A 57374-nucleotide genomic window follows, 5' to 3' on the forward strand; every position below is an offset into this window, starting at 1 on the left:
CAACACTTATTGGTCTGAAAAAGAAACATACCCTATTGGTTGGCAATTAGACACTACTAAAACTTCAACCTTAAATTTTAAAGGCTTCGAGGGCAATATGGTGACTAGCGAAGTTACAGGACAACCTAGACTAGAATACGACCGGAATAAACCTTTCACGAAGGAAACGCCCTATCAAAACTATTTTAAAGCAACCAAACAAATAGCCGTTCCTGAAGCCTATCTTATTCCTAGACAATGGAGACGAATAATTGACCGACTTGAAGTCAATGAAATTGAGATGGACTATATCGAAGAAGATATTGATCTGGAAGTTGAGGTCTATCATATTGCTAATTTTGAGACCTACAATAGGCCCTATGAAGGTCATTATCCGCATTATAATACAACTATAACAACCAGTACAGACACAGTTTCTATTAAGAAAGATACTTACATAGAAGTAAAAACAGATCAAAAAGGCATTCGATATCTTTTAGAGACCCTTGAACCAGTAGCCGTCGATTCTTTTTTTAATTGGAACTTTTTTGACACTATTCTGCAACAAAAGGAAGGATTCTCTCCTTATGTATGGGAAGATGCGGCGGCTAAATTATTAGCCGAAAACCCTAAATTAAAAGCAGAATTTGAGAAGAAAAAACAAGATGATGATCAATTTGCGGCTAGTTGGTATCAGCAATTAGATTGGCTTCATAAGCAATCCAATAATTACGAAGAAGCGCATTTAAGATATCCGATATACCGGGTGCTCAAAAAATAAATGAAAACGTTAACCGTTCATTCAGCAATCTCATTTACAAATAATAGCTTGATATTGGCGTAGGAGTTTTTTAAAGCATCTTCTATTGCAGAAGTACGCTTCCATTCAACCTTTGTAATATCTTCTTCCAGTTGCGGTATGAGTTCGCTTTCATCATCAGTATGCATTTCAAACCAATGGGTTATTTTAAGTCTATATGAACCATTTCTTCTAAAAATATGATAGGTAACAGGTAATGTTTTGGTGATTTGCAAGCCGCTTATTCCGGTTTCCTCCTCCACTTCACGAATAGCAGTGGTTTCAATATCTTCGCCTTTTTCGGTTTTTCCTTTTGGCAGATCCCATTTGTTATTTCTAAAAATAAAGAGAATTTCTCCTTTTGAATTTTTTACCAATCCGCCACCAGCATAAATTGCCGGAATTTTCTTCTTTAATTTCGAAATCAATTTTTCTCCATTTTTATGGTATAAACTAATAGGAGGTCCTTCTAAATCAGATGCTTCCTTAATCACTTGGCTTATGTCGCATTTTTTAAGTTTATACTGTTTTGTGTCCTCGCCAATTTCTTTCACATTGGTAAGAATCATAGCACGGTCGTTGACAAAAACTTTATACATTTGCATCCATGATTTTAGATAAACACACCGCAATGAAAACTGCGGAACTTTTGTTGCAAATTAACGCAATAAAACTTCAACCACAACAACCTTTTACCTGGGCGTCAGGATGGAAATCTCCTATTTACTGTGATAATCGCATTGTGCTGTCATATCCAGTAATTCGTAATTTCATAAGAGAACAATTTGCAGCCCAGATCGAAAAACTGTATGGCAAACCTGATATCATTGCAGGGGTGGCGACCGGGGCTATAGGCATTGGTATGCTAGTTGCAGAAATTATGGGACTACCTTTTATTTATGTAAGACCTGAAGCTAAAAAACACGGGCGACAAAATCAGATTGAAGGTGTATTAGAGCCAGGGCAAACTGTGGTTGTTGTAGAAGACCTAATAAGCACAGGAAAAAGTAGTCTAAATGCTGTTGAAGCTTTAAGAGCTGGTGGAGCTAATATTAAAGGAATGCTTGCTATTTTCACCTACGGGTTTGAAGTAGCATCTGATAATTTTAAAGATAATAACCTAGAATTGCATACGCTCTCTAATTACAACTATTTGTTAGAGCAAGCATTAAATACCAATTATATAAACGAAGATCAATTAAGTGTACTGTCAAGCTGGAATGAAAACCCATCCGCTTGGAGTGGATCATAAAACCTTAAATAATGAATTTAGAAAGTCCGAAAGTAACCGTAAATAAATCAGCAAACGAACTTTGCGAGTTTTTAAGCGAGGTGAAAAATTTTGAGCAATTAATGCCAGAAAACACCAGTAAATTTGAGGTTTTAAACGAAAAACGCTTTTTGTTTGCTTTAAAAGGCATGCCTGAAATCGTTCTTGAGCTAAAAGAAGTAGTAGCGCCTAACAAAGTCGTTTTAGGTGCGGCTAGTGATAAATTACCATTTACCTTGACTGCTGATATTAACGCGATCGAATCAGAAAAAAGCGAAGCTCAATTGCAATTTGCAGGCGAATTTAATGCGATGATGGCTATGATGATCAAGGGGCCAATAACCAGTTTCATTGGTTCACTTTCTGAAAATATGTCCAAACTTTAGTGCACTATCAATACTTTACCAGAGGTAATGTACGTGTGGTTTAATGGTCATTTCATAAAGATTCTTTACCGCTGCTCGTTGTTCATTTTTTAATGATGGCATTGTAGAAGCTGCAATATTAGATTGTAAGTGTTCCGCTTTTGAAGCACCCGGTATAATACAACTTACTTGTGGGAAATCTAAAATCCAACGAAGCGCACCTGAAGCAAGATTCTTTTTTTTCGGGAAAATTTCCCTTAATTTTTCTACTGCCTCGAGCCCTATTTCGTAAGGCACCCCGGAAAAGGTTTCACCTTTGTCAAATCCTGCACCATCTCTGTTGAAGAAGCGGTGATCATTCTTATCAAAAAAAGTATTTTTTGAGAACTTACCAGTCAGCAAACCGCTTGCTAAGGGAACTCTAACAATAATCCCTACATCCTTTTTAACTGCTTCTTCAAAGAATAACTCAGCAGGTCTTTGCCGAAACATGTTAAAAATTATTTGGACAGTAGTAACATTTTCATATTCAATTCCTTTAAGAGCCTCCTCTACCTTTTCAACACTTATTCCCAGATTTTTGACTTTGCCCTCTTCTTTTAAGCGGTCAAAAAGCTCAAAAACTTCCGGTCTATAATACACCTCCGTGGGCGGGCAATGTAGTTGAATAAGATCTAAACATTCAACACCTATGTTTTTTAAACTATCTTCAACATATCTTCTAAGAGCTTTAACTGTATAATTTTCGCTTATGTGAGGATTAATCTGTCTTCCACATTTTGTTGCTACAAAAACCCCTTCACTTCTGCTCTTTACAACACGACCAACGGCAGCTTCACTTGCTCCTGATTCATATACATCTGCAGTATCGATGAAATTAACTCCGTAATCAATTGCCTCATTCAGTATTCTTTCTGCCAAAGTATCATCAAAACCTGAGCCCCATTTACCACCAACTTGCCAGGTACCTAAAGAAATTTCTGAAACATTGAAGTTCGTTTTTCCCAGTCGTCTATAATTCATTATACGCCATTTTTAAAAAAATAAAATTACAGAAAATGCGACTCCTAATGTTTTAATTAGGTTATTATCACGGATTAAAATCCGAATGTGATTTGGATGTTAAAAAATCCTAAATTAATACATGAGTTGTAGTTCTTTCATATCAAACTCTTTCATTACTTCATCTTCAAGTAACACCTGTAATCTACCTGTATTAGATACCCCTTTAATAAAACCCATTATTAAATTGCCTTTTTTATCTTTAAAGGTAGACGGCTTATCTTTTCTAAATAAATGGTTATGATACTCATCGCTAATTTGTTGTAGCTTGTTTTCTACCAGCAAAACGACATACTTTTTAACCTCTATAAGCAGATCATGAAGTACTTCATCAATATTGTAATGCATTCCCGTTATATTTTTTAAAGATGATGCATTGATGCCTTTTGAAAAATAGGTTTGATTTACATTAAGACCTATACCAACTATGATAGCATCCAACTCTTGTTTTCTAACAATACTTTCAATTAAAACACCACAAAGTTTTTGATTATCTGACAAAATGTCGTTTGGCCATTTTACCGATAGTGCGTGTATTTGCATTTTTTTTAAGGTCTTAAGAACTGCTAAAGAACTGGCCATACTTACGTAAAACTGTTGATCAATTGCCAGGCAGTTAATCTTCTTAAACACACTAAGGGTCAGGTTTTTCCCAGATTCTGATTCCCAGGTTGTACCCATTTGACCTCTTCCATGTGTTTGTTCACTGGCCGTAGCGACAGTAAAATCTTCCAATTCTTTATCCAAATATCTCCTACGTAAATACGAGTTTGTAGAGTCGATGGCATTAAGTTTGATTATATGCATAAACTAGGCTTAATCAGTTTGATAAAACTTGGTAGAACAGGGGACAAAAGCTAAAAAAAAGTAATAACTTTGTGTAAAATAAAAAAAATTAATGGTAAAGGAGAATGTAAGTGCAGATGAATTAATATCAACCATAATTAGCGGAATAGAAGATGTAAAGGGACATGATATAGATATCTTAGACTTACGAGAAATTGAAAATACCGTTTGTGACTATTTCATCATATGCAATGGTACCTCAAATACTCAGGTAAATGCCATTGTAAATTCCATACAAAAAAAGGTAAGTAAAAAACATCATGACAAACCATGGCATGTAGAAGGATCTGACAATGCCGAATGGATTTTGATTGATTATGTAAATGTAGTTGTTCATGTTTTTCAAAAACATATCAGAGATTTTTATGATATTGAGAGCTTGTGGGGAGATGCAAAAACAACAACTATTCAAACGAATTATTAAAAACTAGAATTTAATTAATGTCAAGAGATAGAGATAATAACAGTGCACCAAAAAAACCAAAGTTTAGCCCTTATTGGTTATATGCAGCGATCATATTAGTGATCATTAGTCTGAACTTTTTTGGTGGTAATAATAAATGGCAAGATATCAAACCGACGACCTCATCAAAATTTGATGAGTTTTTAGATGCCGGTGATATCAAGGATGTGTTAGTAATTAATAAGCGTAAAGCTAAAGTTACCCTAACGGAAGAAGCGCTCAAAAAAGATGTACATAAGGGAGCGGAGTCTACTAACCTATTAGGCCAGAAAAACACTAAAGGACCACATTATCAATTTGAAATTGGTAGTGAAGATATTTTTCAAGAAAAATTAGATAAAGCAAAAGCTGAAGGTCGATTAGAATCGTACGCATATGATACAGAGCAGAATTTTTGGGGTGATATGCTAATAAGTTTGTTACCCTTTGCACTTATCATTGGTGTTTGGATATTTTTAATGCGTCGTATGTCTGGTGGTGCAGGTGGTGGTGCAGGTGGTCAGATTTTTAATATCGGAAAGTCACGAGCTAAACTATTCGATGAAAAGCAAGATGTAAAAGTTACATTTAAAGACGTAGCCGGACTTGAAGGTGCTAAAGAAGAAGTTCAAGAGATTGTAGATTTCTTAAAAAACCCGGATAAATACACCTCGCTTGGTGGTAAAATTCCGAAAGGAGCCCTATTAGTTGGACCTCCTGGAACTGGTAAAACTTTGCTAGCAAAGGCAGTTGCGGGTGAAGCCAAAGTTCCTTTTTTCTCGCTTTCTGGTTCTGACTTTGTTGAGATGTTTGTAGGTGTCGGTGCATCACGTGTGCGTGATTTATTCAAACAAGCTAAAGAGAAGTCACCAGCTATCATCTTTATCGATGAAATCGATGCCGTAGGTCGTGCTCGTGGAAAAAGTAATTTCACCGGTAGTAATGACGAACGCGAGAACACCTTAAATCAGTTACTTACTGAAATGGATGGCTTTGGTAGTAAAACCAATGTAATCGTTCTAGCAGCAACAAACCGTGCCGATGTGCTTGACAAGGCGCTAATGCGTGCCGGACGTTTTGACAGACAGATTTATGTTGATTTACCAGATGTACGTGAGCGTAAAGAGATTTTTGAAGTACACTTGCGACCGCTTAAAATTTCCGAAGGACTTGATATGGATTTCTTATCCAAACAAACTCCAGGATTCTCAGGTGCTGATATTGCCAATGTTTGTAATGAAGCGGCGTTAATTGCTGCACGTAACAATAAAAAGGCAGTCGACAAACAAGATTTTCTTGATGCTGTCGATCGTATCGTTGGTGGATTGGAGAAGAAAAATAAGATTATCACCCCGCTTGAAAAGAAAACTATTGCTTTTCACGAAGCAGGTCACGCCACTGTTAGTTGGATGCTTGAGCATGCTGCACCACTAGTAAAAGTGACGATCGTACCTCGCGGGCAGTCGTTAGGTGCCGCATGGTACTTGCCGGAAGAACGCTTACTTGTTCGCCCAGATCAGATGCTTGATGAAATGTGTGCAACATTAGGGGGTCGAGCTGCCGAAAAGGTAATTTTTGATAAAATATCTACAGGTGCTTTAAGTGATCTCGAAAAGGTAACGCGCCAAGCCAAAGCAATGGTCACGGTATATGGGTTAAATGATAAGATAGGAAACCTTACATACTATGACTCTTCAGGTCAGTCTGATTATAATTTCACAAAACCGTATAGTGAGCAAACTGCGCAAATAATTGATAAAGAAATATCAGATATTATTGAAGAACAATATCAACGCGCCATCGACCTATTAACAGATCATAAAGATAAACTTACAGAACTTGCAGAGGTATTACTAGAACGCGAAGTTATTTTTAAAGACGATCTTGAAAAGATATTTGGTAAGCGTCCTTTTGATGACGACAAAGATGAAACCGAAGAAACTGCAAAGGAAGAACCCATTACAAATAACGACGCTTAGTTATTAGTTTGTTAAATGTACCGCCGAGTTTTTCATAGTTTTATATATTAAAGAAAAACTCGGTGATTGCAGAACGCCCCCGTTAGATTAGACATGAATATTTTCAAAAAATTATTCGGATCAAAATCAACATCTCCTAAAGAAGATATTAAGGAGGAACGTGGGAGATATATGCCTGAAGTTAAAATTCCTGCTGATGAAAAATTTACCATCAACTTCAAAAAAAACGGAGGCAAATTTATTTATTGTGACTCCGAAAAGGAAATAGCAGAGGCATTTCAAAATATTTTGCTAGAGAACAAATGGGATGAAAACCAAGTATTTTGTAGTGACCATTCGTTAAGGACAGAATTCAAAAGTTTTAATCTCGATTTCTCTGAAAAAAGCAGCGGATCGAGTTTCTTTTTTTCTAAATGCGAGTATCTTATTGCTGATGAAGGAGGTATTTTATTGTGTTCTAAACAAATAGGAGAAAATCGTCTTCCTAACCTTCCAACCAATGTGGTGATCTATGCTCATACCAGTCAATTAGTTGACACTATTGGCGAAGGACTTCGACTTATCAAAAACAAAGACAAACAAAAATTACCATCAAACATCACGACCATAAAGCACTTCGAAACCAAAAAGGAAAAGGACTTTTTAAGTTATGGGAGTAGCTCAAAAAACCTATATTTGCTGCTACTAGAAGACCTTTAAACAAAGGTACTTACAACTAAACAACGTAGTACACTTAAGTGAAAGAATTAGCAATACGCGCCGTTTCAGGTTTACTGTATATGACTCTTATTATTGGAGCCGTATTACTGTCGAGCAATGCATTTTTATTGGTATTTTTCTTATTTGGCATCATTTGTTTAGTTGAGTTTAATAAACTTGTAAACAACACCTATTCTGCCACTTATTTTATTTTTGCTGCACTGTTTTTTGTCTTTGCATTTGATCCAACAGCAATGCTTTCTCCTTATTTTTTATTGGTACCAACGCTAGTGGCAAATCTATTTTTGATAGTCGATTTATTTAGAGCACAACAACAAAAACTATCTGCAGTAAAAAATTACTTGATATCAACTACCTATATCATCGGCGGGTTCATTTTTGTGTGTTTGCTACCCAGTTATAAGAGCTCATTTAACCCGATGATTATTCTAGGTATTTTTCCGCTAATATGGATTAACGACAGCTTTGCCTATCTCGTGGGAAAAAACTTGGGAAAACACAAGTTATTTGAACGGATTTCTCCTAAAAAAACAATTGAAGGTTTTGTTGGCGGATTAATCTTTAGCTGTATTGCCAGCTATTTTATTGCTAAATTTACAGAAAAGTTTACCACGCCAGTTTGGTTAGTGATCGCGCTAATAATGAGCGTATTTGGCACCATTGGCGATTTAATACAATCAAAGTTCAAACGACAAGCTAAAGTAAAAGACAGCGGTAATATTATGCCAGGGCATGGTGGAGTTTATGATCGCTTGGATAGTATTATTTTTGCAGCGCCGTTTATTTATTTATTTCTTCATATCTGGATGTATGTTTCATAAAGAAGGTTATAAAATTATTTTCATCACTATGCTTGTGGTTGCAGGCATTATTTTTGCAGCAGATGCCTTTATACATATTTTTTGGTTACAAAAATTATTACAAGTTGCTGGCTTGATATTACTCATCCTCATTCTTCAATTTTTTAGAAACCCAAAAAGAAACACGCAGACAAATCAAACCCATATCATCGCTCCTGTAGATGGTAAAGTTGTGGTAATAGAAGAAGTTTTTGAAAAAGAATATTTTAAGGATCAACGGTTACAGGTTTCTATTTTTATGTCTCCAATAAATGTACATGTAACTCGTTATCCAATAAGTGGTCAGGTAAAGTTCAGTAAATATCATCCTGGAAAATATCTGGTAGCTTGGCACCCTAAAGCTTCTGAAGAAAATGAACGTACTACAATTGTAGTAGAAAATGAAACGGTAGGACCCATTTTGTATCGCCAAATTGCAGGGGCACTTGCACGGCGTATCGTTAATTATGCCAAAGAAGATGAACAGGTAATTCAAGGTGCCGATGCTGGTTTTATCAAGTTTGGTTCTAGAGTAGACGTCTTTTTGCCAATAGGAACTAAAGTAAATATGGCCCTTAATCAAAAGGTAAAAGGAGGCGAAGATATAATTGCCATTATTGGAAATTGAACATTCAAAAAGAAATTTTGAGTAGCGCTCAACTAGATACTGATTTTCTAAACACTGTGGACAAACTAAACAACAGTGAAGGTCCGTTTCCTGCTGATTTTTTATTGAGAGCATACGCCTATTACAAACGAGCTACCCAAAATCAAAACCGCCCTGGAAGCAAGAAACCGTTGGTTAATGCTTTCAAAGCTAACGCAATGCTTCAAATAAAAGATATGACTGAAGATGAAGCAAAACAAGCATACATCGAATTAGTTAATGACTACTTCAACAATAAATAGGCTTCTTTATGCTATCTTATTGATATTTTCATCGTGTGATGAAAAAAGTGACACCATTCAATCTTCATCCTATTCCAATTGGTATGCCTCTAGTATATCAGTAGATTCCATTCCTGGAATAGGTATCTCTAAAGCATATACAACGCTTAAAAAGAATAGCGATCCTGTTATTATTGCTGTCATTGATACTCCAGTTGACATCTATCATCCGGTATTTAGAAATCGCTTATATATTAACCATGATGAGATACCAGATAATGGGATGGACGATGATAACAATGGGTATACGGACGATATAAATGGCTGGAATTTTCTTGGGTATGATACGAATAAATCTGTTTATTTTATGAATTACGAAATTGTACGACTTATTCGGCAATTAGAAAACTCATCAACAACAGATTCACTTCGATTAAAAAAATTATATAAAGCGTATCAACTTCAAAAAGAAAAAGCACAAAAGCGTTTGAATAAATCAATAGCAGATTTACAGACATTTTATGACGCAAAAGAGGTTTTTCCTAATACCATAAGAGCAAATGGAACCATTGACTCCATTGCCGCAAAAAAAGTTCATGCCAAAAATGAAGAAGAAATTAAATTAAAAAAATTTCTTCTTCGAAACGCCAGAATTGGTCTTTATGAAAAACAGCTTATTCAGTTTAAAACAGGCGGTGAAGGAGAGTTAAACAAATCGCTTAATCCGGCATATGACGACCGTAAAATTGTCATGGGGCACCATATAGTTAATGATTTTGAGAACATGTCGCAACATGCTACACAGGTCGGAGGCTTAATAGCTGAAGCCACTAATGGAGAAATTTTTGATCGACCAAATATTCTAGATATAAAGCTGATGTTTTTATGCACTTCAGGAGTTGGTGATTACCACAATAATGATCTTGCAGCTGCTATACGCTATGCAGTTGATAATGGAGCGAGCGTTATTAATTTAAGCGATAGCAAGCCTAATTCTTTTGACGAAGATCTTGTAACCAGTGCTATTCAATATGCAGCAAAACATGAAGTATTGATTGTTACATCAGCAGGAAACAATAACTTGAATACCGATCTTCCTGAATACAAAAATTATCCGCTAGATTATAGAACTGATTTTAATGAAATTGCAGACAATATGATTGTTGTAGGTGCCAGCACAAATAAGATAGAAAAACCTAAGGCTAGCTTTTCAAATTATGGACAGCAATCAGTAGATATTTTTGCCCCGGGCTCCAAAATAGTGGTGCCGAACGGAGAAACCAATGTACCATATATACGATTAGGAGGAACTTCACTCGCATCAGCCTTAACCTCAGCATCTGCTGCAATTATTATCTCACAATATCCTGACATAACCGCTGGGACACTAAAAAAAGTACTTCTAAAAACCGGAACAGCAATTGATTCTTCAACATTTAAATCCTTTTCAAAATCGGGAAAAATTGTTAACCTTCACAAAGCACTAAACTACCTTCAGGAAAAAACCAACAACTATAAAAACTTATAAGAAACACATCCTATTTCTAGCCATCTAAAACACTATCAAATGTTAAATCACTACAATACTTAGTAGTTTTTAGCCTTATATACCTTTGAATTTGAACAAAATCCATAATTCTTTTATACCTTAGAAAAAAAATTGCTATCAAACGTTATCATTTCATATATCTATATTGGAATAATATAGCCAATAGATTAAGTGTGTATTGTTCCATTTTAATCTTGATTGTTACCTCATGTAATACAGACGATCGAGATGGAATGACCGAAAATATCTGTGCATTAAGCCAGATTGATGATGGTATCAGGATACTTGAGTATAAGTATAATATTACTGGTGATCTGTTTAGAATTAATGTCTATCCATCTCCATTACCTGAGAACACCAACCCTGCGGCTTCCTTTTTCAGATCTCAAATTACTAAGGACTCTATTATTGTAGGGGTAATGCAAAATTTAGTAACCAACGGTCGCGTGCTAATAAGTGCTAAATATGAAAATGATTTGCTACTAGAGGTTAAGCGTTTCTATGCCTCGGGAAACACAAACAATTTTAGATTTGAGTATGAAGGAGCTTCTGTAACTGTTTTTTTAAGTTTTACAGAAAACAATACAACAACAAATTTAGAAAGAGGCCTGTATACATTTGATACCAATCAGAATATTATAGCCTTCGACCGATACGTATTTGATGTTAACAATCAGGAGGTATTGTTGGGCTCCATAGATTACGAGTATGAACCCGACGCTTTCAACCCTAGAAAAGCGTTGTTATTCCCTACCTTTTTTGAACAAAATTTACCAGATGCCAGTTTCTTTTCTACAGATAGTGCTTCCAAAAAAACAATCGGAGAAAGTGCCATTAATTTCAGCATTGAAACAAATGAAAATGACAAGGTTAATGTAATAACTGATCTAACCAACTTCGAAACTGAAATATACAGCTATTTGAATTGTAACGAATAAGTTATTTCAAGCCAGCCAAACTCGACTTAATCATTTCAATTTTTGCTATAGCATCAGCTTCTTTCTTTTTCTCACTTGCTACAACAGCCTCTGGTGCATTATTTACAAAACGTTCGTTAGACAGTTTCTTCTGCACAGATTTCAAAAAGCCTTCCGTATAGCTCAGCTCTTCTGTCAGTTTTGCAATCTCTTCATCAACATTTACAGCTCCAGCCATTGGAATGAAATACTCGCTAGACTGAACTCTAAATGATAATGCGCCACCAACTTTTTCTGTTACGTAATCGAGCGCATCAACATTACCCAGCTTTTTTATAACCGAATCAAAAGTTGTATCAACAGTATCATTATTTAAAATAGAAAGGTTGATGCTGTTTTTCATAGCAATATTTTTCTGTTTTCGAATAGTCCGAATACCGGAAACCACTTCGGCTGCTGTTTTAAATCCTTTCAACAACTCGGTATCTATAGTCTCTTGTTTAGGCCATTCAGCAACGATCAAGGCTTCTTCCGGAGTACGGTCTTTAATAAATTGCCATACTTCCTCCGTTAAAAATGGCATGAATGGATGCAGAATTCTTAAATTATCTTCAAGTAACGCAACCACGGCTTCTAATGTTGTTTTATCTATTGGTTGTTGATAGCCAGGCTTGACCATTTCTAACAACCAAGAGCAGAAATCATCCCAAACTAACTTGTAAGTCGTCATTAGTGCATCACTAATTCGGTATTTTGAAAAATGATCCTCTATTTCCGCTAAAGCTTCCTGAAATTTACTTTGATACCATTTAATGGCCACTTTTGACGCTTCTGGCTGTGGAATATTCGAGTCAACTCCCCAACCTTTTATCAAACGAAATGCATTCCAAATTTTATTCGCAAATTGTTTTCCTTGTTGGCAAAGTGCTTCATCGAACATTAGATCATTCCCAGCCGCAGAACTTAACAATAATCCTACTCGTACACCATCGGCCCCAAAATCTTCAATAAGCTTCAACGCATCAGGTGAATTACCTAAGGATTTCGACATTTTGCGACGTTGCTTATCACGCACCAGACCGGTTAAATACACATTATTAAATGGTCTTTCACCTTTAAATTCATATCCCGCTACAATCATTCTAGCAACCCAGAAAAACAATATATCGGGGCCTGTTACCAAATCGTTTGTTGGGTAATAATATTTTGCTTCTTCATTATCAGGGTTTCTAATACCATCAAACAAGCTAATTGGCCACAACCAAGCTGAAAACCAAGTATCAACCACATCAGGATCTTGTTTTAGATCGTTTGCTGATAAATTGGCATTTCCGCTCCTTTCTTGCGCGAGCTTTAATGCGTCTTCCTTCGTTTCAGCTACTACAAAGTCATCTTTACCGTCACCAAAATAATAAGCAGGTATTTGTTGTCCCCACCACAGTTGTCGCGAGATATTCCAATCCCGAATATTCTCCATCCAATGACGGTAGGTGTTGTTGAATCGCTTAGGAAATAATTTTACATCTTCAGTTTCTAAAACAGCATTCAATGCTGGTTTCGAAAGCTCTTTCATACTCAAAAACCACTGATCTGACAATCGGGGTTCAATAACTGCTTTTGTACGCTCTGATGTACCAACTTTATTTAAATGGTCTTCCGTTTTAATTAGAATACCAAGTTCTTCTAATTCTTTAGCAACCGCTTTTCTAGCAACAAAACGGTCCTGACCTTCAAATTGCAACCCATAACTATTTAAGCTAGCATCTTCATTAAAAATATCGACAACTTCTAGTTGATGCTTATCACCCAGTACTTTGTCATTTTCATCATGTGCAGGTGTCACCTTCAGACATCCTGTACCGAATTCAACATCAACGTATTCATCCTCAATAATGGGCACTACCCTATTACATATGGGCACAATCGCTTTTTTACCTTTTAAATGAGTAAAACGCTCATCATTTGGATTTATACAGATTGCAGTATCACCAAAAATGGTCTCCGGTCTTGTGGTTGCAATGGTTAACGTATCGCTACTTCCTTCTATTTTGTAAGAAATATAGTATAGTTTACCCTGACGCTCCTCATAATTAACTTCTTCATCAGACAATGTGGTCCTTGCTTCTGGATCCCAATTAACCATCCGATATCCTCGGTAGATAAGTCCTTTGTTATATAAATCAACAAAAACCTTAATCACCGCCTCCGACATATCGTCATCCATCGTAAATTTTGTACGATCCCAATCACAAGAGGCACCCAACTTCTTCAATTGTTCCAAAATAATCCCACCGTGTTTGTCAGTCCACTCCCAAGCATGTTTTAGGAATTCTTCTCTGGTAAGGTCGTTTTTATTAATTCCCTCCGACTTAAGCTTAGCAACAACTTTAGCTTCCGTTGCAATACTAGCATGGTCCATTCCCGGAACCCAACAAGCATTATAGCCCTTTAACCGAGCGCGACGAATCAGTACATCTTGAATAGTATTATTCAACATATGTCCCATATGAAGAATTCCTGTCACATTTGGTGGAGGAATAACAATAGTATATGGCTCTTTGTCATTGGGTTCTGAATGAAAAAAATTATGCTTCATCCAGTAGCTATACCACTTATCTTCAACACTTAGTGCATCATATTTTGCAGGGATATCCATATGTTTGGAACGGTTTTTGTCCTAAGAGGGCAAAAGTACTTATTATCCATAAAAATGTAAAAGAAAACGAATATTTTGCAGAATGTGTATAAAGTACCTAAATTTGAAATTCACCTAAATCTGTTTTAAGATGAAAAAGTATGTAGCTTTTATGCTAATTGCCTTTGTAGCTTTTGCTGCAACTGCACAAGAAAAAATGGCCAAGATCGAATTCAAAACGGAAGTTATCGATTATGGCGAAATTGCAAAAGGAAGTGACGGCCTTCGCACTTTTGAATTCACCAACACAGGTAATGCCCCTTTGGTTGTTACCAAAGTGATTTCAAGTTGTGGCTGTACAATTCCTAAAAAACCGGAAGAACCAATTGCACCTGGTGACACAGGAATTATTGAAGTAAAATACAACACGCAAAAGGTTGGTCCTATTAGAAGAACTATTACCGTATTATCAAATGCTGACGAACCAACAAAAGCATTAAAAATTAAAGGAAAAGTTCTTGCTGCAGAAGGAGCAGCTAATAAGAGTTAAGAATTAACTTTCTAAGTATAATAAACCCTGACTTGAACGTCGGGGTTTTTTATATCAAGGACTTTAACACCAAATCAAATCGCATTCTAACGCCATTACGCTCCACTAAAAGTCTTATCTTCTTTCCGGCCTTACCTTGAAGCATACTGGTCACTTCCTGTAAGTTATATTGATATGTGGGTTTATTATTAACCTTAATAATAATATCTCCTTCTTGAAGCCCCGCAAAATCAGCAGGAGATCCTTTTCTTAGGTCCACCACTTTAAAATTAGGCACTTGACTTAATCGCATGACATCTCTAAAATGAACCGTGATTTCTCCACCGGCTTTATCAGAGCGTTCGGGAATTCTTGTTAATGCCGAGGTGATTTCTTTTATAAGTCTATTACCTTGATATTCAATTTCAATACCGCTCATATTGTATTGAAAGGGTTTTTTAAAATTTCCGTTTTTCTTAAACCTAAGAGTACCTCCCTGATAGTCGTATACCAGATTAAATCGCTTCAGCACCTCACCACCTACACTGCCGTTCCTTTTAAAGTTTGTTCGCATTAGTTGAGTGGTAATCGAATCTGGAAATGCAACTTTTGCGCCATGCAATTTATTTCCTGCTAAATTTAGGTAGGTAAGTTTCGCACGCTCACCGTAAATTGAACCACCAAGGCCCTTACCTAAAAAGTCAGTATACCTTTTTTTAGGTACGTTAATGTTTTTTTCTTCATTTTTAAACAGCCATACAGCATCACTACTACCTGTATCTACTAATAAATGAGCCTGCACCTCTTCTTTATTTTCAATAACTACTTTTGTGTCGACATAAGGCTTCTTTTTGAACAAGGTAAGCGGAATTTCTTCGCACTTTTTGCACTTTTTGGCTTTATAGGTTGCTCGATTATGAAACTTTAATCGCTTTCGGGAATAATTAACTTCAACAATAAAATCCTTAAATAGATCGTAGCCAATGATTCCGTGAATAGTCATTCCTAATCTTGGGGAAAAGTCAATACTTTCGTCTAAGACCACAAAAAGTTCTTGACTTGGATTATAAAGTCCTTTCAATTCAAAAGTATTACCCATTGACTGCAATGCCTCTACTGGTCTGTCGCTACCCAGTCCTCTAATACTTATTGGTGTTATATTGTTTATTTGAATAGAATCCTTATCATTCAAATTAAACAAAATAGGTTTGCTAACTCCAGTATCCAGAATAAAAGATAGACTGGTTCCATTAACTTCAACTGGTATAACTATAAGGTTATTGATCAGTTGAAACGGAATCGTCGTACTTTTTTGATTTTGGGTAATTCCAAAGCGTGTTTGTGCCGAAGAAAAAATGAAACATAGCAATCCTGCAATAAGAAAAACACGCTTATTAAATGGGAGATTTTTCATGCTTAAAACTGCTGTATTCCTTTTCAATTTAGGAAATACGAGCTTTAATTACAATTATTTAACAAAAGCCTATGAAAAACTGCGGAGGATAAATGGTATTTTTTGATCGTACTTTTTGAATATATTTCGCAATTTTGCAGCAATAAAAAAGAAGCGATGCCACAATTATCTGCTAAAGGCTTACAAATGCCTGAATCTCCAATACGAAAATTGGTCCCTTTTGCTGAAGCTGCCAAAAAAAAAGGGCGAACCGTTTACCATTTAAACATTGGGCAGCCAGATATTAAAACTCCAAAAGTAGCTATGGATGCGGTAAAAAACAGCACTATTGATGTTTTAGCATACAGCCGTTCAGAAGGTTCAGAAGAATATCGTACGAAAATCGCTGCATATTACGCTTCACACGACCTACCGGTGAAGGCAGATGATATTATTGTAACTACTGGTGGTAGTGAGGCATTGTTGTTTGCAATGGGAAGTATCACCGATCCCGGTGATGAAGTGATCATCCCTGAACCGTTTTATGCCAATTATAATGGTTTTGCTACAGCATCTGGTGTTAAAGTAGTACCGGTAGTTTCAAAGTTCGAGAATAATTTTGCGTTACCACCCATTGAGGAATTTGAAAAATTAATCACTAACAAAACAAAGGCCATCTTAATATGTAACCCCGGAAACCCTACGGGCTATCTATATACAGAAGAGGAAATAAACAAACTGGCTACAATCGTCAAAAAACATGATTTGTTTCTAATTGCTGATGAAGTCTATCGCGAATTTGCATACGATGGCTTACAACATTATTCTGTTTTAAAAGATAACAGTCTAAAAGACTATGCGATTGTTATCGACTCCGTCTCTAAACGATATAGCATGTGCGGAGCCCGAATTGGCTGCATTGTTTCGCGAAACAAATCGCTTATCCAAACTGCCTTGAAATTTGCCCAGGCCAGATTAAGCCCACCAACGTTGGCACAAATTGCAAGTGAAGCAGCATTAGATACTCCGCAAAGTTATTTTGATGATGTCAAAGCTGAATACACTGACCGTAGGAATACGCTAGTAAATGCACTAGAAAAAATTGATGGTGTGCAAGTAGCAAAACCAAATGGGGCATTTTATTGTATTGCACAACTACCGGTGAATGATGCTGAAGATTTTGCACGATGGATATTAGAAGAATATAATCACAACAATGAAACCATAATGGTTGCTCCGGCAGCGGGATTTTATTCATCAAAAGGAATGGGTAAAAATGAAGTGCGAATTGCCTATGTTTTGGAAGAAGAAAAATTAGTGCGAGCTGCAGAAATATTGCGACACGCCTTAGATGCATATCCTAACTAAAAAAAATTCTTTGCATAGTTATATACAACAAAACATTTCTTTAAAAAACTTCAACACATTTGGCATCGATGTAAATGCTAAGTATTTTGTTTCGGTTAACAATGTAGCGCAACTAAAAGAAGTACTTCAATTAGATCATTATCCTGATAAATTTGTCTTAGGTGGGGGAAGTAATATGCTACTTACTAAGGATATTGATACGTTGGTAATTCACATCAATATTAAAGGAAAGGACATTTTAAAGCAGGATAACGATCATGTCGTAGTGCGTTGCATGGCGGGTGAAAACTGGCATGATTTTGTACTTTGGTCAATTGATCATGATTTTGGCGGCTTAGAAAATATGTCGCTTATTCCCGGTAATGTAGGTACTGCACCCATCCAGAATATTGGCGCCTATGGCACGGAGTTAAAAGATACCTTTTTACAATGCAAAGCAATTGAACTTAGTACCGGAAAAACAAGAGTATTTTCAAATCACGATTGTAAGTTCGGTTACCGAAATTCTATTTTCAAAAATGAATTGAAGGGGAAATACATTATTTGCTCGGTAGATTTTAAACTAACTACCGGTTCACATACTGTTAAAACTTCTTACGGAGCTATTGAATCTGAACTTCAAAAAAATGCCATTACTAATCCTTCTATAAAAGATGTAAGTAATGCGGTAATCGCCATACGCCAATCGAAACTTCCAGATCCAAAAGAACTTGGAAATAGCGGAAGTTTTTTTAAGAACCCAATAGTTTCTAAAACAGTTTTTCGTGCATTTATCACAAAACATCCCGATGCCCCTTATTATACAGTTTCAGAATCTGAAGTAAAAATCCCTGCAGGATGGCTTATCGAACAAGCGGGTTTTAAGGGAAAACGCTTTGGCGATGCTGGTGTACATAGAAATCAGGCATTGGTTTTAGTAAATTACGGAAAAGCTAGCGGTCATGAAATCTGGGAACTTGCCAAAAAAATCAAGCGCTCTGTAAAAGAGGAATTCGGTATTGATATTGAAGCTGAGGTTAATGTGATCTAGATAGTTAAAGGGTTGGTATTTTTTAAACATGCCAAGCCAACAACTTTGCTTTAACCTTTACATTGCGTAGTACTGGTGTTATAAATGCGCAACAATAAAAATCCCCACCAGAATGGCGGGGATTTTCCAACTAAACTAACCTAAAACAAATTATTCTGGAAGAACAACTGCATCGATGATATGAATAACTCCGTTTGAAGCCACCACATCTGTTTTGGTAATGGTTGCCTTACCACCTTTTGCATCGGTCAAAATTGCATTTCCGTTTTCAAGGCTTATTTGCAATTTTTGACCATTTACGGTGGTCACATTGTAGACACCATTGTTATCTTCTAAAGCTTTAATCAAATTAACGGCAAGTACTTTAGTCGCTACCACATGGTAGGTGAGTACATTTCGTAATTGCTGCTTATTCTCCTTTCTTAATAGATTCTCTACCGTACCAGCCGGTAACTTACCAAAACCGCTATTTAGGGGAGCAAAAACAGTAAATGGACCTTTACCTTTTAAGGTATTATCTAAACCTACTGCTTTTAAAGCGGTAACCAGTGTACTAAACTCATCAATATTCGAAGCAATGTCGACAATATCTAAATCCCTTTTTGCAGGATAATTCATTGCTAAATCGGCACTTCCAATATCGTTATAATCAATCTGCGCCAACGTTGGTGCAGTGAAAACGAATGTTAATGCCACAATCAAAAAAGACCTCAATTTCATAATTTTAGGTTTTTAATTAATAAATTTGGCCAATACTCGTTTAAATAAATACGTCACTATAAACGTGTTTGGATTTTTTAAAGACTATTAATTTTTTGTTAACAACATCTCCCATCAATATTTATTGATAATCAGCATCTAACATTTAATAATAACCTTTATTTTTAAGCACTATTAAACCATAAAAGCCTAATATGAGCACATTTTTAGAAGCTCACATTGTACAACTATTAAGTGAAGAAGACGAAAGAGCTGTCGGACTCATTTATGATAATTATGCCGATACTTTATATGGTGTTGCATATAAAATCACTAAAGACGATGCGCTTGCGCAAGATGCGCTACAAGAAAGTTTTGTAAAAATTTGGAAAAAGGCGGCCTCATATGATGCAAAAAAAGCCAAACTTTTTACTTGGCTATTCAGAATAACGCGCAATACTGCCATAGATAAACTACGAAGTGCAAATTTACGCGATGACCGGGAAGTCCAAATCGATATTTCAGACGTATATAATTTAGGTACAACCAGCCTTAAACCAGAACATCTGGATGTAAAACAACATATTGGCAATCTTGATGAGAAGTACCAAGAGGTGTTAAACGCCCTATTTTTTGAAGGTATGACACATCAAGAAGCTAGTGAAGCGCTTGACGTACCATTAGGTACTGTCAAGTCTAGATTGAAAATTGGATTAAGAGAACTTAGAAAAGTTTACAACAGTGTTGTATTGTTTTTAATACTAGTACTATGAAAGAAACTATTACTACTTTTTTGGCGGGTGACGCCTTAGAAAAATATATTCTGGGCACCTGCACTGACGCAGAAGCAGCTCAAGTTGAGCATTACATTGACATATACCCTGAGGTAAAAGATCAATATGACACCCTTCAGGATAGCATTGAGAACTTTGCGAAAATGCACGCTCGAAAAGCACCTGTCGAACTTCGCGATAAAATTATGGCCGATATTAATACCACTAAACATGCGCCTAAAACCTATTGGACGCAAATAGCGGTGGCCGCAAGTGTTATTTTTGCTGCACTTTCTGTTTTCTTATACACAAAACAAAATAGTTTATTAGAAGAAAACAATGCCATTTCTCAAGAAATGCGTGATTTGAAACTATCTATTGAGCAAAGTAATACGCGTATAAGCTCTTTGCAAAATGAGTTGAACATGCTTAACAATCCAGATACTAAAAAGTACGTACTAAATGGGAATGAAAAAGCACGTAAACTTCAAACAGTTGCTTATATTAACTCGAAAGAGCGTTTGTCTTTAATCAATGTCCTTGATCTACCAGATTTACCGGAAGAAAAATGCTACCAAATGTGGGCAAATGTGGATGGTGAAATGGTCAGCCTTGGTATTTTGGAAATCAATGATAATAAGCTGCAAAATATGCCATATAAGGAAAATGCGCTTAGCTACAATATTACCATTGAACCAAAAGGGGGTAATAAAAAACCTACCGAAGAAAACACTGTTGCTAATATTGCTTTTTAAGAAGCAATTAGCGTTTAGATTATTACTGTTTTAGTACCTTTGCACAAATTATCTACGGATGAAGTTACTTTTAATTACAACAGTATTACTTGGTCTAGCTTTTGCGGGCATCGCGATTAAAATATGGGCTAAAAAAGATGGAAAATTTGCTGGAACTTGCGCAAGCCAAAATCCGTTTCTAAACAAAGAAGGAGAATCATGTTCATTTTGTGGCAAGTCGCCAGATGAATTTGATAGTTGTGCAAAACCCCAACACAATTAAGAACATATCAATTTTGATCAATGATATTTTAAACCCCGTTTTTCGGGGTTTTTGTTTATAATGATATTTCATGTATTTAGTTATCTTTAACCAAATACTTAGGTCAATAAAAATCCGTTGAAAGTAGCTCAAGCAATTACAGACGCAAAAAAAGGTGATCAGATTGCCTTTAATTTTCTTTTAGACACTTTCTGGAATAGCGTTTACAATTTTCAATTAAAACGAATTAAAAATGAAAATGACGCCGAGGATGTTACCATTAGGACATTCTCAAAAGCCTTTGATCGCATCGATACTTTTGATGAGCGCTACAAATTTGAGACTTGGCTTATTACCATTTCGAAAAACATTCATATCGATTTAATGCGCAAGCAGAATGCATCGATCAATATTGCTACCACGGAAGAACAAGAACAGAAAGCACTTGAAGTTGTTGATGGCTCACCTACCCCAGAAGATAAATTAATCACGGAACAAAACCTAGCGCAACTACTCCAATTTATAAAACAACTGAAACCGGCATATCAACAAATCATTAACCTACGCTATTTTCAAGAACGCAGTTATAAAGAGATAGCTCAAATTTTAAATGAGCCTATGAATAATGTCAAGGTTAAACTATTGCGAGCTAAAAAATTACTAGCTGAAATAATTAATAACTATCAAAATGGTTAAGCAGCTAAAAAAACTGGGGCCGGGCTTGTTGTTTGCTGGTGCTGCCATAGGTGTTTCTCATTTAGTACAATCCACCAGGGCCGGTGCCGATTTTGGTTTTGGTCTAATTTGGGCGTTACTACTAGTAAACCTATTCAAATATCCATTTTTTCAGTTTGGTCCCCGATATGCCATGGCGACGGGTGAAAGTTTGCTTGACGGGTACAAAAAACTTGGCAAAGGAGTTTTACTGTTATATACCATACTCACATTAGCAACGATGTTTACCATACAAACTGCCGTTACCATCGTTACTGCAGGGATTGCAACACAACTATTCGGCATGGGTGATATTGTAATATGGAGCATTATCATCACCTTTATATGTCTACTCATTTTGTTAATCGGGAAATACCAATTACTCGACAAAGCGATTAAAGTAATCATTATTATTCTTACAATAAGCACTTTAATTGCTGTTTTCGCCGCAATTTTCAGATCAGAAAAGCCAATTTCGCTAGCTCAAAGTTTCCCAACTACAGAAGCAGGAATTATATTCTTAATCGCATTTATGGGATGGATGCCCGCGCCTTTAGATATTTCAATTTGGCATTCACTTTGGGCGGTAGAAAAAAAGAAAGAAACCACAGATTTTTCTCCAAAAAACGCGCTTTTCGATTTTAACCTTGGTTACATCACGACCGTTATTTTAGGAATCGCCTTTGTATCTCTTGGCGCATTGGTGATGTTTGGTAGCGGGGAAACTTTTTCGAATCAGGGTGCAGTTTTTGCAGGTCAACTTATCAATTTATACACCAATAGCCTTGGTGATACCTTATATATTATTATTGCAATTGCTGCACTGACAACAATGTTCAGCACCACACTAACAACTTTAGATGCCTCGCCTAGAGCAATGAACAAATCCATTGAATTATTTCAAAATAAAACTATAAAGTCTGGCTATCTTGTATGGATTTTAGTTTTAGCTGGCGGTACTAGTGTCATTCTAGCGTTTTTCCTATCGGAAATGGGAATGCTGGTTAAAATTGCTACCATTCTTTCCTTTATAACAGCACCCTTTTATGCTATTGTCAATTTTGTATTAATTAGTGGCAAACACACTCCTAAAGAATGGCGTCCTTCAATAGTAATCAAAATCATTAGTTATTTGGGAATAGTCTTTTTATTAGGATTTAGTATTTGGTATATTACTATTATCTAATGCACAAGTTATTCTACTTGTTTTACCTGACCACAAATTCATAACGATGATCTTGTGTTTCACTTCAATCACTGTTTCGTATCTTTGTAAAACAAAAATTGATCTATGAGTACTGATACACTTCAAAGTGTTGCGCCACCAAAAGGAAAACCGAAATGGCTACGGGTAAAACTTCCTACCGGGAAAAAGTATACTGAGCTTCGAGGACTAGTGGACAAGTATAAGTTACATACTATTTGCACCTCTGGTAGTTGCCCAAATATGGGGGAATGCTGGGGAGAAGGAACGGCTACCTTTATGATTCTTGGTAATATTTGCACGCGCTCATGTGGTTTTTGCGGAGTTAAAACAGGAAGACCGGAATCTGTTGATTGGGATGAGCCTGAAAAAGTAGCACGTTCTATAAAGATCATGAATATAAAACATGCTGTTATTACATCGGTCGATCGTGATGACATAAAAGACATGGGGTCGATTATGTGGGCAGAAACAGTAAAGGCAATTCGCCGAATGAATCCTGAAACCACACTTGAAACATTAATACCAGATTTTCAAGGAGTAGAACGTAATATTGATCGTATTGTTGAGGTTGCTCCCGAAGTAGTTTCTCATAATATGGAAACCGTTCGTAGATTAACCCGCGAGGTACGTATTCAAGCAAAGTACGATCGTAGTCTTGATGTGTTGAGATATTTAAAAGATCAAGGTGTAAACCGCACCAAGTCAGGAATTATGTTGGGTCTTGGGGAAGAAGAAGCAGAAGTGATACAGACATTGCACGATTTGAGAGATGCTAATGTTGATGTGGTAACCATCGGACAATATTTACAACCAACAAAGAAACACCTCCCTGTAAAACAATTTATAGTACCTACACAGTTTGAAAAATATAAAGAAATCGGACTAGATCTTGGTTTCAGACATGTAGAAAGTGGTGCTTTGGTAAGATCTTCTTACAAAGCACAAAAACACATTCTATAATCTTACACCAGCATTGCACAATACAGCATGAGTAATACTATAAGAGTTGCTATTAACGGTTTTGGTAGAATTGGGCGCACCCTTTTTAGACTTTTGCTAGAAGAGCAACATATAGAAGTGGTAGTAATAAACGATCTAGCTGATGTCAAAACACTATCGCATTTATTAAAATACGACAGTATACATGGTATATTAAACAAAGGGGTTTCCTTTGAAAAAAGTGCAATAAAGGTAGATAAGCAACTGTTTCCACTACTTAATGAACCTAATATTAATGACCTGGACTGGTCAGCTTTCAATGTCGATATTGTTATTGAGTGTACAGGTAAATTCAAGACTAGAAATCAGCTACAATATCACGTATCAAATGGCGCGAAAAAAGTGATTTTATCAGTTCCACCTACTGATAGTAGCATTAAAATGGTTGTACTTGGGGTTAATGATGATATTTTAACTGGGGAAGAAACCATTATTTCCAATGCATCTTGCACCACGAATAATGCCGCACCAATGATTAAGATTATTGATGAGTTATGTGGTATAGAACAAGCTTATATTACGACTGTACATTCATATACAACTGACCAAAGTTTGCATGACCAACCTCACCGAGATCTAAGAAGAGCTAGAGCTGCAGGACAATCGATCGTACCCACTACTACGGGAGCAGCCAAAGCGTTGACTTCAATTTTTCCAAAATTATCTAACGTAATAGGAGGTTGTGGTATTCGTGTTCCGGTTCCAGATGGCTCCTTAACCGATATTACATTTAACGTTAAAAGACCAGCAAGTATCCATACAATAAACAGAACATTTAAAAAGGCATCTGAACAACAATATCAGGGGATTTTAAGCTACACTGAAGACCCTATTGTCTCTATTGATGTAGTAGGAAATACGCATTCTTGTGTTTTTGATGCTGGTATGACTTCCTCCATAGGTTCTATGATAAAGATTATTGGATGGTATGATAATGAGATGGGCTATTCGTCTAGAATTGTCGATTTAATCAATTTAGTTTCAAAGAAATAATTATATTAGACGATTATTATAATGCAAATGCGGGCTTTTGTAATAAAATTCTTTGTTCTCCTGTTTCTTTTCTCCTACAACCTTGGACTAGGTCAAGAAAAAACAGTTTCCGATAGTGTTAATATACTGATTAAAAAAGCCTATAACCTTAAAAATCAGTCATATGACAGTGACTCTTTTCGTGCAATTGATGAAGCCAAGGAGCTTGCCGAACGCACAAATGATCAACTAGGGCTCGCTATATGCTACAATCTTTACGCATCACTATACCTTACTTACGACGAGAATCTCAATAAGGTACCCAGCTTACTTCAAATTGCATCCGATATGCTTCTTGAGATAAGAGATAAAAAAAATCTTGTGGTAAATGATCGTCTTTGGGCTGAATACTACCTAAAAATTGGCGATTTTGAACAGGCTGATAATTACATTGAAGATGCTGCCAGTCTAATCACTCAAAACGAAGATTTAGCAGAATATTCTAGCGCTATCAAGTTGACTAGCGGTCACTACTACTTAGTTAGAAAAGAGTATGATGAAGCCATTCAAACTCTTAAAAATGCGATCCCCATTAATGACGCTTATGAAGCTGATTTTCTTACTGCATGCGCTCTTGCTGATATGGCTAATGCCTATTATGAGTTGAACAAGACAGAAGAGGCTGAAAAAAATGTAAAGGAAGCACTTACAATGGCTAGCCGAGATGCTGATTTCCCTTTTATCAAAATTGAATCGTATAAGCTTTTAAGTAAAATTGCTAAAAAGCAAAACAACCTAGTCGATGCCAATTATTTTCTAGAAAAGCAATTTTCTTTAAAAGACTCCATTTTAACAATTGAAAAAGCATTGGCAGTAGGAAGGGCCTCCAATCGCTCTGCCCTTGATTTAGCAGATACTGAAAATAAAAGTCTAAAAGAGGAGATCGAAAAAAACAAGGAAACAGCAACCAGACAGAACATGACCATCATATTAAGTTCTGCATTACTTATTATTATCTCGTTGCTTACCATTTCTCTATACAGAAATAACGTTATTAAAATTAAAACTAATAAACTCCTTCTAAAGAAAAATAGTGAACTAGTACTCGCGAAGGATGAAGCAGAAGCAGCGCTGAAGGCAAAAGCCAATTTTTTATCAACCGTTAGTCACGAACTACGCACCCCATTGTATGCAGTTACGGGATTGACTAGGCTATTGATGGAAGAAGACCCAAAAGAACATCAGAAAGAGTATTTAAAGTCATTGAAATTTTCTGGTGATTATTTACTTGCCTTAATCAACGATATTTTACAACTTAATAAAATGGAAGCTCAAAAGCTTACTGTTTATAATGAAGACATCAATCTTCGTGAGGTCGTAAAGGAGGTAAGTGATAGTATGGCGCAAACATCTACTCAGAATAATAACAGCATACGTATTAATGTCGATGACGCCATTCCAGAATATGTTGTTGGTGATAAGATAAAACTTTCTCAAGTACTTATCAATCTTGTTGGAAATGCCCTAAAGTTTATTAAAGACGGTGAAGTACAGGTCAATCTTAAATTTCTAGAAGAAGGCAAACGGTCGCAAACTATTTACTTTGAAGTAAAAGATGACGGAATAGGAATCTCGGAAGAAAAACAAAAGACCATTTTTGAAAGTTTCTCACAAGGTTCTAAGCAAATTAATCGAAAATACGGAGGTACCGGACTAGGATTATCCATTGTTAAAAGTCTACTCGAATTAGTAAATAGTTCAATCAACCTTGAGAGTGAGCTTGGAAAAGGCAGCACATTCTCTTTCAGTATTAAATTCAAAAAATCTAAAAAGAAGTCAAAAGAAACACCAAAAATTGATTTCGATTCAGTCACCGATCCGTCAGCAGTAGATAACGAAAACTATCAGGGAATGCATATTTTGTTGGTCGAAGACAACAAAATTAATCAGGTAATAACGAAGAAAATGATCACCAAGAAAGGAATGACTTGTGATATTGCCAACAATGGTTTTGAAGCTGTAGACCTGATTAAATCTAATCACTATGAATTAGTATTAATGGACATTCACATGCCAGGAATGGGGGGTGTCGAGGCTACTACCAAAGTTCGGGAATTTAATAAAGAGCTTCCTATCATAGCGCTTACCGCTGTTGCAATTGACGAAAACATGGAGGAATTTATGGAAGTGGGCTTTAGTGATGTTATCAGCAAGCCCTTTAAGCCTGAGGATTTTTATCGTAGTGTCAATACATTTTTAATCAAAGATGTTTCCTAACCTCTTCTAAGTATTTTTTAATTACAGTATCGAAAACCTTACCATCTTCAGCCAAAAACTCTGTTCGTATTGAAATGTAATGGAGAGAAGAAATTTCATCCTTTAAGCGAACAAAATCTTTTTCTGTAGTCAACAAGAAATAATCCTTTTCAAGCCTTTTCAGCTGTTTTAGTTCATTCTCCGAAAAATCATGATGATCAGGATATGCTAAATGCTTTTCTAGTATGACATTCTGATCTTCTATATACTTCACCAAAGGTTCTGGATTTGCAATACCTGTCACTAATACAACTTTTTTCTCCCGCAAATTTGATAATTTAAAAGATTCTTGGTGGTTGTTCAATAGTTGCGAGTCGTAAACAATCTTACTAAAAACCAAAGGCTGAGAACTGCTTAAACGGAGCGACTTTTTAATCGCTGAACGCTCACTATCTTTAAGCCTATCTGGGCATTTAGTCACAACAACTACATCAGCTCTTTTGGCACCACTCCTCGGCTCACGCAAACTGCCGGTAGGCAACAAAATATCATTACTGTATAAATCACCGTATGAGGTTAACAGCACATTCAATCCCCCTTTTACTTTTCGATGTTGAAATGCATCATCCAAAATAATTAAACCGGGCTTATTGTGATTGCTCAATAGTTGTTTTATTCCGTTTACACGATCTGCATCTACTGCGACCAAAATATCATTAAACTTCGAATAAAATTGGAAAGGCTCATCGCCAATTGTTTTTGCAGAATCATTTTCATTAGCAAGACGATATCCAGAGGTTGATCGTTTGTATCCCCTACTCAACGTAGCTAGATGCATATCATCTTTCAAAAGTCTAATCATATATTCTACCATGGGCGATTTACCAGTACCTCCTACGCTTAAATTACCAACAACAATAGTAGGGGTGGCAAACTCAGTACTTTTTAAAATTCTCCAGTCATATAATCTATTTCTAGACCAAGTAATTAGGTAATATAGTGGAACAAAAGGAAGGAGTAAATTTCTGAGCAGCCGCATAAGGACGAAATTATACTATTTTTATCTTTATAAAAAATTACACACAATGACCATTAAAGAGGTTACCACACTGATTGAAACTTGGGCACCGTTGCCTTATGCTGAAGATTTTGACAATGTAGGATTATTAGTCGGTTACCCAGATACTAAGGTAGCAGGTATTCTCATCGCACACGACGCGCTTGAAAATGTGGTTGATGAAGCCATTAACGATAATTGCAATCTCATAGTTTGCTTTCACCCAATTATTTTTAAAGGGATTAAAAAGTTTAATGGCAATAACTATGTAGAACGCGTAGTTATCAAAGCTATTAAGTATGATATCGCTATTTATGCCATCCATACCGCTTTAGACAATGCTTTTGAAGGGGTAAATGCGGCTATCTGCAATGCCTTGGGTTTAGAGAAAAGGCAAATACTCATTCCTCAGAAAAATACCATAAAAAAATTGCTTACGTATGTACCCGTCTCAAAGATTACCGAAGTTAGAGACGCATTATTTAAGGTAGGCGCAGGAGGCATTGGTAATTATAATGAATGCAGCTTTACCGTGCAGGGTATTGGCACCTTTAATGGTAATGAATATTCAAATCCCACAAAAGGAGAAAAAGGAACCACACAATATGAAGATGAAATTCAGTTGGGAATTACTTTTCATAAACACTTGCAATCTGTTGTTATAAAAACATTACTTAAAGTACATCCATACGAAGAAGTTGCATACGAGATTACCACACTGGAAAACACCAACCAACATATTGGCATGGGCATGATAGGCTCTTTAAGCAACGAACTTTCTGAAAAAGATTTCCTAACCCATGTAAAAAAATCGCTGCCCACGGGTTGCATACGTCACTCTGACTTGTTAGAAAAACCTATTTCGAAAGTTGCTGTTTTGGGCGGGTCTGGTAGTTTTGCCATTGCTAATGCAAAACGTGCCGGTGCACAGGCATTTATAACAGCAGATTTAAAATACCATGATTTTTACCAAGCTGAAAACGATATACTTTTGGTGGATGTAGGGCATTACGAAAGTGAACAATTTACAAAAACCATTTTAGCTGAGCATCTTACCAAAAAAATTGCTAATTTTGCACCTGCCTTAGCGGAAGGCAACATCTTAATATCAAAGCAAAATACCAATCCGGTCAAGTATTTTTAGAGTATGGCAAAAAAAGAAGTTACTGTTGAAGAGAAATTACGTGCACTGTTTGATTTACAGTTAATCGATTCTCGTGTAGATGAAATAAGAAATGTTCGAGGAGAGCTTCCTTTAGAAGTAGAAGATTTAGAAGATGAAGTAGCGGGGCTAAATACTAGAATGGAAAAGCTAAACGATGATCTTTCTCAAATTGATGACAACATCAAAGGAAAAAAGATCATGATTGAAGAAGCCAAAACGCTAATAAAGAAATATAACGAGCAACAAAAAAATGTTCGTAACAATCGCGAATTCAACTCGCTTTCAAAAGAAGTAGAATTCCAAGAATTAGAAATTCAATTAGCGGAGAAGCACATTAAAGAATTCAAGGCCCAAATTGAACAGAAAAAAGAAGTAATTGCTGAAACAAAAGAAAAACTTACTGAGCGCCAAACGCATCTTAAGCACAAAAAATCAGAGCTTGATGATATTTTAAAGGAAACTGAAAAAGAAGAACAAGCCCTTATTGCAAAGTCTGAAGAATATGAAAAGCAAATCGAAGATCGTTTGGTAAATGCATACAAACGTATTCGCGGTAGTGTTAAAAATGGGCTTGCGGTTGTACCAATTGAAAGAGGTGCAAGCGGAGGATCTTACTTTACTATTCCACCACAAGTGCAAATGGAAATTGCTGCCAGAAAAAAAATCATTACGGACGAACACAGTGGTCGTATTCTAGTTGATCCTAATCTTGCTAATGAAGAGCGAGAAAAAATGGAAAAGATATTCAGCAAAATCTAATATTGTTGTTAACACAATATCTACCAATCCCGCTCTCCAAGCGGGATTTTTTGTTTTAAGACAAGTTTAACACTGCTTACGCTGTAATAAAATCTAAAGTTATTCGTCTATACGTATATAAGATATCCAATCCGCTATATGCGTCTATATATTCTCACCGGCCTCTTGCTCTAGTAAGGGGCTTTTTTATTGAATCTTTCTTTCCCATAATAGTTCTCAAACAAGTTTCAATCTTTACCTCATATACCTATGTAAGGACTTCCTAAAAAACAGACAAAACCTACATGATAAAAGAATTTAACCAATTTACTACCGGAGCTATATTTAAACTTGGTAACGAATCACTACTAAATCAATTTAAAGAAAGTAAGAAATTACCCCTTTTTACTTTTATTAGAACAAAAGAAAAACCGGCAACCGTTAATATTGATGATGTTGCCACGACCATACCTCCCAATAGTATTTTATCACTTACCCCAAATCATTTTCTAAAAACAGTAGATGTAGAAGATATTCTGGTATATCAGTTTAATCGTGAATTTTATTGCATTAAAGATCATGACAAGGAAGTAAGCTGTGTCGGAGTGCTTTTTTATGGCAACCAACATAAACCCGTTATCGAATTGAGCGAAAAGGAAGTAAAAAAATTTAACGTTTTACATGATATTTTTCTGGATGAACTAGAAACGGAAGACAATATTCAAGCAGAAATGCTACGCATGCTCACCACCAGGTTTATTATCAAAACAACCCGACTATATAAGCAAGATCATCAACTTCCAGAAACTGACAAATCGGATTTATTACGCCAATTCAACGTACTAGTCGAAGATCATTTTAGAAAAGAACATTCTGTTAAATTCTATGCAGACTTGTTGTTTAAATCACCTAAGACGCTATCAAACAGTTTTTCAAAATACGGGCGCTCACCCCTACAAATAATCCATGACCGCATTATATTAGAAACCAAACGCCTTTTATATTATACCGATAAGAGTGCTAAACAAATAGCATACGACTTAGGCTTTGAAGACGCTTCACATTTAAGCAGGCTTTTTAAAAAACATACTGGACAAAGTCCGACAGCTGTAAGAGCAGCTAAATAGAAAACTAGCTCCTTTCAATTTTAGTATGTTGTATCTTTATGCATATAACAAAGCTAAAGTGTCTTATAATAAACTAATAGTTGAAGAACGCAGCCGTGATATTGGTAATTTTTTAGTAGGTCGTCTTATACCGTTTCGTAAAAAAAGAATGGTAGGCCCATTTTCGTTTATTGATCATATGGGTCCGTCTAAAATTGGGAATGGAAGATTTTTAGATGTTGACCAACATCCACATATTGGGTTGGCCACATTGACATACTTACTTGACGGAGAGATTCACCATAACGATAGCATTGGCACCTCTCAAGTTATTCGCCCAGGATCTGTTAATTGGATGGTCGCGGGAAAAGGATGCGCACATACCGAGCGTACACCCGAGAAATTGAGAAAAGGTCAGGAAACCTCATTGCATGGCTACCAGATCTGGGTAGCGCTTCCTAAAGAATTAGAAGACATCAATCCTGAATTCCACCATTTTGAGGCATCAAAAATCCCAAGTTGGACGGATCAAAATACCCAGTTTAAGTTAATAGCAGGGACCGGATTTGGTGAAGAATCGCCAGTTCCAGTGCACTCTCCCCTATTCATGCTGGAAATTAAAACTAAAGAAGAATACAATTTTTCTGCAGCCGGGCAATTAAAGGGTGAAATCGGAATCTGTATTGTTTCAGGAAGTATCACAGCTTGCGGAGATGTGATTGATGCAGGCAATATGCTCATTAGTAAGACAGAAGATGTATGTGATCTAATCATTAAAGCTAATACTCATTTGTTGATTTTTGGTGGCGAACCTTTTCCGGAAGAACGTCATATTTTCTGGAACTTCGTGTCACATTCAAAAGAAAAAATAGAAGAAGCCAAAACTAATTGGAAAAATAGGAAGTGGCCAAAGGTCAAGGGAGACGACACCTACGTACCACTCCCAAAACCAGTACAGTTTAAATAACGCTTTATGAGTTATGCTATTTGAATCAAGTACTTACTTAAGCCTTCAAATACGCCGCCCCAACCATTCATAGCACCCATATCCAGCTGTTGTTTTGCATACTCAGGAGTCGGATGAACTACCTTAAATACAAATTCAGTTGTATCACCCGATGCCTTAAATTCGGCTACCAGTATCACGCCAGCAGTCATTGGTAAAAAACTAGCAGTAGTAACAATCAGATTTTTCGGATTAATTTCAAGGTAAGTTCCTTTGGCAATAAACTCATTTCCGTTATCCATCATCATGCTATATTCCCAATTACCGTTAACTTCAAAATCAAATGTTTTAATATCAAGTGTCATCGGTCCGGGTGCCCACCAATTAGCAATATGTTCAGGCTGAGTCCAAGCCTCCCATACCAAATCAACAGGTGCGTCAAAAATTCGCTCAATCGTTAGCACACAGTTAGAAGGTGCATTTTTATAATCCATCATTTATCGATTTTTATGTTTAAGTTCTTGTAAATAATTTTCAAAATTGTCTAGTTTACCATCCCATAATTTTCTGTATCGCTCCAACCAATCAGCTACAGTCATCAGCTCTTTAGGCGAAATCTTGCAAATGCGTTCTCTACCGGCTTTCTCAATATGAATCACGCCACATTCATTTAGTATCTTAAGGTGTTTAGAAACTGCAGGTCTACTTATTTCAAAATTTTCCGCAACCTCATTTACTGTGAGAAAGTCTTTACTCAACAACTCAATAATGTCTCTTCTAACAGGATCAGCGATGGCCTGAAAAACATCTCTTCTCATAATCATGTAACTGTTCGGTTACAAATATATATGTAATCATTTGGTTACGCAAGTTGTTTTAGTAAAATTATTTTGGAAGCTGATTATTACCGTATGCTAACGTACACATACTGTATACGAACCCATCTTAGATTACTTCTCTTTTCTAGGTAAAGGCTGCTATATACATTCGTAACCAGTAATCACAAACAAGATCAAATAATGAACATCAAATTAAGAACAACAGTTATTCTACTTTTAATTTTTGCAGGTACGTTTCAATTAGCAGCCCAAAAAAAGCAATATACACTGAGCTTTGACAAAGGTGAAGTACTCGACATTTTACTGCTGGCAAACAATCCTGGTATTGACGCTTTATTCGATAGGTATAAAAAAACGGCATTCCCTGTGGCCAATAAACACTCTTACCAACCGATGCCCGGTTTTAAAATTAAAAAAACCATTAAAGGAAGCGGCAAAGCCAATACTTTCATATTCGGGAAATGGGATTCTCTTAAAAAAAGAGAAGATTTTTTAGATGCTATAGTTCCTGCTGTGCCTGATTTTCATGAACAACGCAAAGCTATTTTCAAACATTTTGTACTTGCCTATTACGAAATGCCATCAAAGACGACATTTACCATCGACCGAAATAAGTACAATGTGGTAACCTCTTATTGGAGTAAGAATAAAAACATGGATACGTTTTTAAAAGGTCAGAAATCGAATATTACTAATTATGGAGGAACACAAATTCTTGTGCTGCAAAATGGAAAAACACCCAAGGGTTACGAATATGATCCTACGGTTACGATCATTACCCAATGGGAAAGTCAGGATGCCTTTGAAAATTTCCAAAAAAATACTGAGAAATCCGTGTTAAAGAGTATAAAAAACACGCACCAATTTGTCTTGAATTAGCTAATTTGACCACTTAAATAGTTCTATGCAAACCCTATTCAATCAGCTGGTATATTTCGCATTTTTCCAATGTCTTTTATTATTGGGTGTTTTCTTATTCTCCAAAAAAAACAGAAGAAACATCAATGCGTTTTTAGCCATTCTGATCATTACTTTATTTCTTGGGTTAAGCGGAAGAGTGCTCTATGCTGCTGGGGTATTTGGTGGAAATTGGCGTTTGAATTCGCTTTCAGAATGGGCCGCTATGCTTTTTGGCACCACGTTGTATCTATTCACGAGGTCATCTTTACAAAACAGAAAACTCAAAACAAACGACTTACTACATTATGTACCAAGCATTGGATATATGCTTTTTATATTGATCTATTTTGTACTTGCAAATGATGTTGTAATCTCTAACCGAATTCAAACAGGAGAGCTTAAACGGGCTATTTGGGCTTGCCACGCGGTTGGATTAGTAGTTAATATCACCTATTGGGGAATGAGCCTGAAGGTCTTGTTGGACTTTAAAAGGCAAATTAAAAATGAGCTTTCTTACACTATAAAAACCAACTTCTTCAAATACCTTCATGTTATTATGGGAATCGGATTTCTGATTTGGCTCACACTATACATAATTAGTTTATTTGGCTATGATATGATTGAACGTGATGCCCGTCCATCCATTTGGATGGCAATGGCCTTTGTTGTTCTTTTTATAACCTATTATGGCATGATTTCTCCCGAAGTATATAGAATACAACAGTTAGAAACCATACAAAAATATGCTCAATCCAAACTTTCTAACGCTGATCTCGATGCTATGAAAAAACAGCTAGATCAGCTTATGGAGGAAAAGAAACCGTATTTAAATAACAGATTACTAAAAGCAGAACTGGCTGATATGCTGGGCACCAGTAACCCAGAGCTAGCACGTTTACTAAATGAAAATATTGGCATGAACTTTTTCGAATATGTCAACTATTATCGCATAAAAGAATTTGTAGCACTTGCCAGAACGGAAAAGGCACAGCATCTTACGTTTTACGGACTTGCTCAAGAGGCGGGATTTAATTCAAAAACAACGTTTAATAAATCATTTAAAAAACTAATGGGGGTATCTCCATCAGAATATTTTAATAATCAAAAAATAACATCATGAAATCAATCATATACGCAATAATAGCATCGCTTATTTTTGGAACACTTTCAGTAAACGGTCAATTACGAACCCCAGCTTTAAGCCCGGGATCAACTGTAAAGCAAACAGTGGGCTTAACAGATATTGAAATTAACTACTCCCGACCAGCGGTAAAAGGGAGATCCATATTCGGTCCAGATGGAATCGTACAGTATGGGGAATTTTGGCGCACTGGCGCCAATGCAGCCACCAAAATTAGTTTTAATGGTGACCTCTCTTTTGGCAAAGCAGATTTATCAAAAGGAGATTATACCATTCTAACTAAACCAGGCAAGACCTCATGGAAGATATTTATCTATAAATATGAAAGCCCTAATTGGTCTTCTTATGTTGAGAAAAAGCCACTAGCCACATTAGAGGTCGCAACAAAAAAATTAAATACGTCTGTTGAATCATTAGAGTACGCTATTCAAAACATTAGCATGGATACGGCTAATTTGGAAATAAGCTGGGATCGCACCAGTGTTCAAATCCCCATACAAATTGACACGAAAACTCAGGTTCTTAAAAATATAGATCGCGCGATGGCAGGTCCTAGTATTTTTGAAAACTTTAATGCAGCCTTGTACTTACATGAAAACAAGATTGAACTACCAAGAGCCTTGACTTATATTCAAAAAGCCACCAAAAACGAAAATGCACAGTTTTTTATGGTCTATAGAGAAGCACTCATTTTAAGAGACTTGGGTAAACAGAAAGATGCATTAGTAGCGGCTAAACGTTCATTAAAACTGTCTGAAGAAGCCAAAAACAATGACTTTATAAGATTTAGCAAAAAACTGATTTCAGAACTATAAAAAATCCAATAAAAGCGCTACCACGCCTAATGTAATTAGTGTTGTAGCGCTATTTATTTCTTTCACCTATCTTTTACGAGGTAGTCGGGTGGAGTGCATCATCTGTAATTTCCAGCCGTTCTTAGTTTTTATCGCAATTACACTTTCTAACCATTGACCTTTACTTTCGCCTTGGTCACTTTTAAAAGTGGCATAATTATGATATGCCATCCAAATTCGATCAGCTGTTTTTTCTGTCTTAAAAAAATCAAAACTATTGATACGTTCTACCCCTTGATCCCGTTTAGCAGCGCGAGCACACCAATCAGCAATTGTATCGTTTGTCCAAACCTCTCCATGTTCTAGTAAAATGAAATCTTTAGTGTGGTATTTTGAAATAGTCTCAACTTTTTTTGCTGACCAGATATCATCAAATATATTCTGCACTAATTGTTGAACAGCTTTTATATCAGGATCTGTATTCTTTGCATCTTGAGAAAAAGTACTTGTCGTCAATACTAGGCAGATAAGTACTAGAATGTATTTTTTCACGATTGAAGGTATTGATTGACATCTAAGGTATAAAAGTAATCACTTTCTTAGCCATGTATCAGGATCTAAGTAAAACATTTTTCGATAACCTTGTATGGCATCAGGATCACGAAGCCACCAATACGGAAAAGGTGTGGTAATTGCATAATGCAAATGCGATGGTGTATTGACGGCGTTGCCGGTATTGCCAACTGTTCCTAACTTTGTTCCAGACTTTACCGGTTGTAAGGGAAATGCATCTATCTCATTTAAATGTGCGTAATAATGAAAACGCCATTTGGGCCCTAATACCATTACACTCTTCCCTCCTTTACCACCTTCATAGGTGTAAATCACTATTCCGTAGGTAGATGAGACAACATCGGTACCTTTCTCCTTAAAAATGTCGATCCCTTTATGGGTGATAGAACTCCCCCAGGGATATGCCCAGAATGAATTGTCATCCCAGTCAGCTGTTGTCGCTCCTTTAACAGGAATGATCATTTTTTGCGGCAGTAGAAATCCTATAACAATTATGATTAGGGGCACTAAGGTATATTTTCTTGTTCGCTTGTTTCTAAAAAGTCGTCCCATCCAACCGAAAAGCCAGACTAAAAAACGTTCTGTGGTACGTGTTATCATCGAACTTAAAGGTACAAATATGTCTCAAAGTAAGCATGCGGGAAAAATTGACATGCACTAAGGAAATACCTTCATTTTATTAAACTCCATTTGACCACATCTTTGCAGTGTATTAATCATCAAGTTGATTTAATCAATTTAAAAGAAGAAAGGAAAATATGAACAAGTCAATATTTAATCTGATAGAAATATTCAGAAAAGGAAATAAAAAAATCATCAATACTATTTCTCCTAAATCTCATTGTGAGTTAAAAAGTCATCATGATTTCTATTGTGAGGCTGAAAAACCATTTATCACTAAAGAAAACATTGTTTAGGAAAAATTGACACGCACTAAGGAAAATTGTTCATCGTATCGCACGGAACTACATCCGACATTTGCCTAAGAAATTAGAAATCACAAACCATAAACTCCTTTTAAAAGGGAAAACAAAAAAATAAAATTATGAGCACATTTAATGTACCAACTAGAGAAGAAGTAAGTAGTAACAACCAAGCAATTTTTGACAATTTAAAAAGCAAACTTGGATTCGTTCCAAATTTATATGCTACCTATGCCCACTCAGAAAATGCATTGGGTAATTATTTAGCACTTTCAGGAGCAAAAACTTCGTTGAGCGCTAAAGAAAAAGAAGTTGTAAACTTAGCTGTTAGTCAAGTAAACAATTGTGAATATTGTTTAGCAGCCCATACTGCAATAGGGAAAATGAACGGATTTAATGACGAGCAAATTCTTGAAATTAGAACCGGTAGCGCATCATTTGATACCAAAACAAACGCATTAGCTGCTTTAGCAAAAAACATTACCGAAAATAGAGGACGAGCAGATGAATCAGTAGTAAATAACTTCTTCGACGCTGGTTATAATAAAGAAAATTTAGTAGATACCATTGTTTTAGTAGGTGATAAAACTATTTCAAACTATTTACATAGCACAACGCAAATCCCAGTAGATTTTCCTGCTGCTCCAGCATTAGAAACAGCATTAGTATAACCATTAATATAAATTCAATTATTAACATTTAAACAAAAGGTTTCCGCTAACGCGGGAAAAGAAATTATGAAAAAAGTAATCTCAGTATTCGTATTAGTATTCGCAGTAGCATTTTCAGCAAACGCTCAAGAAAAAATGATGAAAGAAGCTGCAACTAAAACTATAGCACTTGAACAGACCAAAGGTGAGTTCACTCAAAAACAAATTACTGTTAATGCAGGTACCTATGTATTTGAAATTTCAAATAACGGAGTAGGTCATGACGTAGGATTTGTTCTGGTTAAAAAAGGTCAAGATATTTCTAAACCAGAAAACCACATTAAAACTGCTTATGTAACGGAAGTGGTAAAAGACGGTAAGACACAAACATCAAAAGCAACAAAATTGGCGAAGGGTGAATATGTGTACTTCTGTCCACTAAACCCAACTTCAACTGATAATACATTGACTGTACAATAATACAGTTAGATGCTTACAAAGTGAAAAGGCTTCCAGGTTTGGAAGCCTTTTTATTGTCAACAATTCCGGACGCCTATTTTTTAGTAGCATTCAACTCCTCAAAAAAGAAATCATCGTTAGGCACCTCAAATTTTATACCTTTCACCTGATGATTGTTATCTGTGGTAAACTGTACGGTGCCGAATGAAAACCAAGGCTGATCTTTTTCCCATATTATTTTATAGGTATCATAATGCCAGTGCTCCAACCTTGCTTTAAGGTCTTGCGCCCTAGTAAAATCGAGTATTATCGCTCCATTTTTTTCATATACTTTGATGGGTCCATGGCCCTTTGGCATATAGGTACCAGAAATAGCTTCCGTTGTTAATGAAGGTTTCGTTTCTTCCACTCTTTTAGCCTTAAGATCAGAAATTCTGGTATCACTTGCATAATACCGATCACTGTTGACTTTAAAAAAATTAGACCAATCTTTTTCTTTTCTACCTAAGTATCGGTCAAATACATAGTATGCAATTGCACTTGTTGGCACCTTAACGCCATTGGTCAGTACTACGACACCGAGGTTGAGATCTGGAAGTAAATTAACCGTAGAAATCATTCCGTCGTATCCTCCACCATGTCGTACCATATATTTACCTTGGTAGTCACCCAAAAACCAACCAAGGCCATATCCCGCCCATCGGTTACCAAAATCGTTTTTACCAACATGATTCCTAGTCATCGTTGTATGCGGCCGCCACATTTGGTTTCTACTTGTTTTGCTGAATAAAGTGTCTTTCTCAATTATCCCATGGTTCAGGTTTGCTGCTATCCATAATCCCATATCATGAACACTTGACAGCAGTCCACCAGTTGCCTGTACATTATCCCATGAAACCCAGGGTGTAACAGAGTGCTTTCCATCTCGATATTTATGTGGGGTTGCATAATTTCCTTTTTGGGCTAACATCGACACACTAGGAACTGTTCTTGTCATACCAACAGGGTCAAGAATACGCTCTTGTACATTTTCAGCCCAACTTTTACCAGTAACTTCCTCAATAACCTTACCTGCTGTAATAAACATTAAATTGGAATATCCATATCCGCTTCGAAACGGATAAGACTTTTTTACATGTTTAATGTTTTTTATAATTTCTTCTGATGTAAAATCACTGCGATACCATCCAGTATCCCCGTGAAAAGTTCCCAATCCTACACGATGGCTCAGCAAATCTCTTATCGTAATCATTCCTGAGATAGTAGGATCGTATACCTCAAAATATGGGATATACTGCTGAACCGGATCATCCCATTGAATTTCACCCTCTTCTACCAATTGTGCAATCATAGCACTGGTAAAGGCCTTTGTATTACTGGCTATGGCGTACAACGTATGCTCATCATTTTTGTCAGGTTTTCCCAGCTCTTTGACCCCATATCCCTTTTCAAAAACGATCTCACCATCTTTAACAATTGCAACACTTAAGCCAGGAACGCCCCATTGTTCGACCGCGTTTTCAATGTACTTATCGAGCTTTTTAAGATTAACTTTTTGTGCCTGAACACCTGATAAAACAAGGAAGAGGCAAATTGAAACTATACTTCGTAACATACACTTTATTAAAAAAGAAAGGCTCCCTTATTTGGAAGCCTTTTTATATTATTTATTCAATTATTCTAAAATCCCATCGACAATGCCATAGTCAACAGATTCCTGCGCATCCATCCAGTAATCACGGTTAAAATCTTTCATCACTTTCTCGAAAGACTGCCCACAATTATCCGCTAATAATCTAGCGCTAAGTTCTTTTGTTTTAATAATTTCTTTTGCCTGAATCTCGATATTCGACGCCTGCCCCTGAGCACCTCCACTAGGTTGGTGAATCATCACCTTTGCATGTGGCTGAATAAATCTTCTTCCCTTTTTACCCACGGATAACATAATAGATCCCATGGAAGCAGCCAAACCTGTACAAATAGTAGATACCGGGCTTTTTAAACTTTTAACGGTATCGTACATCGCAAAACCAGAGGTGACATAACCACCAGGACTATTAATATACAGTTGAATTTCGTCGTTACTAATACTATCTAAATACATTAAACGCTCTATCACATGTTTCGCTGATTTATCATCGACCATTCCCCACAAAAACACCTTTCGTTCTTCGAGCATTCTTTGATCTATAAGATCTTGTATTTTATTCTTTTTTTCTTTCATTATGTACAATCGTATTTTACCCTATAAAAATAAACAATATTCAACTACTACGCTATTCGTTGAAACGTCGTTAAATTCTTATTTTTATCCTCTCAAAAAGAAACCATTACGATGAAAAAAATAGCGATCATTTTATTAAGTATCACTTTATTTACAGGCTGTAAATCGAATAAGAAAGAGGAAGCAGTTACAGAAACTTCTGTCGATGACCGAAGCGTTCAAGAAAAAATAGCAGATGCTTATGGTATTAAAAACTGGCATAAAGTAAATGAAATTCGCTTTACATTTAATGTGGACAGACCAGATAATCACTACGAGCGTGCTTGGTCTTGGAAACCAAAAACAGCAGATGTTACGGTGAAGACAGAAGAAGGTGAAGTTCGTTTCAATACCAAGAATTTAACCGAGGCGGATATGGTCTCCGATCAGCGTTTTATCAACGATAAATATTGGTTGTTAGCACCATTTCAATTAATCTGGGATCGAACGGCTACCATTACTAATCAGGATAGTATTCAATCTCCAATAGGAGGAGAAATGCTTGGCAAACTAACTATTACGTATCCCTCAGAAGGTGGGTATACCCCCGGTGATGCCTATGACTTTTTCTATGATAAAGACTACTTAATAAAAGAATGGGTGTTTAGAAAAAGTAATGCTGCTGAACCCAGTATGATAACCACTTGGGAGAAAAATGAAGATTTTAATGGTTTAACTATAGCAACAAGTCATTACTCTCCAGATCGAGAATTGCAATTATACTTTACCGATATCGAGGTAATTACAAATTGATAAAAATACATAATCAATCTAGACAACTTCTTTAGCCTAGGTTGTAACGTTCAGAAACAATATCAAGCCATTCAGGATGCCGTTTTATGTACATCGCAACGAAGGGACATAAAGGGGCAAGTGGTTTTTGTTTTTCCTTTACAATTTGCAATACTTGTCGTACCATTGCTGATGCAATGCCCTTGCCTTCTAATTCCTTTGGCACCTCGGTATGGGTCAAATAAAAACTGTCTTTCGCATCAATATATTCCATAATGGCAAGTTGACCGTTTACCTTTAATTCAAAACGTTTTTGGTCCTTGTTATCAACAATTGGCATATCGTTAGCTATACTATTATTTTCAATATCCTCTAACAAATAATAGGTTAAAGCACCAGACGGACATTTACTAACCTGTGCTTTTATTTGGTCAGCGGTAGCATTTTCTAGGGTAATCCAAGGTTTTTCTGCTGGCTTGTATACCTCAGGAAGAGTCTTGACACAAACACCTGAATGCGTGCAGCGTTTTGGTTTCCAAATGACAGTCAAATCTTCTTTTTTGTATTCTTTTCTTAGATCCATAACGTTAAACTATTGTGTTGTTAAGTTACTAATAATATCAACAGAAAAGCAAATGGAAATAAGTACCTTTAAATTGGAAAAAATGAATTATGTCAAACCAAAATCTTATCATCCTAAACCAATTTCCTACCTTAAAAAACATTCCTGCTGAACAATTACAATGGCTCGCAGAGCATATAAAAATTGAAGTACTTGAGGTCGATGAATTCTTATTTGAAAAAGGCAGCCCGATAGATAACTTATTACTCATTATTGAAGGCTCCTTTGAATTATACCAACAGGAAAATAAAAGCAAAAAGACTTTTGGCAGATTAGATCAATACGATATTAGCGGTCTTCTTCCATTTTCTAGAGCAACCACCGCCACCGGATACGCCATTGCAAAAACCAGTGCAAAAGTTGCGAAGCTTAGCCGTCATTTAATAACAGAAATGATTAAAAAGCATTATGAATTGACAGAAGTCCTCGTGCATGAAATGAATAACCGCATCCGATCTATTACTCAAATGCAGGTACAGAATGAGAAACTAATTGCTTTGGGTAAAATATCCGCTGGACTCGCACATGAATTGAACAATCCGGCATCGGCGATTGTAAGAAGTGCCTCACTATTACAAAACCACTTAACCACGCTTCCAGAAGATTTTAAAGCGGTCATACAGATTGATATCACCCCGGAAATGACCGATAAGATTAACGATTTTATGTATCAAAAACTTGAGCAAAAATCAAATAACCTATCGCTGCTAGCTAAAAATGAACTTGAGGACAATTTAGAGGATTGGTTTTCTGATTGCAATTTGAGCGATCAATACGATCTGATCCCACTTTTGGTGGAGTATAACTTGAGCGTCACTGATTTAGAATATGTAAAATCTTTCTTACGAGAAGAGGATTTTAACCCCATTTTAAAATGGATAATTCAAAATATGACCACTCAGAAAACGGTCACTGATATTAAGGAAGCTTCAGCGAGAATCGAAAAATTAATTAAGTCGATAAAAAGTTATTCGTACATGGATAGGAATCTAGACACTCAACTTTTTAATATACACGACGGAATTGAAGATACCTTGACTATTCTTGATCATAAATTATCAAAAAAAGGGCATCAAGTACTTACAGATTTTGATGAATCCTTGCCAAATATTAAAGGATTACCGGGAGAGTTAAATCAGGTATGGACCAACATTATTGATAATGCAATAGACGCGCTTCCTAACAAGGGCGGCATCCTAAAGATAAGCACAAAACATGACAAAAACTACGTGAAAGTAGTAGTAAATGACAACGGTCATGGAATTCCTGATGATATTATTTCTCATATTTTTGAACCTTTCTATACCACCAAAGAAATTGGAAAAGGAACAGGTCTAGGTTTAGATATTGTGCTGAAAGTAATTAAACAACACAAAGGAGAAATAAATGTAGACTCGACCGCCGGGAACACTACTTTCGAAATATGTTTGCCAATTGAATAAACGCTATGAACCAACAAACAAAAAAACCGCTCATCGTATCTCTAGATGATGATGTACAAGTACTAAAAGCGTTAAAAGCCGATTTAAGAAATCGCTATAAAAATGACTACAGAATTCTTGCAACAACCTCAGCAACTGAAGCAATTGATGCGATTACTGAGTTAAAGAATCAAGGTTCCGAAGTAGCACTTTTTATTTCTGATCAACGAATGCCTGAAATGCTTGGTGTGGAATTTCTTGAAAAGGCACTTCAAGTTTTTCCAAGAGCAAAGCGAGTTCTTTTAACAGCGTATTCAGATACTGATGCAGCAATAAAAGCAATAAACGATATTCAACTGGATTATTACTTGCTTAAACCATGGAATCCCCCGGAAGAAAAACTATACCCGGTAATTGATGATATTTTAGACGACTGGCTCGCCTCTTTTTCACCTAATTTCAGTGGGTTGCGCATTGTTGGCTATCAATTTTCACCAAAAACACATGCTATAAAAGACTTTCTAGCAGGAAATCTTTTTCCCTATCAATTTTTAAATATTGAAAATAATGAAGAAGCCCAGCTACTTGCAAAAAACAATAACCTAAGTGATAAAGAATTGCCAACGGTCTTTTTTGAAGATGGGAGTTTTCTTCAAAATCCGGATTTAACTACAATAGGAGAAAAATTAGGACTTAATATTCATGCGACTGAAGAGTTGTATGACGTTATAATTATTGGGGCTGGTCCCGCTGGATTGGCGGCTGCAGTCTACGGAGGATCAGAAGGGTTAAGGACCTTATTAATAGATAGAAAAGCCCCAGGAGGACAAGCAGGGACAAGTTCAAGAATTGAAAATTATCTTGGTTTCCCAAATGGACTTAGTGGTCAAGACTTAGCCCGCAGGGCGATTACGCAAGCCACACGATTCGGAATTGAGTTTTTATCTCCTCAGGAAGTTGTTGACATTATGGTAAAGGACAATTACAAAGTAATTACATTGTCAAATGGGACCTCTTTAAAAAGCAAGGCACTTGTTATTACCACAGGGGTTGATTATAGAAAACTGAACAACACCGGGGTTGAAGAATTATCTGGCGCAGGTATTTATTATGGCGCTGCCACTACAGAAGCCCACTCCTGTAAAAATGGAGAAGTTTATATTGTTGGTGGGGGGAATAGTGCTGGGCAAGGAGCCATGTATTTATCAAAATTCGCTACAAATGTTTTTATTGTAATAAGAAAAGAATCATTACAAGATACGATGTCGCAATATCTTATTGACCAAATTGACAATACGGATAATATAACATTATTAAGTTACACCGAAATAATTGAAGCCTGCGGTAATGGGCATTTAGAAAAGGTGGTGTTGCTAAATAATAAAACTAATTCGAAAGAAACTAAGGAAGCCACGGCCATGTTTATTTTTATTGGCGCTAAACCTTATACAGCTTGGACGGGAACATCGTTATTAAAGGATGAAAAAGGTTTTTTACTAACCGGCAGAGCTGTTTTAGACCATCAAGAAGGTCAAAAAATATGGAAACAAGAAAAAGACCCTTACTTACTAGAAACCAGCATTCCCGGTATCTTTGCGGCTGGTGATGTAAGAAGTGGAGCAATGAATCGTGTTGCCTCGGCCGTTGGCGAAGGTGCCATGGCCATAAGTTTTGTACACAAATTTTTAGCTGAAAACTAAAACCACATAACTAATCAATCACCTTAGAAATAGGCTGTCCGGTCGCACCATTAGGAAACGCAATGCCTAATAATGCTGAAATCGTGGGTGCAATATCGGTAATATTCGTTTTTTCGGTAGTACTTCCTTGGTTGATACCTTGACCAAAAAACAGTAATGGCACATGAGTATCGTATTTCATTCCGCTACCGTGCGTCGATCCTGTCATTGAGTACGAAATAACCCCGGGGTTAAGTACATAAATAACGTCGCCTGATCGCATTTGGCTATATCCATTTTTTAAAGCAACCTCAAGACCTTCGGTAAAATTAACTTCAAGCAAGGTCTCCGCAGAATAAGCATTATGCATGTAGTCATATTCTAAAATTTTAGCTACCAAGGCTTCTTGAATATCCTCCACATCAAGACCCATTTCCTTAATTAATTGATGGTCTAGAAAAAGTTGTGCATTGCTCATATTCAGCAACAACTTTTCTGAACCAAACTCCGCTTTTAAAAACATTTCCATGTCTGATTTCAAGGATCTCCAATCATAATAACCAGCAGGGATTTTAACAGATTGCAAATAAGAAGGTACATGTACTGCGCCATGATCTGCGGTTAAGAAAACTGTGTACTTTCCTTTACCCACTTGTTCGTCGAGTTGATTCAGTATTCGTTCAATATCTTTGTCTAGTCGTAAATAGGTATCTTCGATTTCAACAGAATTTACCCCAAACTGGTGTCCAACATAATCAGTGCTTGAAAAGCTAACAACCAAAAAATCGGTAATGTCATCGACACCAAGCGCTTCTTGAGTTAAGGCTTCGAGTGCAAAATCAGTGGTCATACTGTTACCATAAGCAGTTGTTCTTAAAATACTATATCCGTCATTTTTCTTACTTAACTTTTTAAGACCATACGGAAAAACGGGAGTATCTTTTCCTTTCACTACACCTTCAAACTTATTATTATCAAGCCCACTTGCTTCATAGGTATTAATATCATAGAGTAATTCCCAGTCTTTCAGGTATTTTTTCAGGCTTTTTTTCTTGTTGTATTGTTTTACCCAGTTGGGTAATTCATCCATATAAAATGTACTCGTGATCCAATTCCCTTCGTCGCCGCCTACAAACCAATAAGCTGCATTTGCTGAATGCCCGGCAGGCAGTATAGAGCCTCTATCTTTTATTGCAACCCCGATAGTTTTACCACGCATTTGGGTATGTAGTCTATTTTGATCGGCTACTGTAGTGGTTAACATTCTGTGCGGGGACATTTTTCCTGCATCCGTTTTTGAGCCTACACTTTCATACCGGTCATCACCGGCACAATACACCATTTTCTTTTTGCGTTTATCAAAAAAGTTGTTGCTAATTACTCCATGAACACTTGGGGTGGTACCGGTATGCACTGAGGCATGGCCCGGACCAGTATAAGTGGGTATATAATTAAAGTGATTGTTTTTACAGTTAAAGCCCTCATTTACCATACGCTTAAATCCGCCATCACCATACCGATTCCAAAACCGCGTTAGATAATCATAGCGCATTTGATCTACCACAATTCCCACCACTAATTTCGGGTTTTCAAATGGCGCTTCCGAAGATTGACTATTCAAATTCAAACCGCATAAAAACAATGCCCCTGCTAATAAAAACCTAACCATAAGATGTTTCATAATTTCCTTTTTCAAAAATAAGGCATTTTAGTTCACATCTCCATTTCTAAAATAAAACGAATGTTATCATTTTGCCAGAAGCTATTCAATTTCTAGTTGATAAACCCTATTTTTAACCTATGATTTATATCCAGAATCTAGGTCGCTATTTTAACATGCTTCGCAAGGTGTTTAGTAAGCCTGTAAAATGGGTTATTTTAAAAGACCTTATACTAAAAGAAATGAATGACCTGATAAATAATTCACTGGGAATTGTGGCGTTTATTTCCTTTTTCGTCGGTGGCGTTGTCACTATCCAAACTGCCTTAAATATTGACAATCCTTTTATTCCAAAATATCTAATTGGTTTTGCGACAAGACAATCGATCATATTAGAGTTTGCCCCAACCTTTGTTTCTATAATAATGGCCGGAAAAGTAGGATCTTTTATAACCTCTAGCATTGGCACGATGCGTGTTACCGAGCAAATTGACGCCTTGGATGTAATGGGAGTTAACTCATTAAACTATCTTGTTTTCCCTAAGGTTATTGCTTTATCACTTTATCCATTTTTGATTGCTATTGGTATGTTTCTAGGCATTCTGGGTGGTTGGACTGCTGGTGTTGTGGGTGGACTTACCTCAAGCGCCGATTTCATAAATGGGTTACAAATGGATTTCAAAACATATCATATTGTCTACGCATTTATAAAAACTGTAGTTTTTTCATTTGTACTAGCTACATTACCGGCCTTTTACGGTTATTATATGAAGGGTGGTGCACTAGAAGTTGGACGTGCTAGTACTACTGCTTTTGTATGGACCAGCATTGTCATTATCGTACTTAATTTTATATTAACGCAATTAATTCTTGGGTAATGATTGAAGTTGAAAATTTACATAAATCATTTGGCGACAATCATGTTTTAAAAGGTATTACTACGTCTTTTGAAAAGGGGAAGACCAATCTTATAATTGGCCAAAGTGGATCAGGAAAAACGGTTTTTTTAAAGTCCCTTCTAGGAATTTTTGAGCCAGATGAAGGTACGATCTCATTCGACGGCGGGGTATATTCTAACATGACTGATGAGCAAAAACGACTACTTCGTACAGAAATAGGAATGGTTTTTCAAGGCAGTGCGTTATTTGACAGCATGACCGTAGAAGAGAATGTGATGTTTCCTCTAAAAATGTTCTCAAAACAAGCGAAAAGTGAGATGGAAGATCGGGTTGATTTCGTTTTGAAAAGAGTGAATTTGTTGAACGCAGAGAAGCGTTTTCCCGCAGAAATTTCAGGTGGGATGCAAAAGCGTGTTGCAATTGCAAGAGCTATTGTAATGAATCCGAAATATCTATTTTGTGATGAGCCCAATAGTGGGTTAGATCCGAAAACCGCCATATTAATTGATAATTTGATTCAGGAGATCACTGATGAGTACCAAATCGTAACGGTCATTAATTCTCATGACATGAACTCGGTTATGGAAATTGGCGAAAAAATTGTTTTTTTAAAAGATGGTTTAAAGGCTTGGGAAGGCACAAATAAAGAGATCTTTAAAACCGATAATGAAGCAGTTACCAACTTTGTTTACTCATCGGAACTTTTCAAGAAAGTACGAAAAATGTACTTAGAAGAAAGTTGATGTAAAGCAATAGTGCTTGCAAGCAGTTTCAGTGAATATTAAAGGAGTCCCATATCAGTTTAGCGCAACAGTTTGGCAACATAGTCCTAACGGGGGTTGGTGGTTTGTTTCGCTTCCAAAACCCATTTCCACTGAAATAAGAAATTTATTCAAAAAGGAGGAAGAAGGTTGGGGACGACTAAAGGTAACCGCTTTAATTGGTAAAACGGAGTGGAACACTGCCGTTTGGTTCGATAGCAAAGCAAACACCTATTTACTTCCTTTAAAAGCTGAAATCAGAAAAAAAGAGTCGATACTTATAAATAAAGAAATTTCAGCAAAAATTTGGGTTTGAAAGCATCTTAACTAGAGGCTAGGCCTTTTATCTTCTGAGCTATTATTTAGAAAAACTCTCCAAAGTGCCATAAAACTCCGCTCGGGTCATACAAAAAACATTCGCGCCCCCAATCATTGTTATGAATTTTGGTAAGCCGCACACCCTCGTATTTATCCCCTAATTTCAAGGCTTGTAACTCTTGATGATAACGATCTACATCGTCGACCTCTACAAATACCATGGTGTTATCAACCCAATCTTTTGCATAATAGTCCTGAAGATAAAAGCCAAAACCCTCGTTACCGAAATAAGACATTTTGCCTAATCTAACTTCTTCAAAACCCAGGTCTTGATAAAAACTTCTCGAAATATCAAAATTTTTTGATCCGATAAAAGCTCTTATGGATTTGATGTCATGCCTCATCTGTTACTCTCTTTGGATTACAATACTATCCTTTTTCAAACGAGTTTGAAGCCATTTTTTTAGCTTTCGTTGTGCTTCAAATGATTTCGAAGTATCCATAGAATCCTTCCATTTTATCGTAAATAGTAAAGTGGTGTCCATTTTACTAAAGTTGGATTTTACCAAGCGCGCATATCCCATTTCTTGGAGGTCTTCATAGTTAATTTTGGCCTCTGAAATTATTGCATTAAAGTCTACCTCATCTTTTAATTTACTAAGCTCAGCCACCTCATCTTCTAATAACTGAATTTGCGCTTCTTTTGATGATAGTTGTGCTTTTTTATCTTGGTACAATTCGGTTATATATTCAAGTCTTTCTTGAGTATCATCCCTGCCTCCTTGAAAAACCGTTAATTTTGCTCTCGACAGGGCACTATTACTTGACTGCGCTATTTGAGCCTTCCAAGTGTCTTGAACAGTTTCAGGAATCCCTTCATTTCCTACAAATACCAATTCAATAATTGGTTCACCACCATTGTATTCTTTTACACTTAGGTCATCCACATATCGACCCCCTTTAGAAAATTGATAGGTTTTCACATAATCATTAATAAAGGTGTTCAATGAACTATCGAATCTAGATTCCTGAAGTACATTATAGAAAATGTAGCCCGCTGGGATCATCATTACCAAACCAACCAAAGATGCTACTCTGGCAATAAATCTTCTTTTTGCTGAGTTTGCATAACGCACCATTGGGAAGCGCAGCAATTTCAGAACCAAAAATGTAGCAAGACCAATAAAAATGGTATTGATCAAAAACAAATACATGGCCCCAAGGGCAAAGTCAAAGCGCCCAATAGCCATTCCGTAACCAACAGTACATAAGGGTGGCATTAAGGCAGTAGCAATCGCTACACCAAAAATTACGGAGGCAATAGTTCCTTTTTTTGCCCTCGCGATTACTAAAGCGAGTCCACCAAAAAATGCGATCAAGACATCGCGAATATCTGGTGCTGTTCTCGCTAATAATTCAGAAGAATCATTTCTTAAAGGAAAAATATAAAAAAACAAAAAGGCCGTTAGTACACTGAGTATAACCATAACCACAAAGTTCTTTACAGAGCGTCTCAGCGTATCAATATCATTAATAGCTAACGACATACCCATACCCAAAATAGGCCCCATTAGTGGAGAAATTAACATGGCTCCGATTACTACCGCGGTACTATTCGCGTTTAACCCTACAGACGCGATGAAAATAGAACAAATGAGAATCCAAGAGGTATGCCCCTTAAAAGGAATATCTGCCACAATCGCTTCAATAGTGGCTTTTTGATCGGTATTATGACGAATATCAAGAAGTTCACTTAAAAACTTTTTAAGACTACCAACAGCTTCGCCCAATTCTTTTTTTACTTCTTCTTTAGAGACTTCGTCTTCTACTCCCTGATTTTGATTATTGTTTTGGTTAGGTGTTGTGTTTTCCATGTATTATCCGTAATGTTCTCCAAACGTATCTTTGACTTGCTGAAGTACCTTTTTAATATCTTGTTCTTTCTTTTTAGGATAAATAAGTAGTACCTCTTCTTTGTCAATTACAATATAATCATTTAGCCCATCAACCACCATCAATTTATCTTTGGAAGTGCTTATCATATTATTTTCGGCGTTTAACAGTAGTGTTTTTCCGTTAACCACCGCATTATCCGCCATATCCTTGTCTAATTTATCATACAATGAGCCCCAGGTACCTAGGTCATTCCAGTCGAACGTCGCAGGTAACACCTTCACATTGGTTGACTTTTCCATGATTCCGTAATCGATAGATACATTTTCAGCCTTTGGATAATTTTCAAGTATAAATTCGGATTCAGCCTCCGTATTATAGCTTTCCATACCTTTATCAAATAATTGAAACATGTTAGGTGCTAATTTTTGAAAAGCACTTATTATGCTACTTACAGACCAGATAAAAATACCTGCATTCCATAAATAATTACCTCGTTCTAAAAAAGACTTTGCCGTCTCATAATCCGGTTTCTCGGTAAACTGCTCCACTCGTCTAACTTCACTTTCAACTCCTTTTTCATACTGAATATACCCATAGCCAGTATTAGGAAAACTAGGAGTAATACCCAAGGTCATCAAAACGTCTTCATTTTCACATGTATCAAAAGCCGTTTGGATATTATTAGTAAAAGCCTGCTCATCTTCAATCCAATGATCGCTAGGTGCCACCACCATCACCGCATCTGGGTTCTCTTTTTGTATTTTAAGCGCCGCATACACAATACAAGGAGCAGTATTACGCATAGCAGGTTCTAGTAAGACTTGTCTCCGTGTTATCCCTTCAAGTTGCCCGAACACCAAGTCGTTATAGCGTTCATTAGTAAGGATAAAAATATTTTCGGCCGGAACAATCTTTGAAAGCCGACTAAAGGTTTTTTGAATCAATGTCTCACCGGTTCCCAACATATCATGAAACTGTTTCGGAAAACTGCTGGTACTAACAGGCCAGAAACGTGACCCTACTCCTCCTGCCATCAAAATGGCGTAATAATTTTTGTTCATTTTATATATTTAGATACGAAAACTCTCACTTTAATCTCCCTCTGAGGAGGGTTTGATTTTGTTTCTAAAAAAACTTCTAGCAATATTAATTATAAAAACAATCTGAATTAAACCTAAAATCAATAGTAAAACCACTATTAGTGTATTATTATCAACAGGAAAGGAAGTATTTGTATAATATCTTTTTGGTAATCCTTCTATCCCAATATAGTAGATATTTGAAGCTAAAAGAAATAGAGATATTAAAATAGTAACCCCAATGTGAATCCAACTTAACTTCCTATCCAGCTGAAACAACCACTTTTCCAACACTATATAAAGAGACCCTAGCAATAACAGAATAATTCCTATTATCAGATTGAAGTCTTCTAGACCAATAACATAGTAGGTATCATGAATATTAATATCTAAAGCAGTGTCTCTAAGATTACTAGAAACCGAAAATAATAGGCATATTATCACACCAATGAATAACAAATAATATGGTTCTAGTTTTTTCAATTCTTCTAATTTAAACACCTCACCCCGCCTCTCCTCAAGGAGAGGAGCGTATATTTGTTCTAATTTCTCACTACGTCTATAAATTAATATTCAATTCTATAGTTGCCCAAATAGTCTTGCTTCTTTCATCTTTATTCTTTCTTTCTAAATAATTTCTACCTCCACATTGGGATTAAACAGATACACCTTACCCGATTTCACTTCCACACATTCATAGCGCTTTACGCGTTTGTTTCCCTTTTTAAAAATACGACCGTTGTAAATTCTAAACATACCTCCTTGTGGTATTTCAAAAATATAGTTTTTACCATTCTCGGGGTCAAACTTCTTCAATGCAATAGAAAGATGGGCATCCGTGTCGCTACTAGCTTTTGGGTTTCTAAAATGGTTTGCGATTATTGGTAGCAGATTAGTTGGGAAAATAGATGGATTGATAAATGGCACCATTAGTTTTTGAAAAGTCATTTTCCATTCTACCCCATGCGGTTTTATGCTTCTTCCAAATTTTTCGAAAGCAACCAAATGAGCAATCTCGTGTATAAGCGTAATTAAAAATCGATACTTATTTAAACTTGCATTCACGGTTATTTGATGCTGACCATTCGGCATTCTTCGGTAATCTCCATGACGGGTCACACGTTCGGCAACAATTTTAAGGTGAATATGGTTTAGCTTTATTAATTCAAAAACCGGTTCGACAGCACGATCAGGAATGTATTGCGTAAGAATTTCTTTCACGTTTCAAAAATACATGATTTTGATTCGCCATTACACTGGAAAAAGGCATTTGAATTAAGAATTATCAAAAAACAGTAACTTCACTATACCAACCAAACGAACATACTTCATGAAAAATCGAATTCAATCGATTGATATTCTACGAGGATTAACCATTTTTTTAATGATTGTGGTAAACACACCGGGCTCATGGTCACATGTATATGCACCACTGCTTCATGCAAAATGGCATGGTACCACACCTACTGATTTGGTGTTTCCAAGTTTCTTGTTTATCGTCGGTATGTCTATGTACATTTCATTTAAAAAAAAGCAAAAAAACAATCGATCCGTTTTATACAAAGTGCTAAAACGTGGGCTTCTCATTTTTTTAATCGGCCTTGCACTAAATTGGTTTCCTTTTTATCATAAAAACATAGCGGATCTACGAATTTTTGGAGTTTTACAACGAATTGCATTGGCTTTTCTAGTTGCCGGAATCATTCTTAGTTTCATTAAAAACCGAAAAGCTATTATTGGGATTACTACTATACTGTTATTAGTGCATTGGGGTATTTTATACTTTTTCCCTTCCGGAACTGATCCTTTCGCCTTAGAAGGTAATATTAGTGGCCCCTTGGATATTATGTTAGTTGGGGAAAGTCACGTGTATGGTGGTTTTGGAATACCGTTCGATCCAGAAGGCTTACTTGGAACTTTATCATCGGCTGCCCAAGTACTGTTGGGCTACTTAGTATGTGGGTATTTCATGCTATCAGAAAAATTGGTTACTGACAAAACCAGCAACCTGATTTTTTTCGGATTAGTCGCCATTGGACTTGGGCTTTTGTGGAATACGATATACCCCATAAATAAACCTTTATGGACAGGGTCTTATGTGTTTTTCACAGGTGGTATTATTACGTTCGTCTGGGCTGCTCTAATCTGGAGCATCGATATTATGAAAATAGAAAAATGGGGCTTTATTTTTAAGGTTTTTGGTCAGAATCCTCTTATTAGCTACGTACTGTCCATCGTTATCGTCAAAATACTGATGCGCATTATTAGATTAGACGATAGCAACGGATATGCCTTGTTATATCAAAAGGTATTTCAACCTGTTGGTGATAAATTGGGAAGTTTATTGTTCGCCTTAAGCATCACAATGTTGGTATGGTTGTTTGCTTTTTGGCTATATCGAAAGGGGAAAGTTATTCGGGTTTAGACGCTTTCATTCCCTAAAAATCTCACAAAAACTAGCTTAACATCTCACCTTTTTCCTAAGTTTACTAAGAAACTAATACAATAAACATGAAAAAAGTAGTTTTAGCGATCAGCTTTTTCTTTTTCGCATTCACATCAAAGGCACAATACGAAATCAAATCAATTGAAGGTTACTCCCCAAATATCGGAATTTTAATTACCATGTTGGATGATCTTAAGTCACGAGTAAGCTCATCAGTTAAGGGTCTTAATCAAGAGCAAACTGATTTTTTATTAGATAAAAATGCCAACCGAATAGGGGCCATGATTTATCACTTGGCAGCCACTGAAAAATACTATCAAGTGTATACATTTGAAGGCAGACAATTTAATGCCGAAGAACAAAAAACCTGGGGACTAGCTTTAGGTTTAGGCGACAATGCAAGAAACTCAAAATTATTAAAGGGAAAACCTATTAAACACTATCTGGATATTTGGGATGAAGTGCGGGCAGATACCAAGAAAATGCTAAAGACTAAGGATGATGCCTGGTTAAATACTAAAGCAAGCAGGATGAACTATCATTGGGCATGGTATCATGTGATGGAGCATCAGGCTAATCATATGGGGCAAATCCGTATGATACAGAAGCGTGCCGGAAACTAATATTATAAATTTATTGTGGCTTGACCAATTCTTAATCTATCAAGATGATCTTTCCGATTAGTCAGGAAACTCGAATTGACAAGCCTTGTTGTCTATTTCCTTATTTCGTAAGTCAACTCAACCATGCCATCTTTGTAGGCGGTCACATCTTCTAAATGCAATGATTGTTCTTTACCAATAAAGTCAAAAAACAAGATACCATCTCCCAAAATCACAGGGATAATCGTTAATACAATTTTATCTGCCAGGTTTAAGAGAAGAAATTCTTTAGTTGTTTCTGATCCCCCAACCATCCAAATGTTTTGATACTTTCTTCTTAGTTTATCATTTACAAGTTGAGTGAGGTTTCCACTTGCAAAGCTGACCGATTGTCTGTCTTGTTTTAGCTTTTTATGGCTCAAAACAATAACCGGTTTATTACCATAAGACCAACCAAGTTCAAGCGCATGTTCATAGGTTCGTGCGCCCATTACATAGCAATCGATAGATTCTAAAAACTCAGCAATGTATTCATCAGTAAGTTCCTGACCCAATTCATAGCGGTCATTTGATTGCATCCAAGATACACTCCCGTCTTTTTTGGCAATAAAACCATCAAGACTGGACACCATGTGGATCGTTATTTTTGAATTGATTACTTTCAATGAAACCTGAAAGTCCTCAAGTTAAGTATTTATTATGGAAATAAAATAGTATAGCTTTTGATTATGAGTTAAAGTAACCTATGGTAATTGTTGTAGTATTGTTTCATAATCGTTTAAATAATCCAAATCCAATATGCAGTGATTCTAAAGCGAAATCAGAATCTTTTAGCACTCTTGAACTGCTGTTATCGAAGTCAACTTTGAATTGTAAAGCTAATTGCTGACTTAAGCTAAATTCAACTCCTCCACCAGCTTTTAATCCTAGAATGTAACTGTTTTTCCTAGCATCATAACCAAGGTTGTTTAATGCAAAAAGATTGTTGAAACCTGCCTCCGCAAACAGCTTAAATTTACCAGGTAAGAAGTAATATTTCATGGTAATAGGAACTTCTATAAATCGAAAATTCACATCTTCCGGATCCGGTGGTGCGGCAAAATCGCACACAAAACAAAAATATGTACCAGTAAAATCATTGTTTGAATAATTAATAGCAGTATTTATGGTGAGTTTACTTTTAAAAAAGTACTCCAGATTTAAACCAAAACGATAATTAGATGTGTCATAATCAGCAGAGAACCCTGTTACATCATCAAAAAAAATAGTTTCTGAGCTTATATTATTCTCAAAACTAGCTGTTAGCCCAAGTCTCATCCTACTTTGATCACTATCCTGCCCATTCATAATTGTTGGGCTTAATAATATATTGGTGAAAAATAAAATAAGAATGGCACTATTTTTCATAGCTGTAGGTATTGAACATCTTTATGATGTGTATATATTTAATACGTTGCGTCTTAAACATACCTTCTAGCTTTTATAAAATGCCACTATTTGCCCACCTCAACTACTTCAGATAGTTTGATATCCCTACTTGAAGTCCCCAAATGAATACCATAAATCCCTTCTTCTAAATCCCATTTTGATTTGGCCTCTGACCAATACCTCAATTCAGAAACCGGAATTTGGAAGTTTAATGTGGTTGCTTCACCGCACTCAAGGCTTTGTGTCTTGGCAAACGTCCTTAATTCTTTTACTGGGCGATCTATGGTCGTATCTGATTTAGCAGTATACACTTGCACCACTTCTTTTCCTGGTAAATTACCAATATTGGTCACTGTCACTGACACTGTAATCGCATCATTTTCCAACACAACAGCAAGGTCGCTAAATTCAAAGTTTGTATATGATAAACCATATCCAAATGGATAGGAAACGGGTAATTGTGCCTTGTCAAAGTGTCGATAACCTACGTAAATTCCTTCTTCGTAATTGGTGTAGTCTTTATTTTTAATTTTTTCTTCCTCTGGTTTTTCCTCCTTACTGCTCATTAACATTTTAATGAAATCAATTGGCTCTCCATCCAGCGGAAAGTTGGCATTCGAAGCATGGTCATTTAAGTTTATTGGAAAAGTCATGGGTAACTTGCCACTAGGATTCACTTTGCCACTCAAAATATCAGCAACGGAGTTGCCCCCTTCTTGACCTCCTTGCCACGCGAGCAAAATGGCATTGGGTTTGGCTTTCCATGAAGCTGTTTCAATGACTCCACCAACATTTAGAACCACCACCACTTTTTTAGCTGCTTTTTTGAAAGCAGCACAGACATCGCTAATCATTTCTTGTTCTATATCTGATAACAGAAAATCACCTTTTTCAACCCGGTCACCACCTTCGCCGCTATTCCTTCCAATGGTAATGATACCGATATCAGCACTTTCAACAATTCCTGATAAGTCTTCTTCAGAATATGCCATTCTGGGCGGAAAATAAGGATTGGTCATCGCATCTAAACCTTCTGGCTTTACAAAGGCTT

At 36.3% G+C, this 57374-nt stretch carries 63 protein-coding genes (2 of these 63 cut by a window edge); 40 read left to right on the forward strand and 23 right to left on the reverse strand.

What is annotated here, in order from left to right; genetic code table 11:
* A protein-coding gene (locus ABN763_RS17535; protein ID WP_410486801.1) for a M14 family metallopeptidase crosses the window boundary here: on the forward strand, positions 1 to 760 show its 3' end. Its footprint begins 992 nt before the window's first position; the window shows 760 of its 1752 coding nt (coding positions 993-1752); the start codon falls outside the window, past its left edge; it ends in the stop codon at positions 758 to 760.
* Positions 761 to 777: 17 nt separating this feature from the next.
* Here ABN763_RS17535 and ABN763_RS17540 read toward each other — a convergent pair whose 3' ends face one another.
* The gene (locus tag ABN763_RS17540) at positions 778 to 1377 is read right to left on the reverse strand and encodes an NUDIX hydrolase (protein WP_410486802.1); all 600 of its coding nucleotides are present in this window, start codon (positions 1375 to 1377) and stop codon (positions 778 to 780) included.
* Positions 1378 to 1385: 8 nt separating this feature from the next.
* Between ABN763_RS17540 and pyrE the strand changes: the two genes are divergently transcribed.
* The gene (pyrE, locus tag ABN763_RS17545; RefSeq protein WP_410486803.1) at positions 1386 to 2030 is read left to right on the forward strand and encodes an orotate phosphoribosyltransferase; all 645 of its coding nucleotides are present in this window, start codon (positions 1386 to 1388) and stop codon (positions 2028 to 2030) included.
* A gap of 11 nt (positions 2031 to 2041) precedes the next feature.
* Entirely contained in the window at positions 2042 to 2434 is a 393-nt protein-coding gene (locus ABN763_RS17550) for an SRPBCC family protein (protein ID WP_410486804.1), read from the forward strand.
* Between the two features lie 15 nt (positions 2435 to 2449).
* Here ABN763_RS17550 and ABN763_RS17555 read toward each other — a convergent pair whose 3' ends face one another.
* Positions 2450 to 3436, reverse strand: coding sequence for an aldo/keto reductase (locus tag ABN763_RS17555; protein ID WP_410486805.1), 987 nt, complete (start codon positions 3434 to 3436; stop codon positions 2450 to 2452).
* Between the two features lie 114 nt (positions 3437 to 3550).
* Positions 3551 to 4282 carry a biotin--[acetyl-CoA-carboxylase] ligase gene (locus tag ABN763_RS17560; RefSeq protein ID WP_410486806.1) on the reverse strand — a complete coding sequence of 244 codons (732 nt, stop codon included), beginning with the start codon at positions 4280 to 4282 and terminating at the stop codon, positions 3551 to 3553.
* 91 nt (positions 4283 to 4373) lie between these two features.
* On the opposite strand from ABN763_RS17560, the gene rsfS reads away from it, so the two are divergent.
* The 8 genes from rsfS to ABN763_RS17600 all read left to right on the forward strand — a co-directional run bounded on the left by rsfS (position 4374) and on the right by ABN763_RS17600 (position 11676).
* A complete protein-coding gene (gene rsfS, locus ABN763_RS17565; RefSeq protein WP_410486807.1) occupies positions 4374 to 4745 on the forward strand; it encodes a ribosome silencing factor in 372 nt (123 codons plus the stop codon).
* Positions 4746 to 4762: 17 nt separating this feature from the next.
* On the forward strand, positions 4763 to 6742 hold the full coding sequence (gene ftsH / locus ABN763_RS17570; protein WP_410486808.1) for an ATP-dependent zinc metalloprotease FtsH: 1980 nt from the start codon (positions 4763 to 4765) through the stop codon (positions 6740 to 6742).
* Positions 6743 to 6835: 93 nt separating this feature from the next.
* On the forward strand, positions 6836 to 7441 hold the full coding sequence (locus ABN763_RS17575; RefSeq protein WP_410486809.1) for an LUD domain-containing protein: 606 nt from the start codon (positions 6836 to 6838) through the stop codon (positions 7439 to 7441).
* 38 nt (positions 7442 to 7479) lie between these two features.
* Positions 7480 to 8283, forward strand: a complete 804-nt coding sequence (locus tag ABN763_RS17580) for a phosphatidate cytidylyltransferase (protein ID WP_410486810.1) — start codon at positions 7480 to 7482, stop codon at positions 8281 to 8283.
* On the forward strand, positions 8273 to 8929 hold the full coding sequence (locus tag ABN763_RS17585; RefSeq protein WP_410486811.1) for a phosphatidylserine decarboxylase family protein: 657 nt from the start codon (positions 8273 to 8275) through the stop codon (positions 8927 to 8929). Before ABN763_RS17580 ends, ABN763_RS17585 begins: the two co-directional genes overlap by 11 nt.
* 17 nt (positions 8930 to 8946) lie before the next feature.
* Positions 8947 to 9210 (forward strand): acyl-CoA-binding protein, encoded by a 264-nt coding sequence (locus ABN763_RS17590; protein ID WP_410486812.1) that lies wholly within the window; start codon positions 8947 to 8949, stop codon positions 9208 to 9210.
* Positions 9188 to 10717 (forward strand): S8 family serine peptidase, encoded by a 1530-nt coding sequence (locus ABN763_RS17595; RefSeq protein WP_410486813.1) that lies wholly within the window; start codon positions 9188 to 9190, stop codon positions 10715 to 10717. The genes ABN763_RS17590 and ABN763_RS17595 overlap by 23 nt, the downstream gene beginning before the upstream one ends.
* A 194-nt stretch (positions 10718 to 10911) precedes the next feature.
* The gene (locus tag ABN763_RS17600) at positions 10912 to 11676 is read left to right on the forward strand and encodes a hypothetical protein (protein ID WP_410486814.1); all 765 of its coding nucleotides are present in this window, start codon (positions 10912 to 10914) and stop codon (positions 11674 to 11676) included.
* Position 11677: 1 nt separating this feature from the next.
* Here ABN763_RS17600 and ABN763_RS17605 read toward each other — a convergent pair whose 3' ends face one another.
* Complete coding sequence (locus ABN763_RS17605; RefSeq protein WP_410486815.1) at positions 11678 to 14311, reverse strand: valine--tRNA ligase; 2634 nt, start codon at positions 14309 to 14311, stop codon at positions 11678 to 11680.
* Positions 14312 to 14441: 130 nt separating this feature from the next.
* Between ABN763_RS17605 and ABN763_RS17610 the strand changes: the two genes are divergently transcribed.
* The gene (locus ABN763_RS17610) at positions 14442 to 14840 is read left to right on the forward strand and encodes a DUF1573 domain-containing protein (RefSeq protein WP_410486816.1); all 399 of its coding nucleotides are present in this window, start codon (positions 14442 to 14444) and stop codon (positions 14838 to 14840) included.
* Between the two features lie 49 nt (positions 14841 to 14889).
* Here the strand turns inward: ABN763_RS17610 and ABN763_RS17615 are convergent, their stop codons facing one another.
* Positions 14890 to 16233 carry a PDZ domain-containing protein gene (locus ABN763_RS17615; RefSeq protein WP_410486817.1) on the reverse strand — a complete coding sequence of 448 codons (1344 nt, stop codon included), beginning with the start codon at positions 16231 to 16233 and terminating at the stop codon, positions 14890 to 14892.
* 156 nt (positions 16234 to 16389) lie between these two features.
* Between ABN763_RS17615 and ABN763_RS17620 the strand changes: the two genes are divergently transcribed.
* Positions 16390 to 17580, forward strand: a complete 1191-nt coding sequence (locus tag ABN763_RS17620; RefSeq protein ID WP_410486818.1) for a pyridoxal phosphate-dependent aminotransferase — start codon at positions 16390 to 16392, stop codon at positions 17578 to 17580.
* Positions 17581 to 17590: 10 nt separating this feature from the next.
* The gene (gene murB, locus ABN763_RS17625) at positions 17591 to 18610 is read left to right on the forward strand and encodes a UDP-N-acetylmuramate dehydrogenase (RefSeq protein ID WP_410486819.1); all 1020 of its coding nucleotides are present in this window, start codon (positions 17591 to 17593) and stop codon (positions 18608 to 18610) included.
* Between the two features lie 150 nt (positions 18611 to 18760).
* Here murB and ABN763_RS17630 read toward each other — a convergent pair whose 3' ends face one another.
* Positions 18761 to 19330 carry a fasciclin domain-containing protein gene (locus tag ABN763_RS17630; protein ID WP_410486820.1) on the reverse strand — a complete coding sequence of 190 codons (570 nt, stop codon included), beginning with the start codon at positions 19328 to 19330 and terminating at the stop codon, positions 18761 to 18763.
* 194 nt (positions 19331 to 19524) lie between these two features.
* Between ABN763_RS17630 and ABN763_RS17635 the strand changes: the two genes are divergently transcribed.
* The 8 genes from ABN763_RS17635 (at position 19525) to ABN763_RS17670 (ending at position 27247) form a co-directional block, all read left to right on the forward strand.
* Complete coding sequence (locus ABN763_RS17635; protein ID WP_410486821.1) at positions 19525 to 20082, forward strand: RNA polymerase sigma factor; 558 nt, start codon at positions 19525 to 19527, stop codon at positions 20080 to 20082.
* On the forward strand, positions 20079 to 20837 hold the full coding sequence (locus tag ABN763_RS17640; RefSeq protein ID WP_410486822.1) for an anti-sigma factor domain-containing protein: 759 nt from the start codon (positions 20079 to 20081) through the stop codon (positions 20835 to 20837). The genes ABN763_RS17635 and ABN763_RS17640 overlap by 4 nt, the downstream gene beginning before the upstream one ends.
* 58 nt (positions 20838 to 20895) lie before the next feature.
* Positions 20896 to 21099: a membrane or secreted protein gene (locus tag ABN763_RS17645; protein ID WP_164033052.1), complete on the forward strand. Its 204-nt coding sequence runs from the start codon at positions 20896 to 20898 to the stop codon at positions 21097 to 21099.
* Between the two features lie 117 nt (positions 21100 to 21216).
* Entirely contained in the window at positions 21217 to 21774 is a 558-nt protein-coding gene (locus ABN763_RS17650) for an RNA polymerase sigma factor (RefSeq protein ID WP_410486823.1), read from the forward strand.
* A complete protein-coding gene (locus tag ABN763_RS17655) occupies positions 21767 to 22978 on the forward strand; it encodes an Nramp family divalent metal transporter (RefSeq protein WP_410486824.1) in 1212 nt (403 codons plus the stop codon). The genes ABN763_RS17650 and ABN763_RS17655 overlap by 8 nt, the downstream gene beginning before the upstream one ends.
* A 105-nt stretch (positions 22979 to 23083) precedes the next feature.
* Positions 23084 to 23959: a lipoyl synthase gene (gene lipA / locus ABN763_RS17660; protein ID WP_410486825.1), complete on the forward strand. Its 876-nt coding sequence runs from the start codon at positions 23084 to 23086 to the stop codon at positions 23957 to 23959.
* Between the two features lie 27 nt (positions 23960 to 23986).
* A complete protein-coding gene (gene gap, locus ABN763_RS17665) occupies positions 23987 to 24991 on the forward strand; it encodes a type I glyceraldehyde-3-phosphate dehydrogenase (RefSeq protein ID WP_410486826.1) in 1005 nt (334 codons plus the stop codon).
* A 27-nt stretch (positions 24992 to 25018) separates the two neighbouring features.
* A complete protein-coding gene (locus ABN763_RS17670; protein WP_410486827.1) occupies positions 25019 to 27247 on the forward strand; it encodes an ATP-binding protein in 2229 nt (742 codons plus the stop codon).
* Here ABN763_RS17670 and lpxK read toward each other — a convergent pair.
* The gene (gene lpxK / locus ABN763_RS17675) at positions 27231 to 28265 is read right to left on the reverse strand and encodes a tetraacyldisaccharide 4'-kinase (RefSeq protein WP_410486828.1); all 1035 of its coding nucleotides are present in this window, start codon (positions 28263 to 28265) and stop codon (positions 27231 to 27233) included. The genes ABN763_RS17670 and lpxK overlap by 17 nt on opposite strands.
* A gap of 46 nt (positions 28266 to 28311) precedes the next feature.
* Between lpxK and ABN763_RS17680 the strand changes: the two genes are divergently transcribed.
* The 4 genes from ABN763_RS17680 to ABN763_RS17695 all read left to right on the forward strand — a co-directional run bounded on the left by ABN763_RS17680 (position 28312) and on the right by ABN763_RS17695 (position 32259).
* Complete coding sequence (locus ABN763_RS17680) at positions 28312 to 29427, forward strand: Nif3-like dinuclear metal center hexameric protein (protein WP_410486829.1); 1116 nt, start codon at positions 28312 to 28314, stop codon at positions 29425 to 29427.
* 3 nt (positions 29428 to 29430) lie between these two features.
* Positions 29431 to 30207: a zinc ribbon domain-containing protein gene (locus tag ABN763_RS17685; protein WP_410486830.1), complete on the forward strand. Its 777-nt coding sequence runs from the start codon at positions 29431 to 29433 to the stop codon at positions 30205 to 30207.
* 284 nt (positions 30208 to 30491) lie between these two features.
* Positions 30492 to 31313, forward strand: coding sequence for a helix-turn-helix domain-containing protein (locus ABN763_RS17690; protein WP_410486831.1), 822 nt, complete (start codon positions 30492 to 30494; stop codon positions 31311 to 31313).
* A 58-nt stretch (positions 31314 to 31371) separates the two neighbouring features.
* Entirely contained in the window at positions 31372 to 32259 is an 888-nt protein-coding gene (locus ABN763_RS17695; protein WP_410486832.1) for a pirin family protein, read from the forward strand.
* Positions 32260 to 32270: 11 nt separating this feature from the next.
* On the opposite strand, the gene ABN763_RS17700 is transcribed toward ABN763_RS17695, so the two are convergent.
* Together ABN763_RS17700 and ABN763_RS17705 are read right to left on the reverse strand one after the other, a co-directional pair.
* Positions 32271 to 32735 carry an SRPBCC family protein gene (locus ABN763_RS17700; protein WP_410486833.1) on the reverse strand — a complete coding sequence of 155 codons (465 nt, stop codon included), beginning with the start codon at positions 32733 to 32735 and terminating at the stop codon, positions 32271 to 32273.
* Complete coding sequence (locus tag ABN763_RS17705) at positions 32736 to 33056, reverse strand: ArsR/SmtB family transcription factor (RefSeq protein WP_410486834.1); 321 nt, start codon at positions 33054 to 33056, stop codon at positions 32736 to 32738.
* 201 nt (positions 33057 to 33257) lie between these two features.
* On the opposite strand from ABN763_RS17705, the gene ABN763_RS17710 reads away from it, so the two are divergent.
* Genes ABN763_RS17710 through ABN763_RS17720 form a run of 3 tightly spaced genes read left to right on the forward strand, consistent with a single transcriptional unit; the run spans position 33258 to position 35933 of the window.
* The gene (locus ABN763_RS17710) at positions 33258 to 33956 is read left to right on the forward strand and encodes a hypothetical protein (RefSeq protein WP_410486835.1); all 699 of its coding nucleotides are present in this window, start codon (positions 33258 to 33260) and stop codon (positions 33954 to 33956) included.
* A 25-nt stretch (positions 33957 to 33981) separates the two neighbouring features.
* Positions 33982 to 35097: a helix-turn-helix domain-containing protein gene (locus ABN763_RS17715; RefSeq protein WP_410486836.1), complete on the forward strand. Its 1116-nt coding sequence runs from the start codon at positions 33982 to 33984 to the stop codon at positions 35095 to 35097.
* Positions 35094 to 35933, forward strand: coding sequence for a DUF2911 domain-containing protein (locus ABN763_RS17720; protein ID WP_410486837.1), 840 nt, complete (start codon positions 35094 to 35096; stop codon positions 35931 to 35933). Before ABN763_RS17715 ends, ABN763_RS17720 begins: the two co-directional genes overlap by 4 nt.
* 66 nt (positions 35934 to 35999) lie before the next feature.
* Here ABN763_RS17720 and ABN763_RS17725 read toward each other — a convergent pair whose 3' ends face one another.
* Both ABN763_RS17725 and ABN763_RS17730 read right to left on the reverse strand, forming a co-directional pair.
* Positions 36000 to 36464 carry a nuclear transport factor 2 family protein gene (locus tag ABN763_RS17725; protein ID WP_410486838.1) on the reverse strand — a complete coding sequence of 155 codons (465 nt, stop codon included), beginning with the start codon at positions 36462 to 36464 and terminating at the stop codon, positions 36000 to 36002.
* A 39-nt stretch (positions 36465 to 36503) separates the two neighbouring features.
* On the reverse strand, positions 36504 to 37085 hold the full coding sequence (locus ABN763_RS17730; RefSeq protein WP_410486839.1) for a M23 family metallopeptidase: 582 nt from the start codon (positions 37083 to 37085) through the stop codon (positions 36504 to 36506).
* A gap of 158 nt (positions 37086 to 37243) precedes the next feature.
* Here ABN763_RS17730 and ABN763_RS17735 point away from each other — a divergent pair, with 158 nt between their 5' ends.
* The 3 genes from ABN763_RS17735 to ABN763_RS17745 all read left to right on the forward strand — a co-directional run bounded on the left by ABN763_RS17735 (position 37244) and on the right by ABN763_RS17745 (position 38538).
* Positions 37244 to 37402 carry a hypothetical protein gene (locus ABN763_RS17735; protein ID WP_410486840.1) on the forward strand — a complete coding sequence of 53 codons (159 nt, stop codon included), beginning with the start codon at positions 37244 to 37246 and terminating at the stop codon, positions 37400 to 37402.
* A gap of 128 nt (positions 37403 to 37530) precedes the next feature.
* Positions 37531 to 38079: a carboxymuconolactone decarboxylase family protein gene (locus ABN763_RS17740; RefSeq protein ID WP_410486841.1), complete on the forward strand. Its 549-nt coding sequence runs from the start codon at positions 37531 to 37533 to the stop codon at positions 38077 to 38079.
* Positions 38080 to 38145: 66 nt separating this feature from the next.
* Positions 38146 to 38538 carry a cupredoxin domain-containing protein gene (locus tag ABN763_RS17745; protein ID WP_410486842.1) on the forward strand — a complete coding sequence of 131 codons (393 nt, stop codon included), beginning with the start codon at positions 38146 to 38148 and terminating at the stop codon, positions 38536 to 38538.
* 73 nt (positions 38539 to 38611) lie between these two features.
* Here ABN763_RS17745 and ABN763_RS17750 read toward each other — a convergent pair whose 3' ends face one another.
* Together ABN763_RS17750 and ABN763_RS17755 are read right to left on the reverse strand one after the other, a co-directional pair.
* On the reverse strand, positions 38612 to 40132 hold the full coding sequence (locus tag ABN763_RS17750) for a serine hydrolase (RefSeq protein ID WP_410486843.1): 1521 nt from the start codon (positions 40130 to 40132) through the stop codon (positions 38612 to 38614).
* A 60-nt stretch (positions 40133 to 40192) separates the two neighbouring features.
* Entirely contained in the window at positions 40193 to 40741 is a 549-nt protein-coding gene (locus ABN763_RS17755; RefSeq protein WP_410486844.1) for a ClpP family protease, read from the reverse strand.
* Positions 40742 to 40852: 111 nt separating this feature from the next.
* On the opposite strand from ABN763_RS17755, the gene ABN763_RS17760 reads away from it, so the two are divergent.
* Positions 40853 to 41533 (forward strand): hypothetical protein, encoded by a 681-nt coding sequence (locus tag ABN763_RS17760; RefSeq protein WP_410486845.1) that lies wholly within the window; start codon positions 40853 to 40855, stop codon positions 41531 to 41533.
* A gap of 31 nt (positions 41534 to 41564) precedes the next feature.
* Here the strand turns inward: ABN763_RS17760 and ABN763_RS17765 are convergent, their stop codons facing one another.
* The gene (locus tag ABN763_RS17765; protein WP_410486846.1) at positions 41565 to 42095 is read right to left on the reverse strand and encodes an N-acetyltransferase; all 531 of its coding nucleotides are present in this window, start codon (positions 42093 to 42095) and stop codon (positions 41565 to 41567) included.
* 89 nt (positions 42096 to 42184) lie between these two features.
* Here ABN763_RS17765 and ABN763_RS17770 point away from each other — a divergent pair, with 89 nt between their 5' ends.
* Positions 42185 to 43576 (forward strand): ATP-binding protein, encoded by a 1392-nt coding sequence (locus ABN763_RS17770; RefSeq protein ID WP_410486847.1) that lies wholly within the window; start codon positions 42185 to 42187, stop codon positions 43574 to 43576.
* 5 nt (positions 43577 to 43581) lie between these two features.
* Positions 43582 to 45255, forward strand: a complete 1674-nt coding sequence (locus ABN763_RS17775) for an FAD-dependent oxidoreductase (RefSeq protein WP_410486848.1) — start codon at positions 43582 to 43584, stop codon at positions 45253 to 45255.
* 10 nt (positions 45256 to 45265) lie between these two features.
* On the opposite strand, the gene pafA is transcribed toward ABN763_RS17775, so the two are convergent.
* Positions 45266 to 46915, reverse strand: a complete 1650-nt coding sequence (pafA, locus tag ABN763_RS17780; RefSeq protein ID WP_410486849.1) for an alkaline phosphatase PafA — start codon at positions 46913 to 46915, stop codon at positions 45266 to 45268.
* 119 nt (positions 46916 to 47034) lie between these two features.
* On the opposite strand from pafA, the gene ABN763_RS17785 reads away from it, so the two are divergent.
* Genes ABN763_RS17785 through ABN763_RS17795 form a run of 3 tightly spaced genes read left to right on the forward strand, consistent with a single transcriptional unit; the run spans position 47035 to position 48870 of the window.
* Positions 47035 to 47772, forward strand: a complete 738-nt coding sequence (locus ABN763_RS17785) for an MlaE family ABC transporter permease (RefSeq protein WP_410486850.1) — start codon at positions 47035 to 47037, stop codon at positions 47770 to 47772.
* Positions 47772 to 48536, forward strand: coding sequence for an ABC transporter ATP-binding protein (locus ABN763_RS17790; protein ID WP_410486851.1), 765 nt, complete (start codon positions 47772 to 47774; stop codon positions 48534 to 48536). The genes ABN763_RS17785 and ABN763_RS17790 overlap by 1 nt, the downstream gene beginning before the upstream one ends.
* 16 nt (positions 48537 to 48552) lie before the next feature.
* Complete coding sequence (locus ABN763_RS17795; protein WP_410486852.1) at positions 48553 to 48870, forward strand: DUF1905 domain-containing protein; 318 nt, start codon at positions 48553 to 48555, stop codon at positions 48868 to 48870.
* A 46-nt stretch (positions 48871 to 48916) separates the two neighbouring features.
* Here ABN763_RS17795 and ABN763_RS17800 read toward each other — a convergent pair whose 3' ends face one another.
* The 5 genes from ABN763_RS17800 to ABN763_RS17820 form a co-directional block, all read right to left on the reverse strand.
* Positions 48917 to 49276, reverse strand: coding sequence for a glyoxalase (locus ABN763_RS17800; protein ID WP_410486853.1), 360 nt, complete (start codon positions 49274 to 49276; stop codon positions 48917 to 48919).
* 3 nt (positions 49277 to 49279) lie between these two features.
* Complete coding sequence (locus tag ABN763_RS17805; protein WP_410486854.1) at positions 49280 to 50746, reverse strand: DUF389 domain-containing protein; 1467 nt, start codon at positions 50744 to 50746, stop codon at positions 49280 to 49282.
* Between the two features lie 3 nt (positions 50747 to 50749).
* Positions 50750 to 51829: a mannose-1-phosphate guanylyltransferase gene (locus tag ABN763_RS17810; protein ID WP_410486855.1), complete on the reverse strand. Its 1080-nt coding sequence runs from the start codon at positions 51827 to 51829 to the stop codon at positions 50750 to 50752.
* A 30-nt stretch (positions 51830 to 51859) separates the two neighbouring features.
* Positions 51860 to 52330, reverse strand: a complete 471-nt coding sequence (locus ABN763_RS17815) for a hypothetical protein (RefSeq protein WP_410486856.1) — start codon at positions 52328 to 52330, stop codon at positions 51860 to 51862.
* Between the two features lie 144 nt (positions 52331 to 52474).
* Positions 52475 to 53068: a SprT-like domain-containing protein gene (locus tag ABN763_RS17820; RefSeq protein ID WP_410486857.1), complete on the reverse strand. Its 594-nt coding sequence runs from the start codon at positions 53066 to 53068 to the stop codon at positions 52475 to 52477.
* A 109-nt stretch (positions 53069 to 53177) separates the two neighbouring features.
* Between ABN763_RS17820 and ABN763_RS17825 the strand changes: the two genes are divergently transcribed.
* Positions 53178 to 54272, forward strand: a complete 1095-nt coding sequence (locus tag ABN763_RS17825) for an acyltransferase family protein (protein WP_410486858.1) — start codon at positions 53178 to 53180, stop codon at positions 54270 to 54272.
* A gap of 86 nt (positions 54273 to 54358) precedes the next feature.
* Positions 54359 to 54916, forward strand: a complete 558-nt coding sequence (locus ABN763_RS17830) for a DinB family protein (protein WP_410486859.1) — start codon at positions 54359 to 54361, stop codon at positions 54914 to 54916.
* Positions 54917 to 55008: 92 nt separating this feature from the next.
* On the opposite strand, the gene ABN763_RS17835 is transcribed toward ABN763_RS17830, so the two are convergent.
* The 3 genes from ABN763_RS17835 to ABN763_RS17845 all read right to left on the reverse strand — a co-directional run.
* Positions 55009 to 55560, reverse strand: a complete 552-nt coding sequence (locus tag ABN763_RS17835; RefSeq protein WP_410486860.1) for a dihydrofolate reductase family protein — start codon at positions 55558 to 55560, stop codon at positions 55009 to 55011.
* 103 nt (positions 55561 to 55663) lie between these two features.
* The gene (locus ABN763_RS17840) at positions 55664 to 56302 is read right to left on the reverse strand and encodes an outer membrane beta-barrel protein (RefSeq protein WP_410486861.1); all 639 of its coding nucleotides are present in this window, start codon (positions 56300 to 56302) and stop codon (positions 55664 to 55666) included.
* 86 nt (positions 56303 to 56388) lie between these two features.
* Positions 56389 to 57374 carry the end of a beta-glucosidase family protein gene (locus ABN763_RS17845; RefSeq protein ID WP_410486862.1) on the reverse strand. It continues 1429 nt past the right edge of the window, so 986 of the gene's 2415 nt are visible here — the last part of the coding sequence; its start codon lies off the right edge, out of view; the stop codon is at positions 56389 to 56391.

The sequence above is a fragment of the Spongiivirga sp. MCCC 1A20706 genome (genome assembly GCF_046524175.1).
Taxonomy (GTDB): Bacteria; Bacteroidota; Bacteroidia; order Flavobacteriales; family Flavobacteriaceae; genus Spongiivirga.

Excerpts from the sequence above, each read along its gene's own strand:
- ABN763_RS17540 (WP_410486802.1), bottom strand. The coding sequence starts at position 1,377 with ATGTATAAAGTTTTTGTCAACGACCGTGCTATGATTCTTACCAATGTG.
- pyrE (WP_410486803.1), top strand. The coding sequence starts at position 1,386 with ATGATTTTAGATAAACACACCGCAATGAAAACTGCGGAACTTTTGTTG.
- ABN763_RS17550 (WP_410486804.1), top strand. The coding sequence starts at position 2,042 with ATGAATTTAGAAAGTCCGAAAGTAACCGTAAATAAATCAGCAAACGAA.
- ABN763_RS17555 (WP_410486805.1), bottom strand. The coding sequence starts at position 3,436 with ATGAATTATAGACGACTGGGAAAAACGAACTTCAATGTTTCAGAAATT.
- ABN763_RS17560 (WP_410486806.1), bottom strand. The coding sequence starts at position 4,282 with ATGCATATAATCAAACTTAATGCCATCGACTCTACAAACTCGTATTTA.
- rsfS (WP_410486807.1), top strand. The coding sequence starts at position 4,374 with ATGGTAAAGGAGAATGTAAGTGCAGATGAATTAATATCAACCATAATT.
- ftsH (WP_410486808.1), top strand. The coding sequence starts at position 4,763 with ATGTCAAGAGATAGAGATAATAACAGTGCACCAAAAAAACCAAAGTTT.
- ABN763_RS17575 (WP_410486809.1), top strand. The coding sequence starts at position 6,836 with ATGAATATTTTCAAAAAATTATTCGGATCAAAATCAACATCTCCTAAA.
- ABN763_RS17585 (WP_410486811.1), top strand. The coding sequence starts at position 8,273 with ATGTTTCATAAAGAAGGTTATAAAATTATTTTCATCACTATGCTTGTG.
- ABN763_RS17595 (WP_410486813.1), top strand. The coding sequence starts at position 9,188 with ATGACTACTTCAACAATAAATAGGCTTCTTTATGCTATCTTATTGATA.
- ABN763_RS17605 (WP_410486815.1), bottom strand. The coding sequence starts at position 14,311 with ATGGATATCCCTGCAAAATATGATGCACTAAGTGTTGAAGATAAGTGG.
- ABN763_RS17610 (WP_410486816.1), top strand. The coding sequence starts at position 14,442 with ATGAAAAAGTATGTAGCTTTTATGCTAATTGCCTTTGTAGCTTTTGCT.
- ABN763_RS17615 (WP_410486817.1), bottom strand. The coding sequence starts at position 16,233 with ATGAAAAATCTCCCATTTAATAAGCGTGTTTTTCTTATTGCAGGATTG.
- ABN763_RS17620 (WP_410486818.1), top strand. The coding sequence starts at position 16,390 with ATGCCACAATTATCTGCTAAAGGCTTACAAATGCCTGAATCTCCAATA.
- ABN763_RS17630 (WP_410486820.1), bottom strand. The coding sequence starts at position 19,330 with ATGAAATTGAGGTCTTTTTTGATTGTGGCATTAACATTCGTTTTCACT.
- ABN763_RS17635 (WP_410486821.1), top strand. The coding sequence starts at position 19,525 with ATGAGCACATTTTTAGAAGCTCACATTGTACAACTATTAAGTGAAGAA.
- ABN763_RS17640 (WP_410486822.1), top strand. The coding sequence starts at position 20,079 with ATGAAAGAAACTATTACTACTTTTTTGGCGGGTGACGCCTTAGAAAAA.
- ABN763_RS17645 (WP_164033052.1), top strand. The coding sequence starts at position 20,896 with ATGAAGTTACTTTTAATTACAACAGTATTACTTGGTCTAGCTTTTGCG.
- ABN763_RS17655 (WP_410486824.1), top strand. The coding sequence starts at position 21,767 with ATGGTTAAGCAGCTAAAAAAACTGGGGCCGGGCTTGTTGTTTGCTGGT.
- lipA (WP_410486825.1), top strand. The coding sequence starts at position 23,084 with ATGAGTACTGATACACTTCAAAGTGTTGCGCCACCAAAAGGAAAACCG.
- gap (WP_410486826.1), top strand. The coding sequence starts at position 23,987 with ATGAGTAATACTATAAGAGTTGCTATTAACGGTTTTGGTAGAATTGGG.
- ABN763_RS17670 (WP_410486827.1), top strand. The coding sequence starts at position 25,019 with ATGCGGGCTTTTGTAATAAAATTCTTTGTTCTCCTGTTTCTTTTCTCC.
- lpxK (WP_410486828.1), bottom strand. The coding sequence starts at position 28,265 with ATGCGGCTGCTCAGAAATTTACTCCTTCCTTTTGTTCCACTATATTAC.
- ABN763_RS17680 (WP_410486829.1), top strand. The coding sequence starts at position 28,312 with ATGACCATTAAAGAGGTTACCACACTGATTGAAACTTGGGCACCGTTG.
- ABN763_RS17685 (WP_410486830.1), top strand. The coding sequence starts at position 29,431 with ATGGCAAAAAAAGAAGTTACTGTTGAAGAGAAATTACGTGCACTGTTT.
- ABN763_RS17690 (WP_410486831.1), top strand. The coding sequence starts at position 30,492 with ATGATAAAAGAATTTAACCAATTTACTACCGGAGCTATATTTAAACTT.
- ABN763_RS17700 (WP_410486833.1), bottom strand. The coding sequence starts at position 32,735 with ATGATGGATTATAAAAATGCACCTTCTAACTGTGTGCTAACGATTGAG.
- ABN763_RS17705 (WP_410486834.1), bottom strand. The coding sequence starts at position 33,056 with ATGAGAAGAGATGTTTTTCAGGCCATCGCTGATCCTGTTAGAAGAGAC.
- ABN763_RS17710 (WP_410486835.1), top strand. The coding sequence starts at position 33,258 with ATGAACATCAAATTAAGAACAACAGTTATTCTACTTTTAATTTTTGCA.
- ABN763_RS17715 (WP_410486836.1), top strand. The coding sequence starts at position 33,982 with ATGCAAACCCTATTCAATCAGCTGGTATATTTCGCATTTTTCCAATGT.
- ABN763_RS17720 (WP_410486837.1), top strand. The coding sequence starts at position 35,094 with ATGAAATCAATCATATACGCAATAATAGCATCGCTTATTTTTGGAACA.
- ABN763_RS17730 (WP_410486839.1), bottom strand. The coding sequence starts at position 37,085 with ATGATAACACGTACCACAGAACGTTTTTTAGTCTGGCTTTTCGGTTGG.
- ABN763_RS17735 (WP_410486840.1), top strand. The coding sequence starts at position 37,244 with ATGAACAAGTCAATATTTAATCTGATAGAAATATTCAGAAAAGGAAAT.
- ABN763_RS17740 (WP_410486841.1), top strand. The coding sequence starts at position 37,531 with ATGAGCACATTTAATGTACCAACTAGAGAAGAAGTAAGTAGTAACAAC.
- ABN763_RS17745 (WP_410486842.1), top strand. The coding sequence starts at position 38,146 with ATGAAAAAAGTAATCTCAGTATTCGTATTAGTATTCGCAGTAGCATTT.
- ABN763_RS17750 (WP_410486843.1), bottom strand. The coding sequence starts at position 40,132 with ATGTTACGAAGTATAGTTTCAATTTGCCTCTTCCTTGTTTTATCAGGT.
- ABN763_RS17755 (WP_410486844.1), bottom strand. The coding sequence starts at position 40,741 with ATGAAAGAAAAAAAGAATAAAATACAAGATCTTATAGATCAAAGAATG.
- ABN763_RS17760 (WP_410486845.1), top strand. The coding sequence starts at position 40,853 with ATGAAAAAAATAGCGATCATTTTATTAAGTATCACTTTATTTACAGGC.
- ABN763_RS17765 (WP_410486846.1), bottom strand. The coding sequence starts at position 42,095 with ATGGATCTAAGAAAAGAATACAAAAAAGAAGATTTGACTGTCATTTGG.
- ABN763_RS17770 (WP_410486847.1), top strand. The coding sequence starts at position 42,185 with ATGTCAAACCAAAATCTTATCATCCTAAACCAATTTCCTACCTTAAAA.
- ABN763_RS17775 (WP_410486848.1), top strand. The coding sequence starts at position 43,582 with ATGAACCAACAAACAAAAAAACCGCTCATCGTATCTCTAGATGATGAT.
- pafA (WP_410486849.1), bottom strand. The coding sequence starts at position 46,915 with ATGAAACATCTTATGGTTAGGTTTTTATTAGCAGGGGCATTGTTTTTA.
- ABN763_RS17785 (WP_410486850.1), top strand. The coding sequence starts at position 47,035 with ATGATTTATATCCAGAATCTAGGTCGCTATTTTAACATGCTTCGCAAG.
- ABN763_RS17790 (WP_410486851.1), top strand. The coding sequence starts at position 47,772 with ATGATTGAAGTTGAAAATTTACATAAATCATTTGGCGACAATCATGTT.
- ABN763_RS17800 (WP_410486853.1), bottom strand. The coding sequence starts at position 49,276 with ATGAGGCATGACATCAAATCCATAAGAGCTTTTATCGGATCAAAAAAT.
- ABN763_RS17805 (WP_410486854.1), bottom strand. The coding sequence starts at position 50,746 with ATGGAAAACACAACACCTAACCAAAACAATAATCAAAATCAGGGAGTA.
- ABN763_RS17810 (WP_410486855.1), bottom strand. The coding sequence starts at position 51,829 with ATGAACAAAAATTATTACGCCATTTTGATGGCAGGAGGAGTAGGGTCA.
- ABN763_RS17825 (WP_410486858.1), top strand. The coding sequence starts at position 53,178 with ATGAAAAATCGAATTCAATCGATTGATATTCTACGAGGATTAACCATT.
- ABN763_RS17830 (WP_410486859.1), top strand. The coding sequence starts at position 54,359 with ATGAAAAAAGTAGTTTTAGCGATCAGCTTTTTCTTTTTCGCATTCACA.
- ABN763_RS17840 (WP_410486861.1), bottom strand. The coding sequence starts at position 56,302 with ATGAAAAATAGTGCCATTCTTATTTTATTTTTCACCAATATATTATTA.